Annotated in this window: 41 protein-coding genes, 1 tRNA gene and 2 pseudogenes (1 of these 44 running past the window's edge); 5 read left to right on the top strand and 39 right to left on the bottom strand. The window is 57.8% G+C overall.

Translation table 11 applies throughout. The features are described 5' to 3' along the window. Window positions 1–1,789: the 3' portion of a LamG-like jellyroll fold domain-containing protein gene (locus CMG77_RS00575; protein WP_286903404.1), read on the top strand. It extends 1,268 nt beyond the left edge of the window; 1,789 of the gene's 3,057 nt are visible here — the last part of the coding sequence; its start codon lies off the left edge, out of view; its stop codon occupies window positions 1,787–1,789. Window positions 1,790–1,861: 72 nt separating this feature from the next. Here CMG77_RS00575 and CMG77_RS00570 read toward each other — a convergent pair whose 3' ends face one another. From CMG77_RS00570 to rlmE, 18 genes are all read right to left on the bottom strand, one after another. After that, complete coding sequence (locus tag CMG77_RS00570) at window positions 1,862–3,865, bottom strand: glycoside hydrolase family 97 protein (protein ID WP_286903403.1); 2,004 nt, start codon at window positions 3,863–3,865, stop codon at window positions 1,862–1,864. Continuing rightward, the gene (locus CMG77_RS00565) at window positions 3,813–6,521 is read right to left on the bottom strand and encodes a beta-L-arabinofuranosidase domain-containing protein (protein WP_286903402.1); all 2,709 of its coding nucleotides are present in this window, start codon (window positions 6,519–6,521) and stop codon (window positions 3,813–3,815) included. Before CMG77_RS00565 ends, CMG77_RS00570 begins: the two co-directional genes overlap by 53 nt. Window positions 6,522–6,579: 58 nt before the next feature. Beyond that, window positions 6,580–7,944, bottom strand: coding sequence for a sialate O-acetylesterase (locus CMG77_RS00560; RefSeq protein WP_286903401.1), 1,365 nt, complete (start codon window positions 7,942–7,944; stop codon window positions 6,580–6,582). A 185-nt stretch (window positions 7,945–8,129) separates the two neighbouring features. Continuing rightward, the gene (gene galK / locus CMG77_RS00555) at window positions 8,130–9,356 is read right to left on the bottom strand and encodes a galactokinase (RefSeq protein ID WP_286903408.1); all 1,227 of its coding nucleotides are present in this window, start codon (window positions 9,354–9,356) and stop codon (window positions 8,130–8,132) included. Beyond that, on the bottom strand, window positions 9,322–10,371 hold the full coding sequence (locus CMG77_RS00550) for a UDP-glucose--hexose-1-phosphate uridylyltransferase (protein WP_286806557.1): 1,050 nt from the start codon (window positions 10,369–10,371) through the stop codon (window positions 9,322–9,324). The genes galK and CMG77_RS00550 overlap by 35 nt, the downstream gene beginning before the upstream one ends. Next, entirely contained in the window at window positions 10,368–11,396 is a 1,029-nt protein-coding gene (gene galE / locus CMG77_RS00545; RefSeq protein WP_286903407.1) for a UDP-glucose 4-epimerase GalE, read from the bottom strand. The genes CMG77_RS00550 and galE overlap by 4 nt, the downstream gene beginning before the upstream one ends. A gap of 14 nt (window positions 11,397–11,410) precedes the next feature. Next, complete coding sequence (locus CMG77_RS00540) at window positions 11,411–13,690, bottom strand: FAD-dependent oxidoreductase (RefSeq protein ID WP_286806556.1); 2,280 nt, start codon at window positions 13,688–13,690, stop codon at window positions 11,411–11,413. Window positions 13,691–13,774: 84 nt separating this feature from the next. Further along, complete coding sequence (locus tag CMG77_RS00535; protein WP_286903406.1) at window positions 13,775–15,388, bottom strand: sodium:solute symporter family protein; 1,614 nt, start codon at window positions 15,386–15,388, stop codon at window positions 13,775–13,777. 251 nt (window positions 15,389–15,639) lie between these two features. Next, entirely contained in the window at window positions 15,640–18,495 is a 2,856-nt protein-coding gene (locus tag CMG77_RS00530) for a hypothetical protein (RefSeq protein ID WP_286806555.1), read from the bottom strand. Between the two features lie 101 nt (window positions 18,496–18,596). Further along, window positions 18,597–21,317, bottom strand: a complete 2,721-nt coding sequence (locus CMG77_RS00525; protein ID WP_286806554.1) for a TonB-dependent receptor — start codon at window positions 21,315–21,317, stop codon at window positions 18,597–18,599. 295 nt (window positions 21,318–21,612) lie between these two features. Continuing rightward, window positions 21,613–22,383 (bottom strand): IclR family transcriptional regulator, encoded by a 771-nt coding sequence (locus CMG77_RS00520; protein ID WP_286806553.1) that lies wholly within the window; start codon window positions 22,381–22,383, stop codon window positions 21,613–21,615. Between the two features lie 393 nt (window positions 22,384–22,776). Continuing rightward, a tRNA-Leu gene (locus CMG77_RS00515) sits at window positions 22,777–22,861 on the bottom strand. 38 nt (window positions 22,862–22,899) lie between these two features. Continuing rightward, entirely contained in the window at window positions 22,900–23,262 is a 363-nt protein-coding gene (gene secG, locus CMG77_RS00510; protein ID WP_123639006.1) for a preprotein translocase subunit SecG, read from the bottom strand. Between the two features lie 62 nt (window positions 23,263–23,324). Then, complete coding sequence (tpiA, locus tag CMG77_RS00505) at window positions 23,325–24,125, bottom strand: triose-phosphate isomerase (protein ID WP_286806552.1); 801 nt, start codon at window positions 24,123–24,125, stop codon at window positions 23,325–23,327. A 93-nt stretch (window positions 24,126–24,218) separates the two neighbouring features. Further along, complete coding sequence (glmM, locus tag CMG77_RS00500; protein WP_286806550.1) at window positions 24,219–25,556, bottom strand: phosphoglucosamine mutase; 1,338 nt, start codon at window positions 25,554–25,556, stop codon at window positions 24,219–24,221. Window positions 25,557–25,589: 33 nt separating this feature from the next. Then, window positions 25,590–26,456, bottom strand: a complete 867-nt coding sequence (gene folP / locus CMG77_RS00495; protein WP_286806549.1) for a dihydropteroate synthase — start codon at window positions 26,454–26,456, stop codon at window positions 25,590–25,592. A 118-nt stretch (window positions 26,457–26,574) separates the two neighbouring features. Continuing rightward, the gene (gene ftsH, locus CMG77_RS00490; protein WP_286903400.1) at window positions 26,575–28,509 is read right to left on the bottom strand and encodes an ATP-dependent zinc metalloprotease FtsH; all 1,935 of its coding nucleotides are present in this window, start codon (window positions 28,507–28,509) and stop codon (window positions 26,575–26,577) included. A 112-nt stretch (window positions 28,510–28,621) separates the two neighbouring features. Next, the gene (rlmE, locus tag CMG77_RS00485) at window positions 28,622–29,242 is read right to left on the bottom strand and encodes a 23S rRNA (uridine(2552)-2'-O)-methyltransferase RlmE (protein ID WP_286903399.1); all 621 of its coding nucleotides are present in this window, start codon (window positions 29,240–29,242) and stop codon (window positions 28,622–28,624) included. Between the two features lie 66 nt (window positions 29,243–29,308). Here rlmE and CMG77_RS00480 point away from each other — a divergent pair, with 66 nt between their 5' ends. Then, complete coding sequence (locus CMG77_RS00480; protein ID WP_286903398.1) at window positions 29,309–29,611, top strand: YhbY family RNA-binding protein; 303 nt, start codon at window positions 29,309–29,311, stop codon at window positions 29,609–29,611. 91 nt (window positions 29,612–29,702) lie between these two features. Here the strand turns inward: CMG77_RS00480 and greA are convergent, their stop codons facing one another. From greA to carA, 3 genes are all read right to left on the bottom strand, one after another. Next, on the bottom strand, window positions 29,703–30,179 hold the full coding sequence (greA, locus tag CMG77_RS00475) for a transcription elongation factor GreA (protein WP_286903397.1): 477 nt from the start codon (window positions 30,177–30,179) through the stop codon (window positions 29,703–29,705). Next, entirely contained in the window at window positions 30,176–33,397 is a 3,222-nt protein-coding gene (gene carB, locus CMG77_RS00470; RefSeq protein WP_286903396.1) for a carbamoyl-phosphate synthase large subunit, read from the bottom strand. The genes greA and carB overlap by 4 nt, the downstream gene beginning before the upstream one ends. Window positions 33,398–33,466: 69 nt before the next feature. Next, a complete protein-coding gene (gene carA, locus CMG77_RS00465) occupies window positions 33,467–34,627 on the bottom strand; it encodes a glutamine-hydrolyzing carbamoyl-phosphate synthase small subunit (RefSeq protein WP_123639014.1) in 1,161 nt (386 codons plus the stop codon). Between the two features lie 421 nt (window positions 34,628–35,048). Here carA and CMG77_RS00460 point away from each other — a divergent pair, with 421 nt between their 5' ends. Next, the gene (locus CMG77_RS00460; protein ID WP_286903395.1) at window positions 35,049–36,068 is read left to right on the top strand and encodes a GGDEF domain-containing protein; all 1,020 of its coding nucleotides are present in this window, start codon (window positions 35,049–35,051) and stop codon (window positions 36,066–36,068) included. A gap of 63 nt (window positions 36,069–36,131) precedes the next feature. Further along, window positions 36,132–37,103, top strand: a pseudogene (locus tag CMG77_RS00455) (calcium/sodium antiporter). Here the strand turns inward: CMG77_RS00455 and CMG77_RS00450 are convergent. From CMG77_RS00450 to CMG77_RS00365, 18 genes and pseudogenes are all read right to left on the bottom strand, one after another. Then, a pseudogene (locus CMG77_RS00450) lies at window positions 37,082–37,507 on the bottom strand (MAPEG family protein). The pseudogenes CMG77_RS00455 and CMG77_RS00450 sit on opposite strands and share 22 nt — an antisense overlap. Before the next feature lie 95 nt (window positions 37,508–37,602). After that, the gene (locus tag CMG77_RS16055; protein ID WP_502691700.1) at window positions 37,603–38,052 is read right to left on the bottom strand and encodes a transglutaminase-like domain-containing protein; all 450 of its coding nucleotides are present in this window, start codon (window positions 38,050–38,052) and stop codon (window positions 37,603–37,605) included. Window positions 38,053–38,452: 400 nt separating this feature from the next. Further along, window positions 38,453–39,235, bottom strand: a complete 783-nt coding sequence (locus CMG77_RS00440; protein ID WP_286903393.1) for an endonuclease/exonuclease/phosphatase family protein — start codon at window positions 39,233–39,235, stop codon at window positions 38,453–38,455. Window positions 39,236–39,271: 36 nt separating this feature from the next. Further along, window positions 39,272–40,078, bottom strand: coding sequence for a 4-hydroxy-tetrahydrodipicolinate reductase (dapB, locus tag CMG77_RS00435; protein ID WP_286903392.1), 807 nt, complete (start codon window positions 40,076–40,078; stop codon window positions 39,272–39,274). Beyond that, window positions 40,075–40,713 (bottom strand): GTP cyclohydrolase II, encoded by a 639-nt coding sequence (gene ribA, locus CMG77_RS00430; RefSeq protein WP_286903391.1) that lies wholly within the window; start codon window positions 40,711–40,713, stop codon window positions 40,075–40,077. Before ribA ends, dapB begins: the two co-directional genes overlap by 4 nt. 39 nt (window positions 40,714–40,752) lie before the next feature. After that, entirely contained in the window at window positions 40,753–41,238 is a 486-nt protein-coding gene (locus CMG77_RS00425) for a phosphatidylglycerophosphatase A family protein (RefSeq protein ID WP_286806026.1), read from the bottom strand. Then, window positions 41,238–42,206 (bottom strand): thiamine-phosphate kinase, encoded by a 969-nt coding sequence (thiL, locus tag CMG77_RS00420; protein ID WP_286806027.1) that lies wholly within the window; start codon window positions 42,204–42,206, stop codon window positions 41,238–41,240. The genes CMG77_RS00425 and thiL overlap by 1 nt, the downstream gene beginning before the upstream one ends. A 155-nt stretch (window positions 42,207–42,361) precedes the next feature. Further along, complete coding sequence (gene nusB, locus CMG77_RS00415; RefSeq protein ID WP_024462396.1) at window positions 42,362–42,808, bottom strand: transcription antitermination factor NusB; 447 nt, start codon at window positions 42,806–42,808, stop codon at window positions 42,362–42,364. Between the two features lie 2 nt (window positions 42,809–42,810). Next, a complete protein-coding gene (gene ribH, locus CMG77_RS00410) occupies window positions 42,811–43,281 on the bottom strand; it encodes a 6,7-dimethyl-8-ribityllumazine synthase (RefSeq protein ID WP_024462395.1) in 471 nt (156 codons plus the stop codon). A 49-nt stretch (window positions 43,282–43,330) separates the two neighbouring features. Next, window positions 43,331–44,449, bottom strand: coding sequence for a bifunctional 3,4-dihydroxy-2-butanone-4-phosphate synthase/GTP cyclohydrolase II (gene ribBA / locus CMG77_RS00405; RefSeq protein WP_286806029.1), 1,119 nt, complete (start codon window positions 44,447–44,449; stop codon window positions 43,331–43,333). 64 nt (window positions 44,450–44,513) lie between these two features. Further along, window positions 44,514–45,173, bottom strand: a complete 660-nt coding sequence (locus tag CMG77_RS00400) for a riboflavin synthase (protein WP_286903405.1) — start codon at window positions 45,171–45,173, stop codon at window positions 44,514–44,516. A gap of 134 nt (window positions 45,174–45,307) precedes the next feature. Next, window positions 45,308–46,423, bottom strand: coding sequence for a bifunctional diaminohydroxyphosphoribosylaminopyrimidine deaminase/5-amino-6-(5-phosphoribosylamino)uracil reductase RibD (gene ribD, locus CMG77_RS00395; RefSeq protein WP_286903390.1), 1,116 nt, complete (start codon window positions 46,421–46,423; stop codon window positions 45,308–45,310). A 4-nt stretch (window positions 46,424–46,427) separates the two neighbouring features. Then, on the bottom strand, window positions 46,428–46,928 hold the full coding sequence (gene nrdR / locus CMG77_RS00390) for a transcriptional regulator NrdR (protein ID WP_286903389.1): 501 nt from the start codon (window positions 46,926–46,928) through the stop codon (window positions 46,428–46,430). 91 nt (window positions 46,929–47,019) lie between these two features. Beyond that, window positions 47,020–47,715 (bottom strand): FadR/GntR family transcriptional regulator, encoded by a 696-nt coding sequence (locus CMG77_RS00385; RefSeq protein WP_502691699.1) that lies wholly within the window; start codon window positions 47,713–47,715, stop codon window positions 47,020–47,022. 545 nt (window positions 47,716–48,260) lie between these two features. After that, entirely contained in the window at window positions 48,261–50,126 is a 1,866-nt protein-coding gene (locus CMG77_RS00380) for a family 43 glycosylhydrolase (RefSeq protein ID WP_286903387.1), read from the bottom strand. A gap of 178 nt (window positions 50,127–50,304) precedes the next feature. Continuing rightward, a complete protein-coding gene (locus CMG77_RS00375) occupies window positions 50,305–52,242 on the bottom strand; it encodes a glycoside hydrolase family 97 protein (RefSeq protein ID WP_286806037.1) in 1,938 nt (645 codons plus the stop codon). 9 nt (window positions 52,243–52,251) lie between these two features. Continuing rightward, on the bottom strand, window positions 52,252–53,310 hold the full coding sequence (locus tag CMG77_RS00370; protein ID WP_286806039.1) for an aldose epimerase family protein: 1,059 nt from the start codon (window positions 53,308–53,310) through the stop codon (window positions 52,252–52,254). 156 nt (window positions 53,311–53,466) lie between these two features. Continuing rightward, the gene (locus CMG77_RS00365; protein ID WP_286806041.1) at window positions 53,467–56,274 is read right to left on the bottom strand and encodes a TonB-dependent receptor; all 2,808 of its coding nucleotides are present in this window, start codon (window positions 56,272–56,274) and stop codon (window positions 53,467–53,469) included. A gap of 490 nt (window positions 56,275–56,764) precedes the next feature. On the opposite strand from CMG77_RS00365, the gene CMG77_RS00360 reads away from it, so the two are divergent. After that, window positions 56,765–57,430: an SDR family oxidoreductase gene (locus CMG77_RS00360; protein ID WP_286806043.1), complete on the top strand. Its 666-nt coding sequence runs from the start codon at window positions 56,765–56,767 to the stop codon at window positions 57,428–57,430. Window positions 57,431–57,671 lie beyond the last annotated feature (241 nt).

Below are 57,671 nucleotides of genomic sequence, written 5' to 3'. Positions count from 1 at the left end.
ACGGGATATGTTCTGGCTGGAAAAAGACAGCGCCGGTCTCGGCAATGAGCGAGTGGAAATCCGGAATTTCACGCTGGATTTTTTCAATGAAGTGTACCCGTTTCAGACCAAGGTCAATGTGGAAAAACTCGGAAATTACGAGCTGGAGCTGACACCCGTGGCCGGCAGCGCCCGCGACTATCGAGATTACATCGACGAAATGGGCGCGATGGTAACCTGGGCCGCCCCGGACACGAGTTACAGTTTGAGTGCAGTGGGTCAGTATTCCGGCACGGGGTCTTCGCTGCTGCTGCCCTTTGCCAACCTTCACCCGCTCGCGAGCGGTACGGACAGCATTGTCGGCCCGCATGAGGAATCCAATATCGGCAGCTACACCGTTCAGGTGCAGGCCAATGGGTCCGCCGTCATTGATCTCAGCGCCGATACAGAGTTTTACGACGCCGTGGACCCGGATCTGCATTATCTGGTCGCCCACTACGGCGGGAAACGGGCCTTTTCACTGCAACATTCAAAACACGTGACACTCCAGAATATTCACGTTACGTCCAGCCCCGGAAACGCCCTGGCGGCCTTTGGCGGTGTGCAATATCTGAAAGCGAAGAACTTCAAAGCCACTCTGGACCCGAATGAGACCGATCCCAATGCCGTGGTGGCCACCAAGGCGGACGGTATCTTCTTGTTTCACAATCGCGGGCACTACCTGTTTAAAAACGTGGAGGCCGTCGGCGGCACAGAGGATCGAATGGTCATTCGGGAGTTGACGGGTTTTAATCCCAAGTATGTGGACACCCATACGCTGTCCGTTTGTTATGCCTCAAACCCTCGTCCCGTCGATCTGGCCAAAGTGGGCGATATCTATGAGTTGCGTGACCGGGACATGAACTTTCTTTGGCGCGGCACAATGGTCGGCAAAGAAGTGGTGGACAGCAAACACCCGGACTGGTCGACCTATGGCACGGTGAACTACAGCAACGGCAGCACCACCGCACGCGCCTGTGCTCTGCTGGAATTCTCTACGCCCGTTCCGACCAATACTCCCTCCGTGTATCGGCACGATACCATGGTGCATCATTTTAATCCGGACGGCAGCCGGTTCAGCAGTAACTATGTCATTATCGGTTCAACCTTTGGCGAAAACCGCGGCAACGGCGCGAAGTTTTCTGCCCCTCACGCGTTGATCGCTCACAACACGTTCTTCAACACCTCCCACCAAGGCGTTAAATTTCCCCTGATGATTGATGTAAAAGCGTGCTCCAATTCCTGGGGCAACAATGGCTCCGGGGCTCGCAACGTGATTTTCGATAATAACGTCATCGCGAACACCGGCCAGTGGATTCCCATTACGTCCCTGACGACTATGCCTCCGGCCGCCGTCAGTATTTTCACCAACCGCTACACACCGCAAAATCGTTACAGCCTTTTTTGTGGACGGGAAAATATCTCCGCCGGTGACAACCCGCTGGACATTCAATGGCAAAGTCATTTCATAATCAGTAACAACACTGTGGAAGACGCCAACTGGGGCGGCATTTCCGTGCAGTCCGCACGCGATGTTCTGGTACGCAACAATGCGCTGGCCCGGACCAACACACTGTCTTCCACCGCGTCCGGTCCCGCGGAGTACGGCGGTGCGGGCGCAATTCAGTTTACACACTCCCGTCAGGTCATAGGCTGGGATAACGACACCGATCAAATCGAGCCGGGCTTCCCCGACCTGTATCGACAAACGGGCAGTGACCGCCATCTGGTGGACTGGATGAATGAAACTTATCATCCCGTGATTCCTTAAGCCGTGCTTAGTAAGAAGCAGACGCACAAAAAACGGGCCGCATTGCGGCCCGTTTTTCAACATCGGAACACTTTAAGGCGTTGGTGAGAAACGCAGCACTGCCCCATCTCGCGGCAGCAGTTTCAACGAATATTCACTATGACTATCCAGTGCCGAAGCATGGCTTTTTTGTAAGCGCCGGGGTTCAGGACTGAAAACCACCTCAGCGGTGTAGGTGCCTTCACCGAGAAACGACAGGTCCAGCGAGTCAATGCGTACCGGCTGATCAGTGCCATTCAATGCCGCCAAATACCAGTGGTCTCCTGAACGTCGTGCTATTAGGGCCAGTTCACCAATACGACTGGAAGGCAGCACTCGCGTCTCATCCCATACGGCGGGAATGGTTTTGAGCAGTTCGAGCCCTGCCGCCACGTCATCGTTATGCAATAACATGTCGGGATGTTCGGCGATTACTTGAAAAGGCGAGGTAAAGAGCACCACCGTGGCCAATTGATGGGCGTAGGTGGTGTTGCCGGGCAGGCTGTAGCCCAGCGGTGTATAGTCACCGTGCCCAACCAGAAAACGTGTGAAAGGCAAGGCAGCATTGTGACTGGCTGGGAGGGGCTGATCCATACGATTCAGCTCCAGACCACGAATTCCCTCCCGGGAAATTTCATTGGGATAGGTCCGCGATTCGCCCGTTGGCTTTTGAATGCCGTGAAACACCACCATCAGTTTTCGCTCCGCCGCCAATCGCAAGGCGGCTTCCTCGAAACGGATACGGTCTATAGATTCCGCATTCATAAAATCCAGTTTCACACCGACCGCACCGGCTTTGCACACCCCATCGAGAAACACCCGCAACGCGCCCCAGTCACCGGACGGGTCCTTGACCTGATTCCAGTCTTTCCACACAAAAACGTCGACATTCTGCCCGTTGGCATAGCCAGTGAGCTGCTCAAGTGATGCCCAAGGGCTCTCCCAACTCTCCCAGCCATCATCCACCAGACTATACTCGAACCCCAACTCACTGGCGTAGTCGACAAACTGCCGCTCCTGTGCCGGCGTGCCGGTTTCCCGGCTCCACCAGCGCCAGACGGCACGCCCGGGTTTGATGTAATCCGTCTCGGCAAACAGTGACTCATCCGGTGCCGGGTTGAGGTTCGTGATCAGATCCGAATTAACCAGTGCGTCGAGGTTTTCCCCTAACATCGTGACTCGCCACGGAGTGACTGTCGCCCCATCCATCGCCCCGTCCGCGGTGTCCACGGAAAACCCACGCTCGCCCTCGGTAAAATCCGCTTGGACCCGGCGCTGGCCGAGAGCCCGCAACCGCATGCCACTGTAGTTATAGAGCGCCGCTTCGGTCAGTACCGCGTACCCTTGGTGCTCCGGAAGCTCTACCACAAGTGGCGGCCCCTGCACGGGCCCGTTCGCCGACACCGCCGGGAGTTCATTCACAGTGGTTTTCAACCATTCACCCGCGTAGGTTTTCAGCTTCCAGTCCGAGTCACGCTCGAAGTACCACACGTCGCTGTTCTCCGGCAGCGTCCAGCTGGACTGCTCGCCGTTCACAGTAACGGTTGATGCGTCTGATTGAGGAATCACGTAGCGGTAGGCAAAGCCGTCATTATAAGCCCGCAGCTGCAAATACCAGTGTGCCTGTGAAGGCGATTGCAGGGTCATCATAGCCTCACGGTAATGGTTGTGCGCCACCGAATGAACACCGAGTACTGGATACTGATGATGTACCTGCTTTATCTCGACGCTTTCAATCGACGCATGTCGGCCCAGCGACTGCCCCTCCACGGTAATGCCCAGCGGGGAGGGCTGAATAACGCGGTGACGATTGAAGTCCACCTGATAGTACAACTGGCTACCCTGCATAAAGACCTCTCCCTGCACAGTCCCGCTCGGACTGGCAAGCAAGACCCCGGTGCTTTCAGGATGTTCCGCGTTGCTCAGACACGGTACACAGAAAGGAAGCCACAGCAGCCAGGTCAAGTATTGTCTCTTTTTTAAGATCATCACAGACTCTCCTAATTCAGTTAGCGCTTGCGGTATCGTCCGCTGACAGTTCCAGCGTGCGCAGTCCATAAGCGGGAATGGTGACCGTCGCGGGTGGGGTCGTTGACGGATCTGACAAGGGCGCACCATCCTGATCGAGGAACTGGGTTCGAATCGCTTCACGGCCTAACAATGGTGTGTTATTTACTTCCACCTGCGCAGTTTGCGGCTCATCGTCATTGTTCAGAAGAAACACAAACAAGCGTTTTCCGTCGTTGGACAGCGCCATATAAAAATCGACGTAGGGATTATCGCTGTTCACACTATCGTGCCGAAGCATCAGAGACGCCTGAGTGCCATAGACGTAACCGGGTGCAAAGCCGTAACTTTGGTGCGGTCCGACCTTCGGTGTCACAAAGCCACGGGGAAACTGTATTTGACCGCCCGAGCGAAGCTCGGCTTCGGCGAGCAGATAGTCGGTGATCCAGCCAATCTGCCACCAGGCGTGATGCGGAAAAGCACCGGGGCCCGCGTCCATCGCCTGCCAGTAGTACGACACGGTGCTGGTGTCCGGGTCGACGAAGGCATCACGGCCCAGCGCGGCGGCACGCGCCATGTGCAAGTACAATGTTTCGCCAGTGAGCTGGTACATCCGTACAAACAGTCCGGCGTGGCTGGCCAACAAAATGGGGCCGTTGTCATTGGCCGAGCCAATGCCCCCGCCATGTTCGTTGCTGAGCCCCACCTGGGAGATCTCCCAATCCTCCCGACCCACGCCATGAACGTTTTTTCCTGTCGTGTCCGGAACCGGGTGCGTATAAATAGACTGGGTATAAAACTGTGTCGCGCGCTTGGCGGCGTCCAAATAGCGCGTCTCGTCAGTCAGCTCATAGAGGTCCAGTAACGCCTGCGCACTTTGACCGGTAGCGAAGTCAGGCACAAACCGATTGTCCCCACACACACCCAGAAAATGTCCCGTATTGACCGCGTTCTGGATGTACCAGTCCGCCCCGTTCTGTGCCGCACGTAGATAACGCTCATCGCCGAGAATCCGATACGCTACCACCAGTCCGTAAAAGGTCGGACGCAAGTCTTCCAGCTCGGTGAACAGCGGTTTTTCGCTGGTATGATCATAGGCGACCGCCCAGTTTCCCCCAGGCTTCTGCCAGGCCAACAGCCGTTCGGCACCATCGCGCAAACGCTGTTTTAGCGCCTCATCGTCGGGTTCAAAGAGCAAGATATTGCCAATATCCACGAGTGTGTAATAGGTAATGGCGATGGGTTCAACGTAGTCGCCCCACTCTTCGGTGAAGGTTTCTCTTTTCGAGAGAAAATACTGACCTTTGGCCGCGCCGTGATAGAACCCAGGCTCGGATTGCTGCTGCAACAGTTTGAAGTTTCTCGCGTACGGCAGCCGGGTTTCCTTCAGCACCGGGTCATCCATAATACGGGCCAGCATCCACATGGCGCCGTAATCGGAGTTTTTCATGGCGTCGCGATCCGAGTTAAGCACGCCACCCAGGTAAGCCTGCGCCCCCAGCGTGACGCCCTCCACAATTTCGGTCCGCCATTTGGAACGCGTATCATCCCGCAAATAATCGTGCATGGACAGAATACGATCGGTAAGGGACTGCCGGGTTCGTTTCAACGCCAGAAAATCGTCAAACCGGTATATATCTTCCACGGCGTGGCGATACACCGAAAACCAGTCAGCCATTTGGACACTGTAGCGAAACTGAAACTGGACACTCTCGCCTTTTTTCAGGAATGAACCTTTCTCCCCCAGTACGGGATGCCAGACTTTCGGTGTGAGCTGCGATTGTCGATTCATCAACGACAGTCCCAATTGCCACGAATGCTGGGTCATGTGATCGTGCTCCCAGGGATCGCGGCCCGTGCCGGGCTCGGGAATCACCGCCAGAGTGACACCGGATTGCGTACTAAGCATCGGCGCGAGCGTGGTGGCGGTGCGCTCGCGCACCAGCACGGGCCGATCGGGAATGCCCTGGCCGTACGCGAGAGAGTGCACCAGGCTGTCGTTAATGTCGGCGCCCTGAAAGTGCCCCGGAATGGCACCCCAGGCCAATTCCGATTTGGCTACCGTCGCCAGCGTTGGCGTGGCAACGGAAAAATAACCGTCGGTCCTGGCCGTCACCGTCAACCGTACCCTGACGTCGGAATCGTACTGCTCATCCATCTGCCACTGCGCTTCAATGTCGGCGCGCTCGGTATGTTCTTTGAAAACCAGCGCACCTTTTTTATCCTTTCCACCCTGCTCATCTTGCGGGTGCCGTTCGACAAAGGTCGGAAAAAATGTCAACGGCTCCCCCGCCTGGTTCATCGCCACCGGCTGGGTAATCTGGCCCCACTCTTCCGTGTTATACCGGTAAATCGGTTCGGGAAATTCCAACACTTTCCCATTTTCCGATATTTCCATCGGTGTGCTGTCGGGTGGGATCGCCGAGTACAACAGGGTGTACTCGGCACTGGTTGTCGCCAATGACACTTGCTGATCACCGACGTGAATGTCCAGCTGATCCAGCTGCCATCCTTGTTCACTGTTTTGCCACTGCAGCGTTAAGGTCTTTCCCACCAGCGTTTGGGTGTCGGTGCCCGGCTCCGAATCGCAGCCCCCCACTCCCAACAGCAAAAATACCAGCGTAAACAGCCACATCGTCAAGCGCTGAAGCAGCGGCATGCGCTCGGAACGATGAAAAGGAAAGAAGAGCCATTGCTTTTTTATCATGGAAGTCTCCAACGTAAACGAGGGGCGTTTACGGGTTTGGTACAGTTTGAATTGCCTTTCAGTGGTTCGGACGCGGCTGACGGTCTTCAAAGGGTTCCACGGGAAAACCCTGGGCGTTATAAAGATTGACCGTCGGCGCGTTGGACCAGGCGTGGCGAACGCCTGAAATCGGTTGACCTTGAGGGTGTTGAACGACCAGGATGTTTCCTTCCACGCTGGCTTCGGCACGCTGCCAATGGTCGTCAGAACCCAGCACCGAGAGGGCGGCGGGCGGTTCATTACCAACGACACTTAACCCGCCGTCAGCGTAACGAAAGCTTACTTCAGCACGGTTGCCCCGATAACTGATAACGGAGGGTTCGGGTCCCCGATAAGGCACCGCGTGCCCATACACCATTGCTCGCGCCAGTTGCGCCAGCCGGTCACCGACTGCTTTCTTCTCCACCGGGTGGACGTCGTCTTTGTCACCCGTATCAATAGTGACCGAGAGCCACGCATTAGGTGTGCTTCTTGTTGCCGCTGCCTGCGCAGAGCGCAACTCAGCCCATTTAGTATTGCTGCTGTCATTGGGAGGCTGATATATCGGTAGCTGTACTACCAGAAAAGGTAGATCGGGTGTCTGCCACAGTGACCGCCAACCTGTGATCATGGCTGACAACCGCTTTTCATAATAACCGGCTCGCGCTGCATTCGATTCGCCCTGGTACCACACCACGCCTTTCACCGCGTAGGGCTGAACGCTCGCCAGCATGGTCTTTTGCAGCACCGAAGGGTTGCGATAATAACGCCGGATATCCGTGAACACCTGCGGTGTCTCACCGCCGGCCAACTCCAACGACTCCGGGGTCATCCAGGCTTCCACTAGGGATGCCCCCTGGCTGCTATTGATCATGCCAACCGCCACCGGAGAGGAACTCTCATCCTTGAGTGTCGGTTGCAACCCCAGCGCAAAATGCAGGGCGACCGCCGACCAGTTACTGACAGCAGATGCACTGGCAACCTGCCAGGGTTTGGGCGGACGCTCCTGTCGTTTACCACCAGACACGACCTTCGGCACTTCAAGCAAACGAATCCGAAGATTGGGCAAGGAGGCGATCGCCACCTGCTGCTCGGCCAATGCGGAGTGACGGAACCGAAATGCCATGTTGGACTGACCGGCCATCAGCCAGACATCACCGAGAAAAACATCCTTGAACTCGATTCGCTCAGCCTCACTTTGTACCGTCAGTACATAAGGTCCACCGGCGTTTTTCGCCGGCAACATCACCTGCCAGCGGCCATTCGCCAGTACAGTGGTGTCCACCGCCGACTCATTATTCAGACTGACCGAAACGTCCCTGCCGGGCTGACCTTTCCCCCAGACGGGTATGTCCTGATCGCGCTGCAAGACCATATGGTCTGTAAATACCGGCGGCAGGCTCAACTCTGTCTCCGTACCTGCTTTGGTCGCAGGTTGGGCTACAACGAGCACCGGGGCAGCGTACATCAGAAACGGTAACAGTATCGCAACCCAGCGCAACGACGGCTTAAAGACGGTGGAAATTATTGTTATGAACGTCATCGATATGAAAGTCATCGAAAGGAGCCCTGCCACTTTATGGTTCTGATTTATTCCAGTCGCATACCATTCCCGGTGCGACAGCGGTAGATATCCGGTTGCAATCCGAACGTTCGCGGATACGCTTCGCGCAGCGCCTGGCTGACCGTTTCCACCAGAGCGGGTTCCACCAGCGCCACCACCGCGCCACCGAATCCGCCGCCGGTCATGCGGGCCGCACCCGCGTCGCCTGATTGGGATCGAATCAAATCCACCAGGAAATCGGTCTCGGGAACGGTGACTTCAAAATAGTCCCGCAACGAATCGTGGGAGGCGTACATCAGTTCCCGAAGCGTGGAAAAATCGTTCCGGGCCAATGCCTCCGCAGCCTGACAGGTGCGTTCGTTTTCAGTAATGACATGCAGGGCGCGACGATAGGCGTTCTCGCTCATATCGGTTCGCCCCTCTTGCAACCGCTCAACCGATGCGTGGCGCAGACTGGGAATACCCAACGTTTTCGCGGCAGTCTCGCAATCCAGACGACGCTGATTGTACTCGCTGCCCACCAGCGAACGTTTAACGTTGGAGTTGATAATCAATAGTTCGTAACCGGCCACCATGGGAATCTGCTGCGTCGACAGGTCTTCACAATCCAACAAAAGGGCGTGTCCCTGACGCGCGCAGGCCGATACCATCTGGTCCATAATGCCGGTTTGGCAATCGAGAAAGTCGTTTTCGGTCTGCTGTCCGATCCGGGCAATGTCTTGCGGTGAAAGTCCGCATTCGTTCATGGCGTTCAACGCACCGCCCACGGCCACTTCCAACGCCGCCGATGACGACAAGCCCGCGCCTTGCGGAACATTACCCATAATCAGGAGGTCGGCCCCTCTGAGGCGATGGCCAAGCTTTAGCAACACATCGTAAACACCGACAATATAATTGACCCAGTCGCACGGTCCGCGATGTAGCCGCTGCGCGAGGTCAAATCGGACCGTTTCGAGCCCATAGTTCAACGAGGTGACTTGAACCCGGCTGTCCGCGCGGGGACGGAAGGCGACACGGGTATGAAACTCCAATGCGCAGGGCAGCACAAAACCCTGATTGTAATCGGTATGTTCACCGATCAGGTTCACTCGGCCTGGTGCGGAAACCACACCGGTAGCGGCGACGCCATACACTTTCTGGAACGCGCCTCGCATATCGAAGGCATCATCCAGCTCAAACCTGTCGGCAGCACCTATTACATCGGATAATTGCACAGCTTCACCCCCTTTCTGAGTAATGGACAGCACCGGCATCACGCAATGCACTGGCGGCTACTTCGGGCGTCAGGTCGCGCTGCGCCTCTGCCAGCATTTCGTAGCCTACCATGTGCTTTTTGATGGTGGCGGAACGCAACAACGGCGGGAAAAAGTGCGCGTGCAATTGCCAGTGCGCCGTTTGGCTCAAATGGTTCGGGGCACCGTGCCATCCCATGGAATAGGGAAAGCTGCACTGGAATAAATTGTCGTAGCGAACGGTCAATTCCTTGAGTGCGCTGGCCAGCGAGCGCTGCAACGGCTCAGGTATATCGTCGAGCCGGGCGATCAGGTGTTTGGGCAGCAACAGGGTTTCGAACGGCCAGGCCGCCCAGTAAGGAACCACTGCAATCCAGTCATCGTTTTCCACCACGGTACGCGCCCCACTGCGCGATTCGCGCATGGCGTAGTCCAGCAACAGCGGTGAGTGATGGCGCTGGTGGTAATTCACCTGGCACTCATCCTCCCTGGTTACCAGCGAGGGGACAAAATCGTGGGCCCAGATCTGACCGTGCGGGTGCGGCTGCGAACACCCCATCACTTCACCTTTGTTTTCGAACACCTGCACCCAGCGATACGTCGTTCTTAAACGCTTGAATTCCGCTACCCAGGTGTTGACCACTCTGGCGATTTCCGCTTCGGTCATCCGCGGCAACGACTGGCTGTGGTCGGGAGAAAAAATAACAACGCGGCACTCGCCAAACACCTCCTCGCTCACCCACAGCGCGTCGTCGCCGTCGCACGCGGGCGTCTCGTCCGGTCCCGAAAGCTTCGAAAGTGCCGAAAAATCATTCGTAAAGACAAAGGTCTCACGGTACGGCGGGTTATGCTCGCCGTTGGCTCGCGTATTTCCCGGACAGAGCGCACAGTCAGTCTGGTAAGCGGACACTTCCTTGGTTTGAGTCGCCTCAGTTGCGCCCTTCCAAGGGCGATTATTGCGATGCGGCGATACAAGTACCCAGTCACCGGTCAGTAAATTTTTACGGCGATGCATGCCAGCAGGATGCGTACTCATGATGTGTGCTCCTGCAGGCCGTTGGGGTAAGCGGACTGCCAGCGCCAGACATCGTCGGTCATGGTTTGCAGGTCCCGACGGGCTTGCCAGTTGAGTCGTTTGACGGCCAGGGCCGGGTCGGCCCAGTTCACGGCGACGTCTCCCGGCCGGCGGGGTGCCGCTTTCCAGGGAATGCGTGAGCCGCAACTCTTTTCGAAAGCGTTGATGACTTCGAGCACGGAACTGCCGCGCCCGGTACCTAGATTATAGGGCTTGAATCCGAAGTCCCCGCGGTGAGTTCGAAACGCGGCGACATGCCCCTCGGCCAGATCCATGACGTGAATATAATCACGCACGCCTGTGCCATCGGCCGTCTGGTAATCCGCCCCAAACACCTGCACGTGTTCGCGGCGGCCGATGGCCGTTTGAGCAATAAACGGCACCAGGTTATTGGGCGTGCCCAGGGGATCTTCCCCCAGCAGGCCGCTTTCATGAGCGCCTACCGGGTTGAAATACCGCAGTGCCAGTGCAAGAAAATCCGGATCGGCCGTGGCAACATCACGCAGTAATTGCTCCACCATGACTTTGGTCCAACCGTAGGGGTTCGTGGCCCCGATCGGGTGAGCCTCATCGATGGGCACATAGTGTGGCTCACCATAAACGGTAGCGGACGAGCTGAAGACCATACGCCGAACGCCGCACTGCTGCATAACCTGCAACAGCGCTATAGAACCACCCACGTTGTTTTCATAGTAAGCCAATGGCTGCCGCACGGAGTCACCGACTGCCTTGAGCGCCGCAAAGTGAAACACGGCATCAATGCAATAGCGCTGAAAGGTGTCGCGCAACAGATCAGCATCCCGGATGTCGCCGCGCACCAGCGGAAAACGCTGTCCGGTTATGCGCTCCAACTGATCCAGCACTCTGGCACTGGCATTGGAAAAGTTGTCCAGGATCACGGGCCGAAATCCTGCTTCATGTAGAGCGATACAGGTGTGACTACAGATAAACCCCGCCCCGCCCGTCACCAGAATCGTGTTTTCCATCATGCGCCCTCCGTTCAGTTCGCGCTCAGCCCGAAGAGAGAGACCGGCACTTGCGCACTTTTGCGCTTCAATCGTAAACGCAATGTCTTCGTCGTCACCGGCTCGTCCAACAACAGTTCATTGCGACTCTGGTAGTTATTGCTCACGGCTTTCAGCAAGCGGTCGCCGTCGGCATAGACTTCGTAATCACTCACACAGAACGGCATGGTTCGTTCGGGGTGATCGTAGAGTGACGATTCCAGTGCGTGATCAAAGTCCGTATCGAAGTAAAGCGTCACGCGGGTCAATTTCTGCGCCTCGGTCCAGCGAACGATGACTTCTGGCTGGACGTCACCCGGCGCCGCCACCCAGGCATGGGACCGTTGATAGGGACGGGTGTATTCACTGGTCAGGTTCTGCACGGAAAAATCACTGATGGGCGGCGACACCGATAAGGCGAGATTGTGGCCACCGGGACGGCGCTCGGGCGTCCAGAATTCAAACTCGTCAATACCGCTACCCGGCTCCGCCAGTTGTCGACCGTTGTTCGACACTGCCTCATTTTTACCATTGAAGACAGAGACCAGCCCAGTGACTCGCGATTCAGAGCAGGCAATTTCCAGGCTTTCATCCCCGATAAAGCCAATGAAACCGTACTGATCGGCAGGCAGCGTTTTCGAGAACGTTACCGTCACGTCCTGTTCGCCCGGAGAGACCGCCACCTCGACTTCTTCCAGCACAAGATCCGGAGTGAAGTTCTCCGGTTTGGAGCTGGCCCTCAGTTGTACCGTCAAGCGATTTTCCGCCGCCGATCGGATGCGGCTGCGCACGGTATAGCTCACGCCCTGTTTCATCGGCAACCATTGCGCTGCGGACACAGCCAGGGATCTCCACGGACCGTCGGCCGGCAGTTGTTCCAGCATCAGTTCACTGGACGATTCCAGCGTCGCGCGGCTGAGCAGATTATCGGTCGGTACCGAAGGCACTTGGGGAATAAAATGTCCCATGGCATTGAGCCTGCCATGCAGCATCGCCAGAGGTTCTGTTTCGAGCAGTTCCGTAGGTTGCCACCCGCTTTCCAGACACAGCGCCACCGCCTGTCCGACCGCCTGCCCACCGTGTGCGCAGGTACACATGACGCGTGTGGAACCGAACGCGATATGACTCGCGCTGATAATCCGTCCCGCAAAAAAAAGGTTATCGATGTCCTTGCTGATCATGCTTCGCAACGGAATCTGGTAGACGCCTTTGGAATGAAACTGGCGGCACGGCGCTTTATTGCTGTAAACGCCGTCTCCGGGATGGTGGTCAATCGACCAGCCGCCGTAAGAGATCGCATCGGGAAACGACCTTTGCTCCACCACATCCTGCTGAGTCATCATGTAGAGGCCTTCGAAGCGGCGGCTCTCGCGCTTGCCCGGTATCGTTCCGACCCACTCCAGCGTCAGGTTCTCCACGCCATCAAAGTTGCCGCTGTTCTTGATGTAGTCCCACACGCCGTAGACAACTTTCCAGAGTTCCCACTTGATTTCCTCGGTGTCTTCGATCGTGTTGCAGTTGCCACCGTATTCCAGCCACCAGAGACGCGGCCCGATATCGTCCCGACGAATGCGTTTGATGCGATCCAGCGTCACTTTGTCAATACTGGCAAACGACGGCGGCTCAAAATTCACCGGGCGGCCCACATCCTTGCTGTAAAAGTAAATGGAATGGCCCAGCAGCTCCGTGTCCGCTTTCTCCGGAGCCAGTTTTTCACCGAACTCCTCGCAAGACTCGGCGCCGATCCGGAAAGCGGCCCCTGCCTGAAACGCCACGAGACCGTCACCAGACGCGTCGCAAAAATACTGCCCCTGAACGTCGTAAGTGGTCGAATTCTGCGAACAAAATGCCTGCACGGCGGCAATATGGCGCGTGCCGTCTTTTACCGTGTTGTACACGGCGGTGTTCAGCAACAGTGTAATATTGCTTTCCGCACGAACTTTGTCGAGCAACACGGTATCGAAAATAACGGTATTGCCTTCCGGGTTTCGATACAAGTTTTCCAGCAACAACTCATCGATGATGCCTCCTTCACGGGACCAGCGATTGTTATTACCCATGTGCGAAGTGGCGCCCAGGCTCCAGAGGCGAACTTCGCTGGAGGCATTGCCTCCCAACACGGGCCGATCCTGAATCAGGCACACCGTTTTTCCCGCCCGCGCCGCCGAGATGGCCGCGCAGCAACCGGACAGCCCACCACCGATAACCACCAGCTCTGCGTCAATGCGCTTGATGGTATTTTGGCGCCCCTCGGGCAAAGCATCGTGTAACAACATAATCGTATCCTAACAAAATCAGATCAAACTCATAATGCGTCGCCGCATTGCCCAGCCCGTTGACGAGCAAGCGACGGCTCGCTTTTACGTTCTACTTTTCTTTGAGAACCACTGCAACGGCTTCAGACCCCATAGCGCCGGTACAAAAATCACTACGCCGACCAACAGCGTCGCCAGCCTAGCGGACTCTGCCAACACACCGAGTGCAGCGATCAGCAGCCCAATCATGGCCACGCCCGCCAGCAGTATTCGAACGGCATAACGGTTGGCCTCCACCGAAGTCGCGTCGCCTTCGGTGCTCGCGCTTTGTCCCGCGCGATATTCGAGGTACGCCTCACAGGTCGGATTCGGGGTCTTGCGCCAGGCGTACCACCCCTCAAAACCCAGAAGAAACGCGACCGGCACCGATACGCCCACCAGCATTTCGGCCGACCGGGTTAACGCGTCACCGCCGAGCCACGGCCAACCAAATTTAAGAAAGAGATTGATGGTCAGGCTGCCTATGGTAGTTGTTAAAATGCTAAACCCCGTTTGCCGGCGGGAGAAAATGGCCCAGATCGGCGGCAGGTAAATCGCCGCCCCGGTTAAAGCCGCCACACTCAGGACAACCGACACAATGCCGCCCATGCTCTGAACCAGCAGCGCGACGGTAATGGCCATGCAGCCAAACACCAACGTTGAGAGACGGGCCATCAGCATGACTTCCCGTTCACTGGTCTGCTTTTTGAAATGGCGATAAATATCGTTCGTCCACACGCCCGCCGCAATGTTGATGGTGGTATTCACCGAGCTGGCAGTCGCGAAAATCATGGCGCCGAGAATCAGCCCCAGCAATCCGGCGGGCACCACTTTCTGGCTCATTAATAAGTACGCATCCTCCGCCTGGGTACCCGCCAGAGAGGGGTCCAGAACGCGGTAAACCATTGGCGGGATCATCCAGACCACCGGCGCCAATAAATAGAGCCCGCCGAAAAGCCAGCCCACTTTGCGCGCATCGCGCGGGCTGGATACGCTGGTGTAGCGCTGCACGTATGCCCAGTTCCCTCCAATAAACACAATGTTGTACACCGTGAAAGCCGCGAGAAAAATCAGGTTGTATTCGTCGTTGTGCAGCGCCATAAAGCCCTCGGGCACTTTGTCCAGAAATCCAGACATGCCGCCGACCGCCCCGAGAGACAACGGAACGACGATCACTACGGCCGCGCTGAGCACAGTGAACTGAAGGACATCCGTCACCAGTACCGCCCAGAGCCCGCCCACGGCGGTGTAGGCGATGATGAAAATGCCCAGCGCCAGAATGGCAAGTTCCAACGGCAGTCCTGTGGTCACTTCAATAATTTTCCCCACCGGGTACAGAAACGCGCCCGCCGTGAACAGGTTGATCAGTAAAAACAAGGCCGAAAATTTCCGCTGCACACTGTCGCCCAATCGGCGGGAGATAAATTCCGCCACCGTCAGGGAGCGGGTTTTATTCCACGCGGGCGCAACGACCAGAGCGATGACCAGGCCGGATATCGCCATGGTGGACTGAATCATGACCGACACAAAACCGTCGGCGTAAGCGATAGAACCCCACACCACAAAGGTGCCCACCGAAAAGAAACTCATAAACAGGGAGAGGCCGCTGACCCACCAGGGTACGGCACCCCCCGCTGCGAAAAAGGACTTCATGTTCTTGCCGCTTCTGGAAAACATCATCCCGAGGGCCAGCACCAAAAGCGAAAATAGAAGCGCCACACCGTAATCAAAGCTGTTCACACTCGCGTCTCCCGCCACTCGTTATTGTGAAATCACCAGTGAATGGCACTTGGAAAGCGCAGCACCCACCCAACAATTATGTATCTATTAAAGATATTTGTAAAGCAGGATATTGTCTTTTCTTACCCTGCCAGGGGCTCAACAGAGGCAAAAAAGGGGGAGCTCGAAGCTCCCCGTAAAAGCTCCTGCTCTCAGTGTCCCAGCGTGACCGGGTCGCTTTGTCGCGCGCGACCGTCCACCCCGCGCGTCTCCAGCTCGAACGTTAGACCGGACGCTTCGGACGGCAGCTCCACCGTGAACTCATAGGGGAATTCATCATCCGTCACGGAGCGCTCACGACCCTGCGTGTCGGTATAGCGCAAGGTGGCGGACGCGACCTTGTTGTCGTCATCTCTCAAGTAGATATAAGCGCGCTCGCCGTAACCTCCCAGTTGAATCAACATGGCTCGGGCGTTACCCACGTCAAGCTCCTGATAGTCGTTCTGCGCGATCTCGGGTTGGCCGGTGAAGTTTTGACGGAAGGCGGTTATCGCCGTAGCCCCGTCCACTTTCACCACCGTGACTCCGTGGGGCGCTACCTGCACCTTCAGCGCATCACCACTGACCGAATCGGTTCCGACCAGGCGGTTCTCGCGCCAGCGGGTCACTGAGAGCGAGTCGGCTGTGTCCACCAGGGCTTCGTTCAATTGCACCCGCGCAGAGACGGTTTGGTCGGACTGGTTGGTAAAGGCGATGTACAGTGAGTTGTCTTTAAAGCCGCTGATGTAATTAAGTTCAATATCATCGATAGCCAGCAGTCCTTTCGGCATCCAGAGGTTCACACCCTCTTCACCATAGAATGAGCCCGGCGCGTGACCATAGAACTTGTTTTGCAGATAGGCATAACCCTCGATGTACTCAGAGGGAAAGTTCACTTGACCGTCGGTGCGCACAAACACATCCGTGACTAGGTAATCCAACAACATGGAGGCCATCGGAAGAATGTGGTTGAAGTGGAACGAGTTGACACTCAGCTCCTTGAACGGATGCATCGGGTAGGACTCTTTCATATAGATGTTGGTCCGCGCGGTGTTGATGTGATAACCCGGAAAGTTTTCATAGCGTCCGATGATGGCGGCCTTGGCCACTTCCTGCAAAAAGGTGTCGTCCGCGTAATAGCCAATGCGCAATAGCCAGGGGGCGTAGTTGGCCATAAAGATCGCACGATGCCCCGATGAAGTGCCGGACGACTCAGCCGTCAGACCGATTTCCGATAACAGCCAGGCGTCCACCGCTTCTTCATCGGTGTACATTTGCTGGTGGCCTTTGGACTTAAGGTACCAGTAAATTGGCGCCTTTCCATCTTCATTCACGAGAACTTTCTGATCTGGAATTTTCGGAGCCATCCAGGTGAACATGGTGTAGTGCCGGGCGACTTCGTGCGCCGCATCCAGGTAACGCTGTTCACCGGTAACTTCGTACAACTCTGAAAGCTCGATAAAGCGCGGAGTAAACTGGGTCCAGAAGAAGCCGGCCGGTTCGCTGGCCCCCTTTCCAACACGCGAGGCCAGATAGGCATCAGCGCCTTCCACCGCACGATTCAGATACGTTTCATCCCCGCTGGCTTTATACAGCCACAGCGAGTTCCACCAGGTATCGCCATTCTCTTCAACGTCCAGGTTGCGAATGCGCGTACTGTTGTACTCTTCCTCGGCCAGCTTTATAAAGAAATCATTGGCGCCGCCCAAAATATTGTGTAAAGCGCTCAGTTCGGAAATCGGCGCAATCGGGCCGAACATGTTGCGCGACGGGTTCTGGATTTTCTGCTTCGGGTCCAGACTGAAAAGGAATTTTTCCCGCGAAAGCATATACTCTAGCGTCGGGTAGGCACGGTCTTCAAACATCGCCCGGTTATCGGTGACCAGAGCCAATTCCAACGCATTCAGGCTGGTGACGTTTTTAACGGCACCTGGTACGTCCGTGGAGTACGCTGAACCTTTCAGCTCTTCTTCAAACCACGCGTAATCGGTCAGAGAGTAATCCACGATGTTCTGGAACGTGGTGTTCAATGAGGCAATGCCGTTCTTCCGGTGGTCACGGAAGTCATACAGCTGACGAGCGATCGATTCATAGGTGCCCGTAATGGACTCCGCCTTTTCCGCGATCAGGTGCGAGGTGAAGGAGTAGCGATCACCCGGTTTCATTTCTGATTCAAAGCCACCCAACACCGGAGAGAACAACATCGGCTGAGCATCGCCGTTGGGGTTGCGCAAGGCCACACCAAAGCGGCTATTATCGGCCAGGGGCAGCGGGTCGAATGGAAACTCTTTCGGATCGGCCACCACACCATAGTTCACACCGTCTGCACGCACCAGCGTAGTAGGCAAAGGCGCGCGGTAAGCGAGCGTCAGATAGGAGCGATCCGGAAAGGATTTTTCCTGCCAGATCAGGGGTTGCCAGATTTCTTCTGTACGCTCTGCGGGAAAGGCGGGCGCCCCCATAAAACCGACGGAGAAGAAGCCGGCTTCTTTTGGTTGCAGCGTGAATGACAATGAGGGATACGCACTCTCCAGCGTCAATTCGGCTTTCAGGGAGAATTCTTCGCGGTCCGCAAAGCTCAGATGCAAGGTGTTGCCCACGCGCTCCACGGAATCCGGTTTGACCGCGATCACTCGACCACTGGCAAAATAGTTGGCTGTGCGCGCCTCGGCAGAGCCTTCCAGGATCGACGCGTCGAAACCATCGCCAGCGGTCGCGGCATCACGCTCCACGGCTTCCAGATCGGCTTCGGCGCGATCCACGGCCAGCCAGGTGGGTATATTGTAGGGAGTGTGATCCAAGTTGGCCGGCCGCAGCTGCATATCTGGATTGTCTTCCCGGTACAACACATAGAATTCCAGCGCATACTGATGAGTCTGACCATCGTTGGCGTGTAGCGTGACCGAGTCACGACTGACCGTAGTTCCGACGGTGCTTTCCGCATCCGTTGAGCTTGCCCCCGATCCAAGCTGACAGCCGCAGAGAGCAAAGACGCCTAGCGCGCCCAGTAAGAAATTTCGTAAAGGCATGATTAATCCTCTGAGTATTGACGTACATAGCGTCACAATTCAGTCAGGTTAGGGATAGGCTGAGAGACGGCACCCAAGGCCGGCACCGCCCCTCATGTGAGTCAGAACTTGAAGCTAATGCCCAGCGAATAGCGCCGACCAGTTTCAGCGTAGGTCGCCACATACTGTTCCCAACCCGCATATTCCGACTTCGGTGAATCCAGTAGGTTAACCGCCTGAAACTCCATGGACATTGAGTCTGTCAGGTAATACTTGATCGACGCATCTAGAGATGGTTCGCCCTTATTAAGGATAGCGGTAGCTCCTGCAAAACCCAGACGATCAAAATAGTCATCTCGCCAGTTGTACAGCAGTCGTGAACTCAGCTTGTCGTCCTCGTAATACAGCTGAATGTTAACGCTATTCTCAGACACCCCCTGTAGACCAATCGGATCACCGGTGCGAGGGTCAATTTCATCGGTGGTGTTTTCAAGATATGTGTAGTTAATGGACGTTCCCGTATTCCCCAGAAAACCAGGGAGATCCCGAAAGTTATGCTGAAAGGCCAGCTCCATTCCCTTGATCTCGCCGCCTGTACCATTTACTTGCGTGCGGATTGCGAAGATCTGGTCTCCATAGCCGGGAATAGTTCCGGGTTCTGTGACATTGAGTATCTGGCGGTCCAGGGAATTGTAGAATAGGGCCATAGCCAACGCCGAATTTTCGGAAAAATACCATTCCAGCGAGGCATCGTATTTCGTACCACGCTGAGGCTTGAGGTCGGGATTTGGCAGTGAGGCAGAGGACCCCTCCGATTCATCCTGAGGCGTTTCGGGATCATCTTCAATCAGGTTAACCCTTCCTGTGGCGCCCAACACTCGAGTATCAGGACGCGCAATAGATTCACTTACGCCCAAACGGAGCACAAGATCTTCCGTCAAATCCCTTTTGGCTATCAAACTTGGCAACAAGTCCTGATAGCTTCCCTCTTCTTCATAGGGCTCGTACTCAGCCCCTACGAGAGCATAGTTATTGACCGTGGTGGAGGTATCCGAGTAGCGTACCCCGAAGTTACCTGTCCACCCCCACGCTTCGAAATCGGCACGTGCGTAATAGGAAAGGATAGAATCCTCAACCTCAGAATCCATATTCGGAAATCGTGAGACAGGAGCGTCGTAGAATGCGTCGGAGAAACCAAAACCACCTCCGCCAATCCTATCTGTATCCACAACAACGATCTGATTTGGCACGTTGGCTCCAGAACCAGACAACACATCAGACGTATCTACCGTCACTGCTGCATTCTGTAGCCAGTCGGCATCAGGCACTGCCGTATTTCCTAGCCCCGCGCGTGTAAGACTCGTGACTTCAGCATTATCATAGGGTGAGACTCCATACTTGCCATACTCCGCAGTAACCGCAGTAATGGAAGAGTAGCGGAGGCCGGCCTTAATTGAAGTGAAGAATCCTTCCATCGGATAGGTTGCATCAAGCCGGAAGGAATCTTCTGATGCTTCATTAATGTTTCGAGAGTCGTAGAAGGTCGACGCAGTAAAATCATCGGGATTCGATAGATCCGGGATCTCCACCGAGGCTATATCGGTAGCTCGAATATCAAAGTTTATCGGAACTCCAGACCCGTCCTCACCATATGTATACAACTGGATGAACTGCTGGTCCCGAGTAGTTTCGGACTCACCGAAAGCGTATTCAGCAAATACTTCCAAGCCGCTTTCGCCCACCCATGCCACGTTCAAACCGCCAGTCAGGAAGCTGTCTGCTCCCTGATACCGCTCGTGATTGCTTTCCACTTTGGTATTCAGGGTGCCGGCGACCCGGGCATCATTTTCGTCCACCACAATGGTGCCCGGATCATAGTTGTCGAGCGTCTTATCCAGAATAATGCCCGCCCAAGAGCGTGAACGTGCGTAATCGTACTCGGCATAAAGAAGATCGGCATTGAAGTCGAGATTGTCCGCTGGCTTCCACTGGAAGGAGCCGTTTACGGCGGATTTTTCTCGATCTTCCTCCTTGCGCTGATATCGCAAATCGTACTGGTAATAGTAGGGGTCGGTAATATCGAGTACGTTGTTATCTGGATTCGAGTACGGAGGACCCTGGCGCCAGTCACCATTGCTATAAAAACGATCCTCGGTTATCGGGCGGTCCTCGTGCACTACGCCAAACATCACACCCATGGTGTCATTTGCGAAAGAGTTACTGGCCTGCGCCGAGAGCTTGACCCCTTGATCGTCATTCAGACTAGAGTGTGTTCCCTCGACTGAAGCTCCACCCCAAAATCCTTTTCGATCCAGTGGCTTACGGGTCTTGATGTCGATAGTACCGCCAAGCGCCCCGTCAGTCATATCGGCTGTCAATACTTTAGTGGTTCTGACTGAGCCGACAATCTCTGAGGGGAAATAATTCATAATGCCTGCATTGGTTCCACGACCAAACGGGCTCAAAAGGGTGCGACCATTCACTTCCACCCGGTTGTTTCGAATACCTCGGATAGTGACATTGACGCCCTCCCCATCTTCCCGCTCCACCTGAATCCCGGGAACGCGCTGTAATGTCTCGGCCAGATTGTCATCTGGCAGCTTGCCGATATCCTCAGCCACAATAACGTCAATGAAGGTGTCAGCTTCCCTTTTTCGATCCAAGTTCTCACTCAAACTACCCCTAATTCCTTTAACTACGACCTCTTCTAGTAGTGTTGAAGAACTTTCATCGTCGGGGGTACTGCCGGACTGCTGCCCAAACGAGGTGCTCCCGAATCCCGCCAGCAATATTGTGCTCATTACTTGGGCTAGAACTTTTTTTTGAAATAGTTGTACCGTCATAACAGGCTCTCCTAATTCATATCTTTATTCGTATATTGAGTCCCGCTGCTTCCGTTAATGCTAAACACCGGGAAGAAGAACAGCCACAGAATATTGCAGCTCGAGGCCATTATGTAGCTACAATAGATACATTGTCAATGATAAGATCTATATTAGATATAGATTAAATTTTTATTAATTATTCTTATTTGATAGTTTCTTCTTTTTTTTCGTGCAAAAAGCTACATCTCTCAACACAAGCTGAGCACGCAAATGGGTATTTAGAGGGAAATATGGGGGGGGTTAGCTTGGGAGGTTATCGTATATGACTTTCGATTTCTGCCGCTTTTCCTCGTAGTGCCGTCACCAGCTCCGCAGTTCGTTCTTCGGGAATGTCGCCTGATAAAGCAATAGCACTATGAGCCGGCTCTCCGATATTCAAAGCCAATGTCACGGCGCCTTCAGGCAAGTGGGTTTGGTAGCTTGTTCGAACCCTGACATAACCACGCTCTCGGATTTCTTCAAGCTTCGCATGCAATGAATCTATGCCATCAGGAAAGCCTGGAATTTCTTTACCTTGATATAGGTGAGTCACCTCATCCCCTTCCTTTTGGGACAGCAAAGAAAGTCCCACCCCTGAAGCAGTTGCAGGAAAGTAGCCAAGGCGCCCCAAAGCCTCTATAGAACTCAACCCCGGGAGTGCATGATAAACATAGGTCACTTTGTCTCTCCAAAGCACCCCCATTGCCACCACCATATCGTAGGTTCGTAACTCTTCAAGAGGCTTTACCGCATAAGAAACCATGTGAGAAGCAAACAAACTCTGCGCGGCAAGCACATGCATCGCGGGCCCGACTGTGTACTTGCGGTCTGACGTTTTACGCACAAATCCGGCATAAGCCAGAGTTCTCAGCAAACGATTGACCCTTGTAGTATCCAGCTCCAAGAACCTGGCCAACTCCCGACAACCAACCGGACGATCAAATGACGCAACCGCCTGCAAAGTCTCAATGCCGTCAAGAACACTCATGTTTAGTTGAGTGCCATAAGATTTAAGCTTGCGCTCCAAGTAATCCTGATCGGTCATAAAGTTGATATCCTAAGAGTGACGCGTTTTATCAGCCCCAAGAGACTGCACTCTAGACATTATACCGTCAACAGTACCGCCAGGGGTTTCAACTGGCAATGGATTTTACCGGACGCTAACGGATGAAAAGAAACAAAAAAGCCCCGCAGGGCTTGGCTTTTGAACGATACCGGACGGTATCGGATGCCGAAATGGTGCTCACCGGTTTGCCGGGAGTAAACGGGCACGGCGAAGGTGGCCGAAGGCCAAGCCCCTGGGCCCTTTCGGACTTCCTGTCCTTCGCGGCACTAACGCGGCCCTGCATTTCGGATGCGCCGAGCCCACGCCGGCCCCTGGTCCAGACTGGCACACATAAAAAAAGGCCCTCCGCGTAGCGGAGAGCCTTTTTCAGTATGGTGCCCAAGGCCGGACTTGAACCGGCACGGCTTGCGCCACTACCCCCTCAAGATAGCGTGTCTACCAATTCCACCACTTGGGCATATAAGGGGTCAAACTAACTGTTTTCTAAACGGCTGATTACTCAGCCGGTACTTCTGGAACCTCGTCCGCGCTGCTTTCTTCTTCCACGGCCGGGACTTCAGAGTCTTGCGCGGCCGGGGCTGACTGTTCTACCGCTGACGGAATGTCGCTGTCGATACCGACGCCGGCTTTGTTTTTGGCAATGATGGCCAAGCCAAAGCTGGTGGCGAAGAAAACTACGGCGCAAATGCCGGTCATGCGGGTGAAAAAGCCACCGCTGCCCTGACTGCCGAACACGGTCTGGGAGGCGCCGGAGCCGAAGGAGGCGCCGGCAACCGCACCCTTACCCTGCTGAAGCAGGATCAGAGCGATAATGGCCAGGGCGGTCAGAATGTGTACAACGAGAACGAGTGTTTCCATGGTGTTTCGTCTCTACTCTTTAAAACGTAGCGTATTCGATACGCTGCTTCAAAGCCCCGCCCTCAGGCGGCGGCTCTGCAAATGGCGACAAAATCGTCGGCGTTCAGGGAAGCGCCTCCGAGCAAGGCTCCGTCAATGTCCGGCATTGCGAACAGTTGCTCGGCGTTGCCCGGCTTGACGCTGCCCCCGTACAAAATCTGCGTTTTAGCACCCAGTTCGCCCAACTCGGCGCGAATAAAGCGGTGTACTTCTTCCGCCTGTTCGGGACTGGCAGTTTTCCCGGTGCCTACCGCCCATACCGGTTCGTAGGCCACCACCGCACGCGCAAATGCTTCCAGGCCAACGCGATTGACCACGGCCAGCAATTGTTGGCCAATGGTTTCCAGCGCTTTGCCGGCATCCCGTTCCTGTTCGGACTCACCGACACAGAGAATGGGAATCAGGCCCGCTTGCTGAGCCGCGTGAAACTTTTCCGCGACCTGGTCGCTGGTTTCACCCTGCATCCGGCGCCGCTCATTGTGACCCACGATCACGTAGCGGCATCCAAGATCAGCCAGCATGGTACCGGACACTTCCCCGGTGTGCGCGCCGTTGGCGTGTTCGCTGACCGTCTGTGCCCCCAGTTCAACGGGGCTTCCGGACAGTGCTTCAGCGGCTTGGCTGAGGTAAACGTAGGGCGGGCACAGGGCCGTTTCCACATTTTCCGCACCCTGCCACTGGGCGGTAATGCCGTTCAGCAGTAAGGCGTTCTCGGCCAGACTGCCGTTCATTTTCCAGTTGCCAACGACCAGGCGTTGGCGGCTGTGTCTCTCGCTCAAGGGGTCCCCCTTAAAGCGGGCGCCAATGTTAGCGAAGTTGGGCATAACATACAATCCCAAATCGCGCTCTGACCCCGCTTTTCTCTCATGTTGGTTGATGGGTCTCGTGTTGCTCTCTTTTTCAGTGTAGCGGCTCTTCTAGTTGAGAGCCTTTTCTACCGTAGCGGCCAACTCCTGGCACAGTTCCTTGACCTTTGCTTTGTCTTCCCCTTCTACCATGACCCGTACCACCGGCTCGGTACCGGAGGGGCGCAGCAGCACCCGGCCGGTGCCGGCCAGCTTGTCCTCGACGCTGGCGACCGCCGCCTTAATGGTGGCGTCCTTATCCAGATCGATCTGCCGGGAGCGGTGCACGTTGATCATGGTCTGAGGCATTTTATTCATGCCTTTTTTGATTTTATTCAATGATTCGCCCATGGTAGTGAGCGCTAACAATACTTGCAGGGCGGAAATAATCCCGTCTCCGGTCGTGGTGACGTTGCTGCAGACGATATGCCCCGAGGATTCGCCGCCCAGCGTCCAGCCGTTCTGACGCATTTTTTCGATCACGTAGCGGTCACCCACCTTGGCCCGCTCGAAAGGCACGCCAATTTTCTTCAGGCCCAACTCGAGCCCGAAGTTGCTCATCAGGGTGCCGGCCACGCCGTCGCAGCCACCGCTATAACGGTGCTGGTAATCGGCAATGATGTAGAGCAGCTCATCGCCATCGACAATCTCGCCCCGGTGGTCCACGAACATCACCCGGTCGCCATCGCCGTCGAAGGCAATGCCGAGGTCCGCCCCCAGCTCCATGACTTTCTCTTTCAACAGATCGGTTTTGGTGGAGCCACAACCGCGATTGATGTTGGTGCCATTGGGGTCCGTGGCGACCGGAATCACCTTGGCCCCCAACTCGCTGAACACGCTCGGCGCAATGTGGTAGGTGGCGCCATTGGCGCAGTCCACCACAATCTGCAGCCCCTGCAGACTGAAACCCCAGGGCATGGTGCCCTTGCAGAACTCGATATAGCGGCCCGAGGCATCCTCGATACGGCGCGCCTTGCCCAACCGCTCTGCGGTGGTCATGGGCTGGTTCAGTTGCTCTTCGATGGCCAGCTCAACGTCATCGGGCAGTTTGGTGCCGTTGCCACTGAAAAACTTGATGCCATTATCGGTGTAGGCGTTGTGGGAGGCACTGATCACGATACCGGCCTGGGCCTGGAAGGTCCGGGTCAGGTAGGCAATGCCCGGGGTGGGCATGGGACCGAGCAGGCCGACATCCACACCGGCATTGATCAACCCCGCCTGCAGGGCGGATTCAAACATGTAGCCCGAGATCCGGGTGTCCTTGCCAATCAGAATCATATTCGGGCCGGAGAAGCGGTCCACCAGTACCCGACCGGCAGCCCAGCCCAGTTTGAGCATGAAGTCAGGCGTGATGGGAGGCTCGCCGACCTGCCCACGAATACCGTCGGTACCAAAATACTGTCGCGCCATAGGATCCTTGCTCCCGCTCAAATGCTTTACTGGTTAATGGGTAGACGGCGAGTCGGCGGCTGACGCATCGGTCGAAAGCGCCGCCAGGACTGCCAGAACATCATGAGTGGGCGCCACATCGTGCACCCGGATAATACAGGCACCGCGCTGAGCGGCGGCCATCGCCAGAGCCAGGCTGCCGGGTAAGCGCTCACTGACTTCGCGCCCCAGAAGGTGCCCCAGCATGGACTTGCGGGACATGCCCACCAACACCGGGTACCCCAGGGCTTGGAATTCACCCAGGCGGCGCAGCAGGGCCAGGTTGTGCTCCAGGGTTTTTCCGAAGCCAAACCCCGGATCGAGCAGAATCCGCTCGGCGCCGATCCCGGCAGCCTTGCAGGCGGACACCCGCTGGAGGAGAAAGTCTTTAACCTCTTCCACCGGGTCCTGGTATTGGGGTCGCTCTTGCATGGTCTCGGGAGTGCCCTGCATATGCATCAGGCACACCGGCAGCCCGGTGTCGGCGGCGGCGGCCAGAGCACCCTCGCGCTGCAATGCGCGCACATCATTGATCAGCCCGGCACCCGCTCGGGCCGATTCACGAATGACCGCTGGGTTACTGGTATCGACCGACACCAGGGCGCCCAGTTCACCGGCCACCGCTTCCACGACCGGAATCACCCGGTCCAGCTCTTCCTGTTCACTGACCGGCGTTGACCCCGGGCGGGTCGATTCCCCTCCTACGTCGATGATCTCGGCGCCTTCATCCAGCATCTGCTGGGCTCGCCGTCGGGCCAGGTCCAGCGACAGCTGGCCCGCCTGATAGTAACTTCCACCATCAGAGAAAGAGTCCGGCGTGGTATTGAGAACCCCCATCAGACAGGGTCGGGATAGGTCCAGACTGTGGGCGCCAAAACGCATGGGCGGTGATTCCAACTGGTTGGGCGATATTGGGTGTTGAGCGGGCGGGGAAAAACAAATCCCCGGCGCAATGGCCGGGGATTATAACAGACTGATGACTCAATGCCGCCGGGAGCGGTCAGTGGTCTTCGGCGGGACCACCGATGGGCTTGTCTTTGCCTTCACCCTCGGCGCCTTTGCCGTCTGACTTGCCATCGGCTTCGCCACCCTTGCCTTTGAGGTGGCCATTGAAATCGTCGTCGTGCCAGTCGCGCGGCGGACGCACCTTGCGGCGAGCCATCAGGTCGTCGACCTGCTCGGAGTCGATGGTCTCATACTCCATCAGCGCGTCTTTCATCGCCTCCAGGATATCCCGGTTGTCATGCAGAATCTGCTCGGCGCGCTTGTAGCACTCATCAATGATTCGGCGGACTTCCTGGTCAATCATCTTGGAGGTTTCGCCGGAGTAGTTGGCCGAGCCGGTGCCCGGCATCATGCCTTCGTCCTCACCGTAGTGCAGAGGACCGAGCTTTTCCGACAGACCCCACTTGGTCACCATATTGCGTGCCAGCTCGGTGGCCCGCTCAATATCGTTGGACGCGCCGGTGGTGATGCCTTCGGCGCCCAGAGTCATATCTTCGGCAATCCGGCCACCAAACAGGGTGCAGATGCTGGACTCAATGGCCCGGCGGCTCATGCTGTACTTGTCGCCCTCGGGCAGGAACTGGGTGACACCCAGGGCCCGGCCACGGGGAATGATGGTCACTTTGTGGATGGGATCGTGCTCGGGCACGATCTTGCCCACAATGGCATGGCCCGCTTCGTGGTAGGCGGTGTTTTCCTTTTCTTTCTCGCTCATCACCATGGAGCGACGCTCGGCGCCCATCATGATCTTGTCACGCGCTTTCTCAAACTCCTCCATGGTCACCAGGCGCTTATTGCCACGGGCCGCGAACAGGGCCGCCTCGTTCACCAGGTTGGCCAGGTCCGCACCGGAGAAACCGGGGGTGCCTCGGGCGATCACATTGGCCTCGACACGCTCATCGATGGGGACTTTGCGCATATGCACTTTCAGGATCTGCTCGCGGCCGCGGATATCCGGCAGGCCGACGACCACCTGGCGGTCGAAACGGCCCGGGCGCAGCAGGGCTTTGTCGAGCACGTCCGGACGGTTGGTGGCGGCGATGACGATCACGCCTTCATTGCCTTCAAAACCGTCCATTTCCACCAGCAACTGGTTCAGAGTCTGTTCGCGCTCGTCGTGACCGCCGCCGTGGCCACCGCCACGATGACGACCAACGGCATCAATCTCATCAATAAAGATGATGCAGGGCGCCTGCTTCTTGGCCTGGTCGAACATGTCGCGGACCCGAGACGCACCCACACCGACGAACATTTCGACGAAATCCGAACCGGAAATCGAGAAGAAAGGCACTTTTGCCTCACCGGCAATGGCCTTGGCCAGCAGCGTCTTACCGGTACCGGGCGGGCCCGCCATCAGTACACCCCGGGGGATCTGGCCACCCAGGCGCTGGAATTTGGAGGGATCGCGCAGGTATTCCACCAGCTCGCTGACTTCTTCTTTGGCTTCATCCACCCCGGCCACATCGGAAAAGGTGGTTTTGACCTGGTCTTCGCCGAGCAGCTTGGCTTTGCTCTTGCCAAAGCTCATGGGGCCGCCTTTGCCGCCCCCCATGCCCCCTTGCATCTGGCGCATGAAGAACAGGAATACGGCAATGATGATCAGAATCGGGAAACTGGCCACTAACAGCTGATGCCACAGGCTGGGGCGCTCCGGCTCCTTGTTACGCACCGTCACGTTGGAGTTCAGCAGGTCGTCCATCAGTTTGGGGTCGCCAATCTGGGGCAGCGTGGTCTGGAAGGTGCTGCCGTCAGAATAGGTGCCCTGGACCTTCAGGCCCTGCAGGGTGACTTCCCGGACCTGCTCGCTCTTGACCGAGCGCACGAAGTCCGAGTAGCTGAGGGTCTCGCTACTGGCGGGCTGATTGAATCCCTGGAACACCGTGAACAGCACGGCGGCGANGATCAGCCACAGGATGAGATTTTTGGTCATGTCGTTCAAGGAGATACCCTCGTTTTGTACAACAAATCAGTGACAGTATAGAGCCCATAAGCGCATCAATACCAATAAACGCACCCTATGAGGCAATAGATCAGCCGNGGCCTCAACCTTTGAAGCCCCGGGCGACCAGATACACCTCCCGGGAGCGGGCCCGGGAGGCGTCGGGTTTGCGCACTGCCACCTTGGTAAAGGCGTCGCGCGTGTCCTGCAGCAGGGGGTCAAAGCCCTCGCCGTGGAACACTTTGGCAACAAAATGCCCGCCAGGTTTCAACACCTGCCGGGCCATATCCAGTGCCAGNTCCACCAGATAGATGGCGGCGGGCTGGTCAACGGCATTCATACCACTCATGTTGGGGGCCATATCGGAGATTACAAGGTCCGCCTTCTGCCCACCGAGCGCGGCCAGCAGCTGCTCCAGCACCGCTTCCTCGGTAAAGTCACCCTGGATAAACTCGACCCCGGCAATGCTGTCCATGGGCAGAATGTCCGACGCCAGCACCATGCCCTTGTCGCCCACCCGATCGGCGGCCACCTGNGACCAACCACCCGGCGCCGACCCCAGGTCGACCACGCTCATNCCGGGCTTGAACAGTTTGTCCTTCTTGTCNAGCTCGATCAGCTTATAGCTGGCGCGGGAGCGATAGCCGTCCTTCTGGGACNGTTTGACGTAAGGGTCGCTGAAGTGCTCGTCCAGCCAACGGTTGCTGCTTTTGGATCTGGCCATGATGATTCCGGGNGAGATGCGTTACAATGAGAGGCTTTTTCACCCAAACGATTTGAAGGTATTGTCATGCCGCTAAGCGCCGACCGCAAGAAACAATTCCGTGCCCTGGGGCACAACCTGAAGCCAATTGTCACCCTGGGCGACAACGGCCTGAGCGACGGGGTCCGCGCCGAGCTGAACCGGGCGTTGGATGATCATGAGCTGATCAAGGTCAAGATTGCCGTGGCCGAGCGGGACGACCGCAAGCTGNTGCTTGATGANCTGGCGGCCNTGCNCGGNGTGGAGCTNGTNCAGCAGGTGGGCAAGNTNGCGCTGCTGTACCGGGCGAATCCGAAGCCGAATCCGAAATTGTCGAATTTGTTGCGGTGAGTTCNCGGCGTCGGGGTTGGGTTACGGCGGATGCGGCCTTTGGNCTTATCCGCCCTACGCAACCTTCGGAGCGACCCGAAATTACCAAAACTTAAATATGCTCCACCTTGTCGATTTCGTACTCGACTTCACCGCCGGGGGTTTTCACCTCGACCACATCCCCCTCTTCCTTGCCGATCAAGGCCCGGGCGATGGGTGAATTGACGGAAATCTTGTTGGCTTTCACATCCGCCTCGTCATCGCCCACGATTCGATAGGTTACTTCCTGCTCGGTCTCGCAGTTGATGATGGTCACAGTCGTGCCGAAAATCACCTTGCCGCTGGGCGGAATCGTCTTGACGTCAATGACCTGGGCATTGGCCAACTTGCCTTCGATTTCCTGANTCCGGCCTTCGCAGAAGCTCTGCTGCTCCCGCGCGGCGTGGTACTCGGCGTTCTCTTTCAGGTCACCNTGCTCGCGCGCCTCGGCAATCGCCTGGCTGATGCGCGGGCGCTGGACTTTCTTCAGGTCGTGTAACTCTTCGCGCAGAGCTTCTGCGCCTTCCACTGTCATGGGTACCTTGCTCATGCACCGATCCTCCCGTGCAGCTCCTGCAGGCGCCGCACTTGTGTAAATTGACCAAACCGCAGTGCCATACACACCGCCTCGCCAGCGGCCAGAGTGGTGGTGTAGTACACCCGATGATTTTCCGCACTGCGACGAATCGAGGCCGAGTCGCGGGTCGCCTGCCGCCCTTCAGTGGTGTTCACAATCAGGTTGATCTGACTGTTCTTGATCATGTCCACAATATGCGGGCGACCCTCGGCCACTTTGTTGACAACGTCCACTTCGAGCCCGGCCTCCTTTAATACCGCAGCCGTGCCACGAGTGGCCACCAGTTTGAAACCGAGACTGTTCAGCTCCTTACCGACCACGACCACACCGGGCTTGTCGACATCGCGTACGCTGATGAACGCCGTGCCCGTGGTGGGCAGCTTGCTGCCAGCGCCGAGCTGAGCCTTGGCAAAGGCCTCACCGAAGGTGTCACCCACCCCCATCACTTCACCGGTGGATTTCATTTCCGGCCCCAGGATCGGGTCTACCGCCGGGAATTTGTTGAACGGGAACACCGCTTCTTTCACGCTGTAGTAATCCGGCACGATTTCCTGGGTGAAACCCTGCTCTTTCAGGCTGATGCCNGCCTGACAGCGCGCCGCCACCTTGGCCAGGGACACGCCAATGCACTTGGACACAAANGGCACGGTGCGCGAGGCCCGCGGNTTCACNTCNATCACATAAATTTCGCCGTCCTGATAGNCCAACTGGGTGTTCATCAGACCCACGACACCCAGCTCCAACGCCATGGCCTTGATCTGCTCACGCATCANGTTCTGTACGTCTTTCGGCAGCGAGTAAGGCGGCAAGGAGCAGGCCGAATCACCGGAGTGAACGCCACACTGCTCGATGTGCTGCATGATCCCGCCGATGACCACCTGCTCACCATCGCAGACCGCATCCACATCCACTTCAATCGCGGCACTCAGGAAGTGATCCAGCAGTACCGGCGCATCTTCGGAAACCTCTACCGCGGTATTCATNTAGCCNCGNAGCTCNTCTTCCTTATAGACNATNTCCATNGCCCGNCCNCCNAGNACGTANGANGGNCGCACCACCANNGGGTAGCCCACTTCTTTGGCGGCCTGNAGCGCCTCTTCNAANGANCGCACAATGGCGTTGGGCGGCTGNTTGAGGCCCAGCTTGTTGATCATCTGCTGGAAGCGCTCACGGTCCTCGGCGCGGTCAATCGCATCCGGGGTGGTACCGATGATCGGCACACCTTCGGCTTCCAGGGCGCGGGCAAGTTTCAGNGGNGTCTGGCCACCGAACTGCACAATCACNCCCTTGGGTTTTTCTTTGTGCACGATTTCCAGCACNTCTTCCAGGGTCACCGGCTCGAAGAACAGGCGATCGGAGGTGTCATAATCGGTGGACACGGTTTCCGGGTTACAGTTGACCATGATGGTCTCGTAGCCCTCATCGCGCATNGCGAAGGCGGCNTGNACACAGCAGTAATCGAATTCGATGCCCTGGCCGATACGGTTGGGGCCGCCACCGATCACCAGAATCTTGTCCTTGTCGCTCGGGTTGGCCTCGCACTCTTCTTCGTACGTGGAGTACATGTAAGCGGTGGAGGTGGCGAACTCGGCGGCACAGGTATCCACNCGCTTGAACGCCGGGCGGATGTTCAACTGGTGACGATGCTGACGCACCGCCTGCTCGCTGGTGCCGAGCAGCTTGGCCAGTCGCTTGTCCGAGAACCCTTTGCGCTTGAGGCGGAACAGCAGCTCGGCGTTCAGGTCCTGTACGGTTTTACCGTCCAGCGCCTGTTCACTGTCGATCAGGTCTTTCACCTGGACCAGGAACCAGGGATCAATTTTCGACGCCTCGAAGGCTTCCTCGACACTCATTCCCAGACGGAAGGCATCGCCGAGATACCAGATGCGTTCGGCCCCGGGGGTGTTCAGCTCACGACGCAGACGCGCCGGGGTATCGTTATCCTTCAGGTCCACCTTGGATTCGAAGCCGGCCGAGCCCACTTCCAGACCGCGCAGGGCTTTCTGCAGGGATTCCTGGAAGGTCCGGCCAATGGCCATCACCTCCCCCACGGATTTCATCTGGGTAGTCAGACGGGCATCGGCGTCTCCGAACTTCTCAAAGGTAAAACGCGGAATTTTGGTGACCACGTAATCGATGGTCGGCTCGAACGAGGCCGGAGTAGCACCGCCGGTAATTTCATTCTGCAGTTCATCCAGGGTGTAACCCACCGCCAGCTTCGCCGCGATCTTGGCGATCGGAAAACCGGTCGCCTTGGAGGCCAGCGCGGAAGATCGGGATACCCGGGGGTTCATCTCGATCACCACCATCCGGCCATCGTCCGGATTGACCGCGAACTGCACATTGGAGCCGCCGGTTTCTACCCCGATCTCACGCAACACCGCCAGGGAGGCGTTACGCATGATCTGATATTCCTTGTCGGTCAGGGTCTGAGCCGGGGCCACGGTGATGGAGTCACCGGTGTGCACACCCATGGGGTCAAAGTTTTCGATGGAACAGACAATGATGCAGTTGTCGCTTTTGTCCCGAACCACCTCCATCTCGTACTCTTTCCAGCCGAGCAGGGATTCATCGATCAGCAGCTCATTGACCGGCGAGAGGTCCAGGCCGCGAGTACAGATTTCCTCAAACTCTTCCCAGTTGTACGCGATACCACCACCGGAGCCACCCATGGTGAAAGACGGACGGATGATGCAGGGGAAACCGAACTCTTTGGGCACTTCCAGGGCTTCATCCATGGAGTGGACGATCTTGGCGCGGGCGCACTCCAGACCGATGCGCTTCATGGCCTGATCAAACAGATCCCGGTCTTCCGCCATGTTGATGGCGTCTTCGTTGGCGCCGATCAGCTCGACGCCGTACTTTTCCAGCACGCCGTGCTTGGCCAGATCCAGGGCACAGTTGAGCGCGGTCTGGCCACCCATGGTGGGCAGCACCACATCCGGCTTTTCTTTCTCGATGATCTGTTCCACCGTGCGCCATTCGATGGGCTCGATGTAAGTGGCATCCGCCATGGCCGGGTCGGTCATGATGGTGGCCGGGTTGGAGTTCACCAGGATCACCCGGTAACCCTCTTCGCGCAGGGCCTTACAGGCCTGGGCGCCGGAGTAGTCAAACTCACAGGCCTGGCCGATGACGATCGGGCCCGCGCCCAGGATCAGAATGCTGTTGATGTCGGTACGTTTTGGCATGATCTTCTCGCTCTGCGAAATCGGTTGAAGGGTGACGTTGCGCGGAGGCCGCCCGCAGGCGGCAACCCATCAACGTTTCGCGTCTTTCATCAAATCAATAAAGTGGTCGAACAGGCCGTCGGCGTCGTGCGGACCGGGACTGGCTTCCGGATGCCCCTGAAAGCTGAAGGCGGGCTTGTCCGTGCGGTGAATGCCCTGTAGGGAGCCGTCGAACAGTGACCGGTGAGTGGCCTTCAGATTGTCCGGCAGGCTCGCCTCATCGGCGGCAAAACCGTGGTTCTGGGCAGTGATCATCACCCGTCCGGTCTCCAGGTCCTGCACCGGGTGGTTGCCGCCGTGGTGACCGAACTTCATCTTCAGNGTTTTGGCNCCAGAGGCCAGGGCCAGCAACTGGTGCCCCAGGCAGATACCAAAGACCGGCAGGCCGGTTTCAACAATCTCTTTAATCGCTTCGATGGCGTAGGTGCAGGGCTCCGGGTCGCCGGGGCCGTTGGCCAGGAAGACGCCGTCGGGGTTCATCGCCAGCACCTCGGCGGCGGGTGTTTCAGCCGGCACCACGGTGAGGTCACANCCGCGATCCACCAGCATACGCAGAATATTGCGCTTGACCCCGTAATCATAGGCCACCACTTTATAGGGCCGCTCACCCTCGGGGACCTGATGCCCTTTGCCCAAGGACCAGGTACCCTCGCTCCAGGTATAAGGTTCCTTCACGCTGACCACCTTGGCCAGATCCATACCTTTCAGGCCGGCAAACCCCTTGGCTTCCGCCAGCGCCTTATCCTCGTCGATCTCGCCCGCCATGATGCAGCCGTTCTGGGCGCCCTTGTCGCGCAGCAGCCGGGTCAGGCGACGGGTATCGATATCGGCGATGCCGATGATGTTCTGGGCGTTCAGGTACTCGGGCAAGGACTGCTCGGAGCGGAAGTTGCTGGCCAGGAAGGGGAGATCCCGAATCACCAGGCCGGCGGCCCAGCTTCGATCGCACTCGGCGTCCTCGGCATTGACGCCGGTGTTGCCGATATGGGGGTAGGTCAGCGTCACGATCTGACGGGCGTAGGAGGGATCGGTCAGGATTTCCTGATAGCCGGTCATGGAGGTATTGAACACCACCTCGCCCACCGACAGGCCCTCGGCACCAATGGCGGTACCGCGAAAAATACTGCCGTCTTCAAGTACAAGCACAGCGGGTGTGGATGCCCCAGTAGTCAAGTCAACCTCCTCAAGCATGATGGCGTGCCGTCATGTAACCGGACTTTTCACAGGCTCAGCGAGGCAGCCGCACGACCCGAAGGGTGCGAAGATCAGCGAATGCTAGACGGACTGCGCGCGAGTGAAAGCCCGGTCACGGGGTGCAAAAAAGCGAGATGAAACACCAGCCTCATCTCGCTTCATACAATCCTGCTGACCGGCATTTGGGCCAAGTGTAATTTCGCCGGCAATTTTACGCGAGGCGGCGGGTGCTGTCCAATGGAAATGTCCGATTCGCGCCTACGACCGCCCGTCACCCCGATACAACCTCCCGGCAGCTCTAAGCCACCAAAAGAAGATTAATGTGCCAGAATACTTGTCGGCGTGCACCTTGCTGGGGCACTATGGGCTCATTGTCAGCTCCGAGCCACGACGCACAATTGGCCAATACGAGACCGTCATGCTTTATCGGCTACGCAACGATTTTCATCTCTCGGTCATCACCCTGATGAACGCCTGTGCGATCGTTGGCATCACACCCTTTGCCATCTGGCGGTTTCTGCGCGGAGAGTACTGGATTGGCCTGATCGATCTGGGCATTCTCGGAGCCATTGTCGGCGCCACTCTGTACGCCTGGCGCACGCACAAAACCGCCTGCACCGGGCTNTTTCTCGCCCTGNTCCCCTGCACCGGTGGCGCCATCGCCATATCCCTGACGGCCGGCGAAGTGGGGCTGTTCTGGCTGTACCCGGCATTGATCTGCAGCTTCATGCTCACCCGCCCGTTGATTGCCGCGCTTCTGCCTCTCGGAGCCCTGACATTGCTGATCCTCGAGGGCAGCGCCTTCAGCTCCAGTCAGCAGATGTGGTCCTTTTCGGTCACTTTGGTGGTAGTGTGCGCTTGCACCTATGTTTTTGCCCGTCGAAGCGAGCACCAGCACAACCGCCTGAAGCATCTGGCACTACTCGACCCGCTCACGGGGGCCAGCAACCGCCGTGCCCTGGATGAAGCGCTGGCCCGGGCCGCGTCCGAACACGAGCGCCAAGGCACCGAGTACGGTCTGGTGCTGGCCGATCTGGATCACTTCAAGCGGGTCAACGATACCCACGGTCACCACACCGGAGATCGCATTCTGGTGGATTTCGTCGGCGTCCTGGCCCTCAATACCCGGCGTTCGGACCAGCTGTTCCGCTTTGGTGGCGAAGAGTTTGTGATTCTGATGTCCGGGGCCACACCGAATGGGCTTCAAGCGGCCGTCGAGCATGTCCAGTCGGTGCTGCGCAAAACCCTCACCAGNCCNTCCGGCCCCGTAACCGCCTCGTTTGGCACGGCCATTCTGCAGCGCGGAGAAAGCGTTGACCGTTGGTTTGAACGCGCCGACGAGGCGCTCTATCAGGCCAAAAAACAGGGGCGGGATTGCATTGTGGCAGGCGAGTCAAGTCCCACATCAGAACAAGCCCATACCGAAAATAAAACCTGACTTGACAGGGCAACGGGCAGGCCGGAAGATGCCGCGCTCCGTCTCTANTCCAAAGGAACNANCATGATTCTCGCCCTGACCGCCGTCGTTGTCGGCCTGATTATTCTGGTATGGAGCGCCGACCGGTTTGTGGATGGCGCGGTCTCCACCGCCAGCCACCTGGGAATGCCNCCNNTGNTGATCGGNATGGTNATCATCGGCTTTGGCACCTCNGCNCCGGAAATGGTGGTCTCGGCGTTGGCNGCGAGTCAGGGTAGNCCGGGGCTTGCCCTGGGTAATGCCTACGGCTCCAACATCACCAATATCGCCCTGATTCTAGGCTTGACCGCGGTGATCAGNCCCATCGCNGTTCACTCCCAGATCCTGCGCAAAGAATTGCCCATCCTCACNCTGATTACCGCTTTCAGCGCATGGTTGGTGTGGGATCTNCACATNGGNCGGCTGGANGCCAGCCTTCTACTGNTGGTATTTGCCGCCACCATGGGCTGGAGCATCTGGCAGGGTATGCGCGGCAAAGGNGANATNCTCGGNGGNGAAGTGGANGCNGAGCTNCAGNNTCACCCNATGCCCCTGCCCCGCTCGTTGATGTGGCTGNTTATNGGCCTGGTGTTGCTGGTGGCCAGCTCCCGCTTGCTGGTCTGGGGNGCNGTCGATATTGCCCAGGCANTGGGTGTGAGTGATGTNATNATNGGTTTGACNATNGTGGCCATCGGCACATCGCTGCCCGAGCTGGCCTCATCNCTGGTNGCGGTGCGNAAGGGCGAGCACGACCTGGCGCTGGGCAATGTGATNGGCTCNAACCTGTTCAACACNCTGGCGGTGGTGGGTATNGCNGGAGCCATTCANCCCATGGTGGTNGANCCGGANGTGCTGAGNCGCGATGTNCTNNTCATGTCNNTNCTGACNNTGTCCCTGTTCGTNTTCGGNTATGGCTTCCGCCGTCANGGNCGNATCAANCGGATCGAAGGCGGGNTGCTNTTGCTTTGCTACGTGGGTTATACCGGCTANNTGNTTCAGACCATNTTCGCCANNTGAAGCANCANCCNNACCAGCAGCACCACGTTGGCCAGCAGAGCNATCAGNTAAAANTANCTGCGCGGGCTGGGATTGCGNTCGGTNGCCAGCCCGTAGTAGAGCACCATGTGGGCAATCCGCGCCAANGCGNANACCCACACCGTCACNGCCANCCAGGTTGAGCTCAGACCGACAAACAGNGCCAGAAATACCGTNCCNAAAAACANGGGCAGGTTTTCCAGGGANNTCATGAAGGTNCGGTGGGCACGGAANACAAAAGACTGATGCGAGAGCGACTCATCGATNTTCCCCGGCACCGCGCCGGGCTGTCGTGCCTTGCTGTAGCTCGCCACCAANATCTGNACCAGCAGTGTGATCAACACCACCGCAAGTCCCGCATACGCCAACTGGTAATCTTCACCCATTACGCTATCCTCTGGTTAGTTTGATGGTNAGCNCAACACANTAAGGTAACATTCATGGAAGCTCTGATTCTCGGTATACAGCGGCTTCTCNGCACCTANTCCGGTGGTCCGGGTAGCTGCTCCACGTGNACGTNCATNCGNGTGGGGTANAGCGCCGGGCCGAACTGGCTGAAAATCGCCACATCCGCCGCATCCCGACCATAGGCCACCGTGACCCGACCACCNCGNGGCTCGCTCTGGGTCGGNTCAAAGGTGTACCANCGCCCGCCCACGTAGGCCTCGAACCANGCGTGGAANTCCATGGGNTCGAGTTTATGCAGGTAACCCACCACCATNCGCGCCGGAATGCACAGGCCNCGACACAGGGCNATGCCCAGGTGCGCGAAGTCCCGACACACCCCCTCGCTCATCTGGTTGAAGTCCGCAGCGGAGAGCTGAAAGTGCGGNGCGGCCTCGTTATAAATGAACTGGTCGCGAATCCACTGCTCGATACGNGCCACCTGATCGTACCCNGGAATCGCATCGCCNACGATCTCCCGCCCCATCAGGATGAACTGATCCGATTCGCAGTAGCGACTGGGCAATAANTAGGTCAGCACTTCATTNGGCAGATTCTGCACTTCCACAAAGGGCGCGCCNGGGGCGACATCGATGGTGTCGTCGGCCAGAACGTCCGCCGAGGTACGAATGACAAATTTACCGGGCGGCGANATCAGTCGCTGNCAGAGNTTGCCGTAGGGGTCGGTNTANTCTTCCACNGGCACACTGGGAATCAGCGTGTAGGANTCNCGGGCGACCCACTGGCGTCGGCCGCTGCGCGGGCGCAGCATCAGGATAAACGGNGCGGGCTCACTTTCATCGAACTGGATTTCACAACCGGCTCGCAGCCACATGGGGNAACTCCCTGGTTTGAGGGTTTGGGGTCAACGTGCGGACNTTGCACCCTCAGGGTGTCGTCCGGTAGTGACCATCCTCCCACTCTAACTCAATTTCCGCCAGTAGTGGCTTNTGATCCGACAATCCGGACCAGGGTTTGCGGGGTAACACCACCGGCGCATGCCCTCGCGCGGAGCGCACATAGATTCGGTCCAGGCGCAGCANCGGCCAGGCGGCCGGGAAGGAGCGGGCCGGCCGNCCGTACTCATGGGTGAACACCTCGCGCAGCCCGGCCTGCTCGGCCAGCAGGCGCTGCGCGCGGCCGCGCCAATCGTTGAANTCNCCCGCGACCACCACCGGCTCATCTTCCGGTATGCGGTTGACCAGTTCNCACAGCCGNCGCAACTGNCGCTGGCGATGGTGCTCGCGAAGGTTCAGNTGNACACAGATNGCGTGCAANGGNTTGGGCTCNGAAACCAGATCCAGCGTGCAGTGNAGAATGCCGCGCTGCTCGAACCGGTTCAGNGAAATATCGTGNTTATCCCACTGGGTGATGGGGTANTTGCTGAGCAGNGCATTGCCGTGGTGCCCCTTGGGGTAGACGGCGTTGCGCCCGTAGGCGAAGTCCTGCCAGATGGTATCGGCCAGAAATTCGTACTGCGCCGCGTCGGGCCAGCGATGCCCNAGGCGGCGCGACCAGCCTTCATGGGCCCCGAGAACTTCCTGCAGAAAAACGATATCNGCNCCCACCGAGCGCACGGCCTCGCGCAGNTCCGGCAGAATNAACCGCCGNTTGAACAGGCTGAAGCCCTTGTGGGTGTTCANCGTCAGAATGCGCAGGGTGCAACTCATTGATGGGCCTCGNGCGCCGCGTCCATGANCGTAAGCTTAGTGCAGATCCAGCACGTCCTGCATGTCATACAGNCCGGGCTTTTGCTGCGCCAACCACAGTGCCGCNCGCACGGCGCCCCGGGCAAAGGANTGACGGCTGGAGGCCTTGTGGGTGATTTCCACGCGCTCGCCATCGGCCATGAACATCACGGTATGATCGCCCACCACNTCNCCGCCGCGCACGGTGGCAAAGCCGATNGTATCGCGATCCCGGGCGCCGGTCTGGCCTTCGCGGCCGTACACGGCGGTTTTGNTCAGNTCNCGNCCCAGGGCGTTGGCGACGACTTCGCCCATCCGCAGGGCCGTGCCCGAGGGNGCGTCGACNTTGTGGCGNTGGTGCGCNTCGTAGATTTCCACATCGACATCGTCNCCCATCACNCGGGCGGCCATNTCGAGCANCTTCAGGCACAGGTTGACGCCGGTGCTGTAGTTGGCGGCGATGCACAGCGCCGTGCTTTTGGNCCGCGNTTCCAGTTCGGCTTTCTGCTCNTCGGTAAAACCGGTGGTGCCGATGACCAGACCTTTGCCATGTTCGGCGCAGAGTTTGGCGTTGTTCAAGGTGGCGGCAGGGGCNCTGAAGTCGATCAGAACGTCGAACTGGTCGATCACCGCCGCCAGATCGCCNCTGAGGGCNACGCCCAGNTTGCCGATGCCGGCCANCTCNCCGGCGTCGGCGCCGATCAGGGTGCTTTCGGGGCGCTCGATGGCGGCGCTNAGNTGGGTGTCGTCATTGGCGCTGACGGCTTCGATCAGGGCNTTACCCATGCGGCCAGANGCGCCGCTGATGGCGATTTTGATGGTCATGAATTTTCCTCGGGTGGTGGTTCCTGGGAGGTCCAGCTATCGTNGCCCTCTTCGAACAGATGGCCGAGCTTGCCTCGCTTGGTTTCCAGGTAGCGGGCGTTGTGGGGGTTGCGCCCGGTCTGGTGGGAAATGCGTTCCGCCACGGTGATGCCCATTTCCCGCAGGGCTTTGACCTTGCGCGGGTTGTTGGTCATCAGTTTGAGTGACTTGATGTCCAGGTGCTCCAGCATGGGCTTGAGGATGCTGTAGTCGCGCATATCGGCGCCAAAACCCAGGCGTTCGTTGGCTTCCACGGTATCGGCGCCGCAGTCCTGCAGGTGGTAGGCGCGGATTTTGTTGAGCAGGCCGATGCCGCGGCCTTCCTGGCGCAGGTAGAAAATCACTCCGCGCCCTTCCAGGGCGATTTTGTGCATGGCGGCCTGCAATTGAGGCCCACAGTCGCAACGCATGCTGAACAGCGCATCGCCGGTCAGGCACTCGGAGTGCACCCGGGCGAGTACCGGTTCGCCGTCACCTACATCGCCCATGGTGAGCACCAGGTGCTCCTTGTCCGCTCCATCGTCGGAGAAGCCGTGCATGGTGAACATGCCCCAGGGGGTCGGCAGTTTGGAAGATTCTACGAAGCGTATGGTCACGCAATTGCCTCTTGAGCGGGTGGGCTGACGCCCGCCATTCTATATAAAGTAAGCCACGGTCTGCAGGATGATCCAGGCATACACCGCCGCGAGCACATCATCGATCATGATGCCAAAGCCGCCGTGCACCCGGCGATCCAGCCAGTTGATGGGCCAGGGTTTGATCACATCAAAGATCCGGAACAGGACGAAGCCGAGCAGCATCCACAGCCAGCCGGCCGGCGCCAGGAACATGGTGAGCCAGTAGCCGACCATTTCATCCCAGACAATACCACCGTGGTCGTGCACCCCCAGCGCCTTGGAGCTGCGTTCGCACCAATAAACGCCCATGGCGAAGGTCACGATCAGCCACAGTGAATAGATGGGTACGGACAGGTCCTGAATCAACCAGAAGATGGGAATGGCCGCCACCGTGCCAAAAGTACCGGAGGCCGGACGCAGCAGGCCACTGCCAAAACCAAAGGCAAACAGGTGGTCCGGGTTGCGCAGGACGGTGGCGACGCTGGGGTATTCAGGCTTGGACATCAGAAATGGGTATAGCCGCTTTGTTGTGAATCGTAGGGTTCGCCGTGCAGCGTGCAGTGTACGCCGCTACCGGTTCCAAGGCGACCCACTACGGTGGCCTGAAGGGCACCGGTGCCGATCAGGGCGCCCAGTTCGGGCATCCGGCTCTCCGGTACCGTGAAGCACAGCTCGTAGTCATCGCCGCCGGTCAGCGCCCACTGGCGGGCCTGATCCAGACTGGTGGCATTTTGCAGCGCTGGCGAAAGGGGCAGTTCTTCGATAAAGAGCTCGGCGCTCAGGTCGCTGGCCGCGCAGATATGCCCCAGATCGGCCAGCAGGCCATCGGAGATATCCAGCGCGGCACTGGCGATACCCGCGAGTTGCGCGGCGGCTTCCAGCCGGGGCGTGGGCCGCCAATAGCGCTCCTGTAAGTAAGCGCTGACATCCTCACTGACCGCCTTTTCCAGACGCCCTTGCAGGCTCGCCAAGCCCGCGGCAGAGTCTCCCAGCGTGTGGGTGACCAGCACATAATCCCCGGCACTGGCGCCGTCCCGACGCAGGGCCAGCCCCGGCGCTACCGAGCCCATCACCTGAACGGTAATGGTCAGCGGCCCCTTGGTGGTATCGCCGCCGACCAGAGAAATACCATAAGCCTCGGCCACTTCGAACAGGCCGCGGCTGAAATCCCGCAGCCAGTCATCGGAGGCCTCGGGGAGGGTCAGCGCCAGGGTAAACCAGAGCGGCGTCGCCCCCATGGCGGCCAGGTCGCTGAGGTTGACCCGCAGGGCCCGCTGGGCGATTTCCTCCGCGGGCGCATCGTCCGGAAAGTGAACGCCGCTGACCAGGGTATCGACCGAGACCGCCAGCGCTTCTCCCGCCGGGGGTTGCAGCAAGGCGGCATCGTCGCCCACGCCCAACAGCACCGACGCCGGGGTGGACTCGGCGCTGTGTTGTTGGAAGTAGTGGCGGATCAGTTCGAATTCACCCATGGTTTGAGTCGGTTTGGAGTAAGGTTTAGTGGTGGTGAGTTATGGTGGATGCCCAGTTTGTTCGCTGCGCTCTGCCCCTACGGGAACGAACGTGCCAAGGTCATGGTAGGGTGGATAAGGGGCAAAGCCCCGTCATCCACCGATTCCCACCGCAATCAGGCGCGTTTTTCGATGGCCCGGATATCGTTGGCGGCCTTGTCGAGCACGCCGTTGATGAACTTGTGGCTCTCTGCCGCGCCGAACTTTTTCGCCAGGGATACCGCTTCGTTGATGACCACTTTATAGGGCACATCAATCCGGTATTTGAACTCGTAGCAGGCCAGGCGAAGCAGGGCCTGGGTGACCGGGTCCAGCTCGTCGGAGCTGCGCTCCTGCAGGTGCGGCGTAAATACCGCTTCCACTTCGCCCAGAAACTGCGGCACACCGTGCAGCAGCTCGTGGAAGTAGTCGACATCGACGTTGGTCATGTCGTTATCGGTGCGAAACTCCGCCTCGATGGCATTGAGGTTCGCGCCGGCCATCTGCCACTGATACAGACCCTGCATGGCGTAGTGGCGCGCTTTGCGGCGAGCGGCCGGTGTGGGGGCTTTGCTATCGGCCATGATCAGATTCTTCCCAGCAGTGAAACCATTTCCAGCGCGGTCGTGGCGGCTTCCACGCCCTTGTTGCCCGCTTTGGTACCGGAGCGCTCAATCGCCTGCTCGATGGTGTCGACAGTCAGCACCCCGAAGGTGATCGGCACATTGGCGTTCAGGGATACCTGAGCCAAACCTTTGGTGCATTCACCGGCGACGTAATCGAAGTGCGGCGTACCACCGCGAATGACCGCACCCAGGGCGATGATCGCGTCGAACTCACCCTTGGCGGCAATGCGCTGGGCGGCCAACGGGAACTCAAACGCGCCGGGGGCGTAGTAGATGGTGACCTGATCGTCCTTGATACCGTGGCGACGCAGGGTGTCCAGCGCGCCCTCTTTCAGGCTTTCGACCACAAAACTGTTCCAGCGGCTGACCAACAATGCGTAGCGGCCTTCGCTTGCGGCGAAATCGCCTTCAATAACCTTGATCTGACTCATAGAGGATTCTCTTTCTTCAATCGATTGATCGTGTTCCGGCCCGGCTGCCCTACTGGCTGCCCGGCTCGAGATGTTCAACAATTTCCAGGTCGAACCCGGACAGGGCGGTAAAGCGCATGGGCGCCGACATCAGGCGCATCTTGCGCACCCCCAGATCCCGCAGGATCTGGGAGCCGGTACCCACCTGTTTGTACACCTGATCCGGGCTGCGCACCGGCTGTTTACCGGAGAGCATCCAGTCGATGCTCTCTTCTACCTGGGCGGTGCTTTCGTCGTGACAGATCAGCACCAGCACCCCCTGCCCGGCCTCGCTGATGGTTTTCAGCGCATCGCGGTAATTCCAGGAGTGCTTGCCGGCATCGCCGGGGCGCTTGAGACCAATCAGGTCCTTCGCCACGTCCATGACATGAACCCGCACCAAGGTGGGCTCCGCCGGATCGACATGCCCTTTGAGCATGACAAAATGCAGGTCACCCCGGGCCAGATCGCGATAGGTGCGCAGCTCAAAGGGGCCGTACTCGGTGTCCACCTGGCGACGGTTGATGCACTCGACGGTTTTTTCCTTTACCGAGCGGTAGTGAATCAGGTCCGCTATGGTACCGATTTTCAGGTTGTGTGTCTGGGCAAAGGCTTCCAGGTCCGGGCGGCGGGCCATGGAGCCATCGGCATTCATGATCTCGACAATCACCGCCGCCGGCTCAAATCCCGCCAGGCGGGCCAGATCGCAGCCGGCTTCGGTGTGCCCGGCGCGGCTCATCACGCCACCGGGCTGGGCCATGATCGGAAAGATATGCCCGGGTTGAACAATATCCCGGGGCTTGGCGTCGGCACTGACCGCCACCCGCACGGTGCGCGCCCGGTCCGCCGCCGAAATGCCGGTCGTGACCCCCTCCGCCGCCTCGATGGAGACGGTGAAGTTGGTGGAATAGCGGGCCTGATTATCCGAAACCATCAGGGGCAGGCCCAGTTGCTGGCAGCGCTCCGGAGTCAGGGTCAGGCAGATCAGGCCCCGGGCGTGGGTGGACATGAAGTTGATGTCCTCCGCCCGCACCTGATCGGCCACCATGATCAGGTCGCCTTCATTCTCGCGATCTTCGTCATCCATCAGGATGATCATCTTGCCGTGACGCAGGTCGTCAATCAGTTCTTCCGGCGTGTTCAGTTCCATAATGACCTTCGTTAAAAGAGGTGCCTTCAATCAGTAGCCGGGCCAATGGCCCGGCGTCTGCCATTCAACGGCCGGTGAAGCCGTGCTCGGCGAGAAAATCCAGGGTGACACCGCCGCTCGTGTCGGCGGCCTTCTCTCCCAATAATAGCCGTTCCAGGTAGCGTGCCAGCACATCCACCTCCAGGTTGACCCGGGTGCCGGGCTGGTAGCTGTCCATGATGGTCCACTTTAGGGTGTGCGGGACAATATTCAACTCGAACTCCGCCCCCTCGACCTTGTTCACCGTGAGACTGGTGCCGTCCACAGTGATTGAGCCCTTATGGGCAATGTATTTGGCCAGGTTGTCCGGCGCCTTGATGCGAAAGCGCTCGGAGCGGGCATCCCCGTGGCGTTCGACCACCTCCCCGACNCCATCGACGTGGCCGCTGACGATGTGCCCACCCAGGCGCGTGGTGGGNGTCAGGGCCTTCTCCAGATTCACCGGTTGGCCGGTGGCCCACTGNCCNATGGTGGTNTANGCCAGGGTTTCCCCGGACACATCGGCCCAGTAGCCGNTGCCCGGCAGGTCCACCACGGTCAGGCAGACGCCGTTGGTGGCNATGGAGTCNCCNANNTGGACGTCCGCCANAGGCAGATCGCCGGTTTCGATCANCAGGCGCAGATCGCCGCCNTTGGGTTCGAGGCGGGCGACGCGGCCTTTGGCTTCGATAATTCCCGTAAANATAGTTTGCTTCTCAATACGTAGGTCGGATTAGCGCATAGCGCGTAATCCGACAAAGGTGCGTCAGAGCGTCAATAGTCGGATTACGCACTGCGTGCTAATCCGACCTACGCAAACNCTGGACTGNGCTCTGCCTATCAACCCTCCGGATCCGGGCTGGCGGTAATGCGCCAATCGTGGCCCACGGCCCGGATGTCGTGAATTTTCAGCGGCAACTGGGCCGCCATGGAATCCANTGGCAACTGGAACAAGGGTCGGGCGTTGCTGCCGAGCAGCTTGGGTGCCATATAGACNATCATCTCATCGAGCAGCCCCTGCCCCAGAAACGCACCCGCCANNGTCGCCCCGGACTCCACCAATACTTCGTTGTACTCCCGCCGGGCCAGCTCGCGCAGGAGCGCGGTCAGGTCAATGCGTCCGTCACGGCCCGCCAGCNCGAGGGTTTCCACCTGCGCCGGCCANCCGGTATCGGCGNCNNCACCACCNTGAACCAGCAGTACCGGCCCCGGATGCTGNAGCAGCGGGGCATCGGGGGTCATNCGGCCCCGGGAGTCGAGGACCACCCGCAGCGGTTGGCGNTCGGCAATNGCCGCCGCGTCATCCAGNTTCAATTCGTCCGCACGCACGGTCAGNGCGGCCTGNTCNATCAGCACGGTATCGATNCCNCTGATGATCNCGCAACTGCGGGCGCGCAGGCGCTGCACGTCTTCCCGGGCCCGGCGGCCGGTCACCCACTTGCTTTCGCCACTGGCCATGGCGGTGCGACCATCCAGGCTCATGGCCAATTTNCANCGCACCCAGGGCAGACCGCGCTCCATGCGCTTGATNAAGCCCGGATTCAGCGCCCGGANCTCCTCTTCCAGNAGCGGACCNTCCACCTCNACACCGGCGGCNCGCANCCGCTCCAGNCCCTCTCCGGCGACNTTCGGGTTGGGGTCCTCCATCCCGAAAACCACCCGGGTNATACCCGCATCGATCAGCGCCTGACTGCAGGGGCCGGTGCGACCGGTNTGNTTGCANGGCTCCAGGGTGACATAAGCCGTTGCCCCCTGCGCCCGTGCACCGGCGTCCGCCAGNGCATTGACTTCGGCGTGGGCCTCGCCCGCCCGCNGGTGCCAACCCTCGGCGATTGGTTCACCCTTGAGGGCGATNACNCAGCCCACCCGNGGATTGGGCGTGGTGGTGTACAGGCCGCGCTCAGCCAAACGCAGNGCGCGCGCCATCATCTGGCTGTCGAGGTCCGATAGGGGCATGCGGTTAAACTTTGTCTTGAGGTTCGTGNGCCTTTGGCTCCTGGAACTCAGGCTCGTGACGCTCCAGGCGATCGATCTCCTCGCGGAANTCGTTGAGGTCCTTGAAGCGACGGTATACGGAGGCGAAGCGCACATAGGCCACTTCGTCGAGCTTACGCAGCTCTTCCATGACTTTTTCCCCCACCTTCAGCGAGGGAACTTCGCGCTCGCCGGTGGCCTGGAGAAAGTGCTTGATCTGGTTGATGGCCGACTCGATCGATTCGATGCTCACCGGGCGCTTCTCCAGTGCCCGCAGCAGGCCGGCCCGAAGTTTGGCTTCATCAAAAGGCTCACGGGTACCGTCCTGCTTGATGATGCGGGGCATCACCAGCTCGGCCACCTCGTAGGTAGTAAACCGCTCATTGCAGGACAGGCATTGCCGGCGCCGACGAACCTGATCGCCTTCGGCCACCAGGCGGGAATCGACAACTTTGGTATCTTCAGCGCCGCAGAANGGACAGTGCATGGCACGGGGCCTCGTGGATTCTCAAACTGCGCGCATCTTAGCACAGTTTGCCACTAACGCCCCAGAATTGGTCGTGTNGGAGCGGCCTNGCTCAGCGCGGCTCGGGGATGGTTTCGCCGGCCTCGGCCAGCTNTTCCTCAATNAAGGTCAGCGCCTCGTCAATCAGCAGCAGCATGGCCGCCTTGGCCCGCTCCGGNTTGCGNTTGCGGATNGCGTTATAGACCTTNGCNTGNTCNTCGATGATCGCGTCCTGGTCGCCCTTGATCACGTTGGTGTGGCGAATACTGACGTTCAGNGCGGTCTGAATGAANTCNCGCAGGCGAATNTAGAAGCGGTTCTTGCTNGCNAACAGNATACTGACNTGNAAATTGATGTCCGCCTGNAGCCCCTCTTCCGGCTTGGTCTTGGCATCNCGCATCCCTTCGAGCGCCTCGCCGATCGCATCNATGGCCGCATCGTCGGCAAACCGGGCCGCCAGCGACGCCGCTTCCGGCTCGATGGCAATGCGCATCTGCAGAAACTCACGCAGCACCCGCAGCGANGGGTTACCTTCCANAGACCAGCGCAGCAGGTCCGAATCAAAGATGTTCCACTCCTGCTCGGGCAGAATCCGNATGCCCTGTCGGGGGCGGCTGGAGATCAACCCCTTGGCCGAGAGCATTTTGACCGCCTCGCGCACCGCCGTGCGGCTCACGCCAAACTGTTCACACAGCTCCGCNTCGGTCGGCAGGCTTTCATCCTTGGGGTAAACACCGCACACGATAGCCTTGCCCAGCTCCTGCGTCATNCGCTGGGAAAGGTTGAAGTTGCGTTCAAATACGGCCATAGCAGGGATCCATTGTTATTAAGGTTTGACGTTAAGCCTGCAAAGGTAGCGTGTTAGTCAACAAAGTTCAATAAAGNGATTATCAGATAATACNACATTATGNANGATTTTNCTTCCATAAAAAAAGCCTCTGGACCTTTCGGTACAGAGGCGAGGGAGACCTCGATATCAACCAACATCGAGTGAGAGACACGAAACCACTGAACTGCCTGTCAACTTCAGCGATTNCCAAGCCTTAAGGAGAATCCAAATGAACCCCGGTAATGTCGTTGGAGGAGAGATTACCGTCNCTCCGGNAAACGGGCCCAATTTCCCGCTCGCCTTTGGATAGTTGGTATTATAGTANAATATNAAAGAAGTGCAACCCCTTNGTAGGTCGGATTAGGCCAAAGGCCGTAATCCGACAATGAGCTGCAAACCTTGAGAGTCTGTCGNATTACGGCCTTTGGCCTAATCCGACCTACGGGAGGGNTTGGCACCGCTGNGCGGTGCCGTCAGTGNATCANTTAATTCGCNGCNCGCAGATGGAANCGCTGGCAGCGGTTTTCCAGGTCGGGGCCGAGNGCCAGATTGGTNCCATCGGCCAGNCCGCAGTTGGCCACATCCACNACCTCAGTGGTATAGCGGTTCACCAGGCTGACTGCNCCNCCCTCGAGGAACTTGATGCCCCACTGGCTGGTTTTGGAGCCGCACTCATCCACTTCCAGATTGGCACCGGGAACGACCGCTTCGTCAGTCACCGCCAGACACTGATCATCGGCACTGCTCGGGCTNAGCTCAAAGTAACCNGAATCGGTGGGCTTGAACCGCCACTTCTGGTGGTCNCCATAGGTCCAGGCGTGCTGCTCGACGTTNGCATCATCGCCGGCGACGCTGACCACNCGACCGCTCTGCTCACTGATGATGGCCACNTCATTCATNGGTTGCAGGCGCCACTGCTTGCATACGCTGTCTTCACTCTGCTGCAGAACCGACTGNTTTTCNTTGGCCGAACAACCGGCGACCGCCAGCGGCTTGCCAGTNGCCCGGTTGGTGATCACGCTGTGGCCACCATCACCCGNCTCNAGGCTCCANTCCTGNCAGGCGTTGTTGCGCCAGGCGGCCTGCTGTACCCGAGCNTTGTCGCCGGTGCTGCAGTTTTCCACTTCCANAAACTTGCTGTCGTGGTTGTTGGCGATACGGAAATAACCATCGGTGACCGGGTCAATGACNCACTGACCGTTGTTGGGGTTACAGGCCGCCTGGCGGGTGCGGTTGTCTTCCGGTGCGGTGGCGATATCCAGGCANAGGTCGGTGGTGGCATTCACGATCTGGAAGTGCTGCCCCTGAATACGGGTTACCAGCGGACCATTTTCACCCGAGGGGCGCTGTACCGGCTGACCTTCGGGAATGGGCTCTCCAAAATTCGGGGTGCCATCCTCGTTCCAGGTGAACTTCTGGGCGCGCAGGGAGCGAGTGGAGCTGCAACCGTGCTCAACGGAGGAATTACCGTGATACACCAGCCAGTCTTCGGTGCCGTCCGGCGAGGGGAAGAAGCCGTTGTGACCGGGGCCGTAGACGCCATTGCCGCGCTGGAACACNGGCTCCGGATACTGCTTCCAGTGATCCGCGTTGAGGGGGTTATCGCCCACCAACTCGAGCATACCCAGCTTGTAGTCCGGGGTATTGCAGTAGCTGGCAGAATAGATCATGAAGGTACGGCCATTGCGCTGAAGAATCTGCGCCGCCTCGGTCACCTTACGGCCGCTGATTTCCCAGTCCAGCTCGGGGCGGGTAATAACGGTCTTGGGGGANCCTTCCTTCAGGGTCCANGGGTTTTCCATNTCGGTGATCAGGTTCAACTGTTCGTCACCGTGCCACTGGGAGTACAGCAGGTACAGTTTGCCGTCTTGCTTGAGGTAGGTACCATCGATGTTCCACTGGTCAGGCATGATCGGCGCCTTGTACTCGTAGGGGCCCATGGGGTCGTCTCCCACACTCTCAAGCACGTTCAGGTGCTGGTGATCCAGAGTGCCGTCCTGACCAGCGGTGTACATGACGTACCAGCGATAGCCGTTGGGGCCCTTCAGACGGTGAAACTCAAACGCCCAGAAGTTGGCGTTGCGTTTCGGGTCGGTATCGGACCAGATGTTGACCGGGGTTGCATCCGCCAGGCCCGCCAGGGTCGGAGACTTGCGCATCACCAGCTCAGCGGTCCAGGTGGTGGTGGTCAGGTAGTAGTTACCGTCCCAGTATTCCAGCCAGGGGTCCGCGCCATTGGGGAACAGCGGGTTGGTAAAGGTCCCATCGCGCTCGGCGGTGGAGGATGAATTGGAGTCGCCCTGAGTGGCGCAGCCGGCCAGGGTGGCCAGTGCCAGAGCGATCAGAGCCATCGATCGGCTCCAACCAGTAATAACGTGTTTCATTGTGCACCTCTTATTTGACGGACCGGTATTAGTGACGGGGTACACTAGCGCCGGCTCTCTCCTGCCAACCCGGCCCGGCAGTGCCGGGCGGGATGAAGCACACAGTTTATACTATAATAATTTATACTACCAATAGCGGAAAAACCTACTCGAAAACCGCCACGAACCCACCGGCGGGTGCCAGGGTCAGCTCAAGCGGGCCGGCTTCCACGGCGCGTTGCTCAAAGGATCGGGGCTCGTTCCCGTCCGTGATCAGGGTGCCTTCCGCACCGCCAATAAAGGACAGGTCCAATTCCAGAGACTTCGGCTCGCTATCGCCGTTGAGACCGGCAATATACCAGCGCTCGCCAGAGCGCCGGGCAAAAACCGCATGCTTACCCGGATAGCCCGTCAGCAGGCGGGACTCGTCCCACACTACGGGAAGATCACGCAAAAACGCCCTGACATACTCGGGCACCTTCGCCATGCCGTCCGGCGTCTCCACGATGTGCGTCTGCCCGGACACGAAGACCACCGGCATCGCCAATTGCATGCCGTTTCGGCTCTTGCGGGTCACCTTTGGATTGTGCAGATGATTGAAGGCCGTGGGCGTATAGTCCATGGGGTCAAACACGTTGCGGGCAAAGGGCAGCATGGCCGCGTGGCTGGGTTCTTTATCGGCGGTTTCCTGAAAGAACGTCACCATCTCCATGCCGTGTACCGACTCCATGGTCATCATGTTCGGGAAAGTCCGCTGAATGCCGCGCGGCAGGGTGGAGCCGTGATGGTTGACCATCAGCTCGAAGTCGGCGGCATCCTTCAGCATGTCCCGATAGTAGGCCATGGCGGACTGTCCGTCGCCGGGGAAGAAGTCCACTTTGACACCACGCACACCCATTGCCTGCAGACGGGCGAACTCCGCGCGCCGGGATTCCCGGGTCAACAGCTTGTCTCGCGGGGTATAGGGCGCGGTATTCCAGTCTCCAGCGGAGTTGTACCAGAGAATCAACCCCACCTCTTTGGACGCGGCATAGTCCACCAGCTCCTGCATGCGCTCGTAGCCGATGTTCTGGTCCCAGTTCACATCCACGAGGGTGTATTCCCAGTCCATGTCAGCCGCGTAGTCGATGTACCACTTCTGAATGTCGTAGGTGATCGATTCATCCTTGAGCAGCCCCCAGCTCCAACTGGCCATCCCCGGCTCAACAAAGTCGGCGTCTGCAATCACCGAGGGTTCCGCCAGATCGGTGCCCATGGTGGAGGCGGTAATATCGGCCAGGCTACCGACCGTAATGGTGCGCCAGGGCGAGTGAAAGGCGCCGGTGTCATGGGCGAGTCGCTCGCCCCCGCTGAACACCTCCCCTTCCATCGGCAGGCCAATTCGGTATTCCCCTTCCGGTGACTCTGGCTGAAGGCGGGAGGCGTGAAAATTGCCCTGCATCCCGACTTCACTCAGCAACACCCAGTCGCCATTGCTGTGAAACAGGGCGGGGAAAACCCAGCCGGCTTCCGTGGGAGACTCGGTGCCTACCGGTATTTCCATTTCGTAATGTTCTTCGTACGCCGGGTTGGTGCCTTCGAAGCCGGTGTTGACCACCTGCATGCGCTGCATCCAGGCTTTGGCCGACGCAGGAAAATCGAACGAGGTGATTTCCCGCTCAAAACGCTTGGCGCCCTCACCGGGAAATTCGTAGCGAAAGGCCACGCCGTCATCGGAGGCGCGCAGACGAATCACCAGGGGCTCACCCTCGGCGTTGGCAAAACGCAGCGTCTGCTCGTTGGCCTGATAGTGAATGTCGAGCTGTTTGCCCTGGTGCATTTCATAGTGGTCTTCCACCAGTGCCGGCTCGGATGCGCTCGTCAGAGACAGACCTTGTTCAAAAGCGGCATTCTGTAAACGGATGCCCAGGTCCGACGGCTCGAGCACGGCTCGCTCGTCGTGAAAGACCTGGTATTCCGCCGCACCCTGGGCGTTCAGCGAAACACTGACCCGGACGCTGCCATCCGGACTGTTCAATGCAACGTCAGAGTTCTGTGGCAGTGCAACACAACCAGCAACCAACAATCCCCCAAACACACCGGATAACTGTATAAGGTTTTTCATTCTCAAGCCTCACGAGGAAACAGAAAAACGGAAGCTCATCCGGGTGTGGTAGGTGTCTCCCGGACGCACAATCGTGGACGGGAAACGGTCCTGATTGGGCGAATCAGGAAAATGCTGCGGTTCGACGCAGAAGGCGCCGTGACGGATCTGTTTTTGACCCTTCCCTTCCACCGAACCGTCAAGAAAATTGCCGGTGTACAGCTGGAAACACGGCTCTTCCGTCCAGACCTCCAACACACGCCCGGAAACCGGCTCTTCGGCCCGCGCGGCAAGCACCTCACCCTGCCCACCCTGACGGTCGACGACAAAATTATGATCATAGCCACCGTTGGCGCGCTTTAGCTGAATGTCATCCGCGTCAATTTCCGCCCCAATGGTTTTGGGCTTACGGAAGTCGAAGGCCGTACCGGCCACCTCAACCAGAGGCCCTTCCGGTATCAATTTGTCACTGACCGGGGTGTACTTTGACGCGTTCAGGGTAAGCTGATGGTCGCGCACGGTGCCCTTACCCGCCAGATTGAAATAGCTGTGCTGAGTCAGGTTGACCGGGGTCGCCTTGTCCGTGGTAGCACGGTAGTCGGTAATCAATTGATTGTCATCGGTCAGCCAATACTCCACGGTGACGGACAAGTTGCCCGGATACCCCTGATCGCCATCGGGACTGACCAGGCTCAGGCGGACGCCGGCACCACGGTCATCCTCAAACGGTTCGGCATCCCAGAGTTTTTTGTCAAAACCCTCAACCCCGCCATGCAGATGGTTCTCACCATCGTTCTGATCCAGGCGATACTCAACGCCGTCCAGCTCAAACTGGCCGCCCGCGATACGGTTGCCAAAGCGGCCAATCAGCGCCCCGAAATACGGGGAATCCGTCAGATAAGGGGCAAGTTCATCAAACCCCACAACCACGTCGGCAACATTGCCGTTCCGGTCCGGCGCGAACAGGTGGGTAATGATGCCGCCGTAGTTGATCAGGCGGACTTCCATCCCCTTGCTATTGCGCAAAATGAATTGAGTGACCTCACGGCCATCGGGAAGACTTTCGAACGGGGCGGATTGAACGGGCATAGATCAGATTCCTCTGAATGGGTAAAAGTCGGCGGTCAAAGGTGAATGGTATAACAGCAGGCGGCCGGGAGGCCAGACACAAAAAAAAGGCCAACCCCGGAGGGTTGGCCAAGTTCGGTTTGAACGGTACGCAACCTTGATGGTTGCTCGCGCTCCTTAGAAGGAGTAGCGAGCGCCCAGGGCAAAGGTGCGGCTGATCTGCCAGTTACCGAAGGTATGCAGATCACTGTTGCCGTAACGGCTCTGGTAAACCTCATCAGTCAGGTTGGTTGCATCAAAAGTCAGCACCAACTCATCGGTTGCGTTGTAGCTGAACTGGAAGTCCAGAGAGCTCTGCGGGTCGCGGTACACGCCCAGCGGGTTGGCGAACAAAGCGGCCTCATTGTTGTTGAGGAAGTCTTCACGCCATACATAAGCCAGACGGGCGTCAAAAGTATCGCGCTCGTAAGCCACCGCTACGCTGTAGGAGGTGTCAGACACACCAAACATCGGACCCACTTCGTAGCTGGTCACTTCACCTTCGCTGTTAGTAACCGGGTTAACCTGCTCCGAATCCAGGAAGGTGAAACTGGACTGGACACCCAGACCGTCCCAGTAGCCTTCGAGGTTCTCGGGGAAGTAGTTGAACCCGATTTCCACACCTGACAGCTCACCATCTGAAGCATTATCCGGCTGAGACAGAATGAAAGTATCTGTTTCATAACCTTCAATCTGGCGGTTCACTCGGTTACGGAAACCAACAACCAGGCCTTCGATGTCGCGCTGGAACAGAGTTACGTAGGCATTGCTGGCATCACCGAAGTACCACTCCAGAGACAAGTCGTAGTTCTGGGAAGTGGTCGGCTGCAAGTCGGCGTTGCCGCCAGTCGCAGTACCATAACCAATGTTGGTGATATCGTCGAAGTAGTTGATGGTCGGATTCAGGTCCCCAAATCCGGGCATACGCAGCGTTTCACCGTAGTTAAAGCGCGCGATCAGCTCATCAGTAAGGTTGTAGCGCAGAGACAAGAAGCTCAGAAGCTCCTGGTTGTCTGTGCTGCCCTCGGTTTCAGAGAAGTCCACCTGATCGGTAAAGACGGTATCGGTGGTCACATCAACGTAGCGGAGGCCAACCTGACCATCGAGACGCTTACCAGCGATTTCGGTCTCAAACTCCGCATCGACGTACAGTGCGGTGTTGGTCTCCTCGATGGCAAACTCTTCCAGCAGCGGATCATTGGCATCCAGACCGTAGAGACCAGTGAAGTAATCACGGTTTGCCTTAAGGTAAGGGCCATCAACCACCGCCCAAGTGCGAGGCACGTCCAGCGCATCCATAAAGCCACTGTTGATGTACGCAATGCCATCATCTTCATAAGTAGAGAACTGGCAGTTAGCCGCATCGCCAGTGGTGTTTACGACATCACAAGGTGCAGCGTCCTGAGTACGTGCGTACTCGGTGGCATCGCGCACGTCGTGACGGATACCAAAATCGATCTTCTTGAAGAACGCGCCGTCAGTGAAGTACTCGGCATCGGCGGTAAAGGTAACTGCAGAACCCTCGTTGCGCTCTCCACTATCGTACATTTCCGCCATGGCGAACTGGGAAATGTCGCTTTGATCGCCTTCATCAACATCCGGAGTGGCCGGGTTGTCCCGGAACTCAATGCTCGGGTTATTGCTGAAGTTGGCGTAGGTTTCATAGCGAACATTGGTGCTGCGCATCGCAATGAAGCTGGACTCAAACTCACTGTCCTGGTACACCAGTTCAGACTTCAGGTTGAGCTTATCGGTCAGCTCCCAGTCACCGCCCAGAGCGTAAACATAAGAGTCGGTTTTTCCGGTTGAGTAGTCACCGCTACCAAAGGTGAAACCATCACGAATGGTACGCTCTTTGATGACGTTGGTTCCTTCATACAGCTCAAAGGTATCAGTCACGTCATCGCTCAACCCACCAAGGCTGCCCCACCAATCTACAAAGGCAAAGTTTAATGAGTTGAAACCTTCGTTACGGTAACCATTGTAGAACGCTTCAAAGGTGTACTCGCTACGGTCATTCGGCGCGAACTGAAAAGACACATTGGCAGCGGGGCGTTCACGCTCGCCGGTGAAGTCCGACATGAACATCGCGTCACGGGAAATGTAGTATTCTGCAGGATCACCGTTTATATCCAATGTTGACCCCTGCGCGGTCGGCAAGCCATTCTCTAAACCAGCGGTCCAAATTGGATTTTCCTGCACGCCAGGACGAGTCGGAAAAATACGCTGTAGATCTACATAACGCTGATCTACAACATTACCGTTCGCATCAAGGATGTTTGGGTCATCTGGAAGATCTCGACCTTGGGCAATAAATGGTATTTGAGCCCCCGGCGTAGTGGACTGGTCACGATATTTGGTTTCACTATAGGACACGTTAACAAGTGCACCAAACTCCCCCGCTGCGGTATCCCACCGATCGCTGAAAAGCGCACTGATGGTCGGGTTCACTTCTTCAGCTTCTTCCAAGTAAATGCCACGAGCAGAAACCGATACGCGAGAGCCGTCGAAATCAAACGGACGGAAGGTGTGCACGTCAATCTGGCCGGCAATACCGTTTTCGTAGGTTTCCGCTGAGCGGTTCTTGACCACATCAACTCGTGAAACCAGAGTAGAGGGGATATCCGCCAGCGCAACAGCACGGCCAGAAGCTGTGAAGATGGTACGACCGTTTACCGTGGTGCTCACATCAGTAAGACCGCGGATACTGACCACGTTGGTTTCACCACCGGCACGATCCGTAACCTGAACACCAGCTACACGCTGGAGAGACTCAACCACGTTGTTATCCGGCAGCTTACCGATATCTTCTGCCACGATGGAGTCCATGACATCCATGGATTCGCGTTTGATATCAATGGCTTTGTTCAAGCTTGCACGAATACCGGTAACAACGACTTCTTCTAGCAGAGGCTCGTCTTGGGTGTCTTGGGCTTGAGCCAGCATGGGCAGGCCAGCCAGGGCGATGGACGCAGCGATACTGCGGCTTAGTAGGGAACGCTTAAACATAATTGCAACTCTCCTGCGGGTTTCATAGTCGCACCTGAGAACTGCCGATATGGTCCGGCTCGCTCCCAAGTACTGGTTATTTTTAATAACGGAGCAAAACAATACTATCGTATGACAATAAGCCTAGCAACCCTTTTATCATACATTTATCGCTCTATTTTGGGGCATTTAAGGCAAATACTTTTGATATACCACAGATAATTTATCCTCGGACCCCATATAACGCATATTTCATCATAATATATATGATAATTAAGGTGGGGTTCAGGTCATGTCCGCTCAAACATATCCCTCCAGGTCGCCATTTTGGCATCCAGCCTTCCTATATATATGTTAAATAGAACCATCAACCTCCCTCCTCGGGGTTGAAACCCGGTATTTACCCCCCATCCCTTCATTTCCCACTCAAAAAACGGAGGTTCTCCCAATGAGCAAGACTGTGGTAATCACCGGCGCCAACCGCGGTATTGGCCTGTCCTTTGTGAAACGGTTTATTGCCCGGGGGGACAAGGTGTACGCCGCCTGTCGCCAGGCTTCGGATGCCCTGGCCAACAGCGGGGCCACTATTATTGATGGGGTGGATGTGGCCGACCCCAAAGGCGTCGAGACGCTGGTCGCGGCCCTTGAAGGGGTATCGATCGACCTTTTGATCAACAACGCCGGTATCCTGCGGGACGAACAGTTGGGGCGTTTGAACGTCGACAGTATCCGGGACCAGTTCGAAACCAATGCGCTGGCACCGCTTTTGGTGACCAATGCCCTGCACAAGCAGTTGGCCAAGGGCGGCAAGGTCGCATTGATCACCAGCCGGATGGGGTCCATCGCGGACAATACCAGCGGCGGTCGCTACGGTTACCGGATGTCCAAGGCGGCGTTAAACGCGGCGGGCAAGTCGCTGGCGGAAGATCTGAAGAAACAGGAGGTGGCGGTAGCCATCTTGCACCCCGGTCTGGTGGGCACCGAAATGATTGGTGGTCACGGGGATATCACGCCGGATGAGGCTGCCCAGCGGTTGGTGCAGCGGATTGATGAGCTGAGTCTGGAAAATACCGGGACCTTTTGGCATTCGAATGGGCAGGTGTTGCCTTGGTAGGTTCGCTCCGGTTTAAGTCGGTGGATGACGGGGCTTCGCCCCTTATCCACCCTACGGGAGCCAATGTGTGAACGATGGATGCATGGGTTGGGTAACGGCGGATGCGGCCGTTGGCCTCCGATGCGTCGGACCGATCCGCCCTGCGCAGCTTGGGAGATTCGGGGCGTGGTAACGGCGGATGCGCGCTTCGCTCTTATCCGCCCTACGCATACACTGGGAAGCCGCATCCGCCGTTACCGAA

The sequence above is a fragment of the Marinimicrobium sp. genome, assembly GCF_002695945.1.
Taxonomy (GTDB): Bacteria; Pseudomonadota; Gammaproteobacteria; order Pseudomonadales; family Cellvibrionaceae; genus Marinimicrobium; species Marinimicrobium koreense.
Note: the sequence above shows the minus strand (reverse complement) of the source record. Positions and strands in the feature narration are given on the sequence as shown.

What these genes read in the sequence shown, in the direction of transcription:
- CMG77_RS00525 (WP_286806554.1), bottom strand. Translation starts at nt 21,317, where the DNA reads ATGACGGTACAACTATTTCAAAAAAAAGTTCTAGCCCAAGTAATGAGC.
- CMG77_RS00550 (WP_286806557.1), bottom strand. Translation starts at nt 10,371, where the DNA reads ATGAGTACGCATCCTGCTGGCATGCATCGCCGTAAAAATTTACTGACC.
- glmM (WP_286806550.1), bottom strand. Translation starts at nt 25,556, where the DNA reads ATGGCGCGACAGTATTTTGGTACCGACGGTATTCGTGGGCAGGTCGGC.
- secG (WP_123639006.1), bottom strand. Translation starts at nt 23,262, where the DNA reads ATGGAAACACTCGTTCTCGTTGTACACATTCTGACCGCCCTGGCCATT.
- ribBA (WP_286806029.1), bottom strand. Translation starts at nt 44,449, where the DNA reads ATGGAACTGAACACGCCGGAAGAACTGATTGACGACCTGCGTCACGGC.
- CMG77_RS00540 (WP_286806556.1), bottom strand. Translation starts at nt 13,690, where the DNA reads ATGTTGTTACACGATGCTTTGCCCGAGGGGCGCCAAAATACCATCAAG.
- CMG77_RS00370 (WP_286806039.1), bottom strand. Translation starts at nt 53,310, where the DNA reads ATGCCCGTTCAATCCGCCCCGTTCGAAAGTCTTCCCGATGGCCGTGAG.
- CMG77_RS00530 (WP_286806555.1), bottom strand. Translation starts at nt 18,495, where the DNA reads ATGCCTTTACGAAATTTCTTACTGGGCGCGCTAGGCGTCTTTGCTCTC.
- CMG77_RS00360 (WP_286806043.1), top strand. Translation starts at nt 56,765, where the DNA reads ATGAGCAAGACTGTGGTAATCACCGGCGCCAACCGCGGTATTGGCCTG.
- CMG77_RS00520 (WP_286806553.1), bottom strand. Translation starts at nt 22,383, where the DNA reads ATGACCGATCAGGATTACTTGGAGCGCAAGCTTAAATCTTATGGCACT.
- CMG77_RS00535 (WP_286903406.1), bottom strand. Translation starts at nt 15,388, where the DNA reads ATGATGTTTTCCAGAAGCGGCAAGAACATGAAGTCCTTTTTCGCAGCG.
- CMG77_RS00365 (WP_286806041.1), bottom strand. Translation starts at nt 56,274, where the DNA reads ATGCTGGCTCAAGCCCAAGACACCCAAGACGAGCCTCTGCTAGAAGAA.
- thiL (WP_286806027.1), bottom strand. Translation starts at nt 42,206, where the DNA reads ATGGGTGAATTCGAACTGATCCGCCACTACTTCCAACAACACAGCGCC.
- ribH (WP_024462395.1), bottom strand. Translation starts at nt 43,281, where the DNA reads ATGAGTCAGATCAAGGTTATTGAAGGCGATTTCGCCGCAAGCGAAGGC.
- galE (WP_286903407.1), bottom strand. Translation starts at nt 11,396, where the DNA reads ATGGAAAACACGATTCTGGTGACGGGCGGGGCGGGGTTTATCTGTAGT.
- galK (WP_286903408.1), bottom strand. Translation starts at nt 9,356, where the DNA reads ATGCCGGTGCTGTCCATTACTCAGAAAGGGGGTGAAGCTGTGCAATTA.
- folP (WP_286806549.1), bottom strand. Translation starts at nt 26,456, where the DNA reads ATGCGTTTTGGCGCCCACAGTCTGGACCTATCCCGACCCTGTCTGATG.
- CMG77_RS00565 (WP_286903402.1), bottom strand. Translation starts at nt 6,521, where the DNA reads ATGATAAAAAAGCAATGGCTCTTCTTTCCTTTTCATCGTTCCGAGCGC.
- nusB (WP_024462396.1), bottom strand. Translation starts at nt 42,808, where the DNA reads ATGGCCGATAGCAAAGCCCCCACACCGGCCGCTCGCCGCAAAGCGCGC.
- CMG77_RS00425 (WP_286806026.1), bottom strand. Translation starts at nt 41,238, where the DNA reads ATGTCCAAGCCTGAATACCCCAGCGTCGCCACCGTCCTGCGCAACCCG.
- CMG77_RS00570 (WP_286903403.1), bottom strand. Translation starts at nt 3,865, where the DNA reads ATGGACTGCGCACGCTGGAACTGTCAGCGGACGATACCGCAAGCGCTA.
- tpiA (WP_286806552.1), bottom strand. Translation starts at nt 24,125, where the DNA reads ATGCCCAACTTCGCTAACATTGGCGCCCGCTTTAAGGGGGACCCCTTG.
- CMG77_RS00375 (WP_286806037.1), bottom strand. Translation starts at nt 52,242, where the DNA reads ATGAAAAACCTTATACAGTTATCCGGTGTGTTTGGGGGATTGTTGGTT.